The organism is Pantoea alfalfae (assembly GCF_019880205.1).
Classification (GTDB): Bacteria; Pseudomonadota; Gammaproteobacteria; order Enterobacterales; family Enterobacteriaceae; genus Pantoea; species Pantoea alfalfae.
Map to the genome: position 1 here is coordinate 1,608,968 of NZ_CP082292.1, position 54,162 is coordinate 1,663,129.

Consider the following 54,162-nt stretch of genomic DNA (forward strand, 5'->3'; position numbering starts at 1 on the left):
AGCGCAGGGCCGACGCGGAGTAACGCAACTCCCAGTTGCGATCGTCGGTAGTCACCACGGTGCCGGTACGCAGGCGCTGTTTCACCTCTTCGCCTGGCATGCCGCTCACCGACTTGGTGGCGTCATACAGTGCGCGCTGCACTTCGGCAATGCTTGGCACCGGGATGTCTGGCGGCAGCACGCTGTCGAGTACGTGATCGTCACGCAGATAGGCGTGGGCCAGCACATAGTCGCCGATCCGCTGGCTCTCGCGCAGACCGCCGCAGTGACCAATCATCAGCCAGGCGTGCGGGCGCATCACCGCCAGATGATCGCAGATGGTTTTGGCATTCGACGGGCCGACACCGATATTAATCAGCGTAATGCCACGGCGATTGGGTGAGGTGAGATGCCAGGCAGGCATCTGATGCTTCTTCCACGCCAGATCCGAGAGCATCGACTCGCTGTCGGCGGTGTCGGCCGTCAGCACGACATCACCCGCACAGGCCAGGCTGTCGTAAGGGGTATTGGGATCGCGCACCTGCTCAATTGCCCAGCGCACAAACTCGTCGACATAACGGGTGTAGTTAGTGAACAGTACAAACGGCTGGAAGTGCTCTACGCTGGTGCCGGTGTAGTGACGCAGACGGGCCAGCGAGAAGTCAGTGCGCAGCGCATCGAAGTGCGACAGCGGGAATTTGGCGTCGACGTGAAACAGACCGTCGGTGGTCTCATCGCCAATCTGTGACAGCTCGGTGGTCGGGAAGTGGCGCGCAATACCGGCGCTCATGGTGCGATCCAGCGACAGATCGGAACCGTCGATCACGTAAGGATAGGGGATCTCCTGGCTGGAGGGCACCACGTCGATCTCCAGCTCATATTCCTTCTCCAGCATCGCCAGCTGTTCTGAAATATAGTGGCGCAGCAGCGCCGGGCGGGTGACCGTGGTGCTGTAACTGCCGGTATGGGTAAAGCGGCCCCAGGCACGCGTGCGGTTCTGCTGTGGACCTTCACCGTGCCAGGTGATGCGCAGCTCCGGGTAAACAAAGAGTCCCTTTTCCCGTTCCGCGGCATCGGGCAGCGTGCCGTTTTCGGTAAACACTTTAATCGCCGCACGGAGCGCATCAACGGCACCGTCGTAAAGGCGTTCGAGTTCATCCAGCGCCTGCTGGCTGGTCAGGTTTTTCCGTAGTGTCGGCATGGTTTCTCCTTCCATTTTTTCCGCAATTTGCCCCAAGCTTAGCGGGTTTGTTGCAGAGATTGGTGAAGAATCTGTGATCGCCTTTTTTTTGCGCTAACGACGCGCGTAATCTGACCAGTGCTGCACTGAGCCGGAACGCATGCCACGAGAATCCGTTAAGAAAATCTTTATTATCGCAACAGGCGATGCCGCCGTGTCTGTTGCGCTGCATATGACAAGAGAGCGGCAGCGCAGCCAGCAGTAACGTGCTGACAGGCGATCGTAACGTCCCGGAAATAATCAGGTTTGCTACAGGGGACGACCCGGCGAGGCAGAATCTGCCGAATCTGAACTAAAAAGTTTGTAACCATGATTAATTTGTCCCGGAAAGACTTTGCATATTTCTCTGCCCACTATCATCATTAGATCTCGTCAGTCTCTTCTGATTTGGTAATCCTTTGCAAAATCCCGGCGTAGCAGTGATGCAGGCGATTAAGCGCACGGCGTGGTACCCGAAACGCCGCTCTTATCGCACGCTCTACTGGCGTGAAATATCGCCATTAGCAGTGCCTATCTTCTTCGAGAACGCCTGTGTGCTGTTGATGGGCGTACTGAGCACCTTCCTGGTCAGCTGGCTGGGCAAAGAGGCAATGGCGGGCGTTGGCCTGGCCGACAGCTTCAATATGGTGATCATCTCGTTCTTTGCGGCTATCGATCTCGGTACCACGGTGGTGGTGGCGTTCAGCCTGGCAAAACGCAACGGCAAGCGCGCCCGTGCCGCCACGCGTCAGTCGCTGGCTATGATGACGATACTCGCCTTTGTGCTGGTGATCGCCATTGAGTTCTGGGGCCATCTCATCGTTGATGCGATAGCCGGTGCCGCCGACCCTAAAGTTAAAGCGCTGGCGCTGAGCTATCTGCAGACCTCCGCCTGGAGCTACCCGGCAGCGGCCATCACGCTGATCGGCAGCGGTGCGCTGCGTGGCGCGGGTAACACCAAAATTCCGATGCTGATTAACGGCGGCATGAACATCCTTAACATCATTATCAGTAGCGTGCTGATCTATGGCTGCTTCTCATGGGACGGTTTGGGATTTGTCGGCGCCGGACTCGGTCTGACCATCACCCGTTATATCGGGGCGATCGCGGTGATTTACGTGCTGATGATTGGCTTTAATGCCTCGCTGAAAATCACGCTGTCGAGCTATTTCCGACGCTGGAACAGCAGCATTCTGATGGAAGTATTAGGTATAGGTGTGCCTGCCAGTATCGAGTCGGTGCTGTTCAACGGCGGTAAATTGCTGACGCAGGTGTTTGTGGCAGGCATGGGCACCAGTGAGATTGCGGGTAACTTTATCGCGTTCTCGGTTGCGTCGCTGATCAACCTGCCGGGCAATGCGCTGGGTTCAGCATCGACCATCATTACCGGTACCCGTCTGGGCAAAAATCAGGTCTTCCAGGCGGAACGACAGGTGCGGCATGTTTTCTGGCTGGCAACGGCGTGCCTGAGCGCGATAGCGCTGCTGACGGTGCCGCTGGCCGGGTTGCTGGCGCGGTTCTATACCAGCGACCCGGAAGTGATCAACGTAACGAAACATCTGCTCTGGCTGAATGCGCTGTTTATGCCGCTATGGGCTGCGTCATGGGTGCTACCTGCCGGACTTAAGGGCGCACGTGATGCGCGCTACACTATGTATGTGTCGATGTTCAGCATGTGGTGTGCGCGCGTGGTGGTCGGTTATCTGCTGGGTATTCAGCTGGGGATGGGCGTCACCGGCGTCTGGCTGGGGATGTTCCTCGACTGGACGGTGCGTGGCATCTTCTTCTGGTGGCGACTTAACAGCGGCAAGTGGCTTAACCGCTACTATAAAATGATCGCGAAAACCGGGTAGCAACAAGCATATGCCTTCTCCTGGCACCGGGGGAAGGCATCACCTCTCAGGCCCCCGCTTTTAAAAATAACATCTTCGTCACATCTCCAGACTTTCAGATATAATTTCAGTCAGTTGCACAAAGCCAGTCTCATCAGACAGGGTTAGCGTAATTCCTGCTGCGCATTGACGCAGACATTTCTTATCAAGGTGACCCTATGATCCGTCTGAAAACGGCGCTGGCACTTCTGCCGCTGCTGTGTAGCCCCCCGCTGTGGGCGACAACCTTTGTTTATGTGTCGAATGCCGAATCCGGCACGGTTTCCCGCTATCAGCTCAGCGAGGCGAATGGCAGCCTGCAATGGCGGGGCGATACGCCCGCCGGGAAAAAGATTATGCCGCTGGCGGTCAGCCCGGATGGTAAACATCTCTATGGCGCGCTGCGCTCGTCACCTTACGCAATCATCAGCTGGCGCGTCACCCGTCCACACGGTGATCTGCAGAAACTGGCGTTGACGCCGGTTAAAGCCAGCTTTCCCTGGATCACTACCGATAAGCGCGGGCGCTACCTGCTGGCCGCCTCCTATGACAGCGATATCGTCACCAGCAACCGGATTGATGATAAAGGCATTGTGACGACCCAGGTTACGGGCGAAGTGAAAACCGGGCCGCATGCCCATTCGGTGATCAGCGACGTCAGCAATCATTCGCTTTACGTTGGCAACCTTGGCACGGATCGGGTGCTGCAATATGCTTTTGCCAGTGACGGGGCGATCACGCCGCTGGGCACCGGTTTTGTTCAGGGCGAGAAGAACAGCGGTGCGCGGCATTCGGTGATATCGCCGGATAATCGCTTCCTCTACAACCTCGCGGAGATGAGCGGCACCATTACGCAGTTCCGGCGTGCAGCCGATGGCACGCTGACGCCATTAAAAACCTGGCCCAATGCAGTGGCGAAGAAATATAACCTGCAGCATGGCGAGCAGCGCCCGGCGGGTTACAGCGATCCGACGCCGCGCATCTGGGCGGCGGACATCAGAATCACGCCGGATGGACAATTTATCTATGTGACCGAGCGCACCTCCAGTACCGTCAGCGGCTATCGGGTAGATAAATCGTCGGGGGAGTTAACACTCATCGGCAGCTGGCCGGTGGAAAAACAGCCGCGCAGTATCGCGATTGATGCCCAGGGCAAATGGCTGATCGTCAGCGGAGAGAAGAGCGCCGTGATTGGCAGCTACGCCATCGCTCCGGCCAGCGGCGAACTTAAACGGGTGGCGGAAGCACCAGCTGGCAAAGGGGCAAACTGGGTGACGCTGATAACGCAGTAACCGGCCGGTGTCTCGCGGCAGCTGATGATGGGCCAGGCAAGGCGCGTTATGCCATTTTCGGCATAAGCAGCGCAGAAATTTTTGGTTCTGATCGGGCGCGTAAGCGGGTTTACTCAGGGCATAAACTGATGCGGAGAACCCGAGATGAAACAGAAACTGATAGCCTGGTTTGAACAGCTGCTGAGCGGCCCTGCGGCGGATGCCCATAGCCACGACATTAACGTTGAACTGCTACTGCCGCTAAGCCAGCTCTATGGACTGGAATATTATCCGGCAGTGCATCGTTATCATGAAAAATAACGGTTGTTGTGCTTTGTCTGGTTAAAGGCCCGCTACTTTGCGGGCCTTTTTGCGTTTAGGGGGAAGTGAACGGTCATTTCGTTGCTCAGAAAGCGCAGGGATAAAGAGATGAGCTGGTTTCTCTGGCAGATAACTTCGTTTAATATCTGCGAGTTGTGTTCCAGCACTGCTTCTTGTCGTCCCGCATTAATCGCCGTATTCTTTTTCTGCGCCTGCCAAATCAGGCGACGGAATTGGAACTCCGGTTAATGCACACTCGCGGCAACATTTTATTGTCGTGCGTCTGGCTACACCTCAATGGTGGGCTGGGCGAGGGCACCTTAGGGTGCGCCGGTTCAGTGTGCCCGGTAGTTCCAACCTCGTTCAGTCTGCCACCCATGAGATTGGAACCTCAGGTGGCGGTTTAAAATGCATACTGGAGGCTTCCCCATGAGCACGAACCTCGAACAACACCATTTGCCATCTGAAAGCGCGCCAACTAAAACACAACGTCGGTATACCATCGGCTATCAGCCCAAACGCGGCGATTGCACCACACCTGCAATACATCTGAGCGGGAAATGGCTTCGTGAAGCTGGATTTGAAACCGGAGCCCTTATTACGGTGAAAATTGAGCAGGGCTGTCTTGTGCTGGTTCCGGAAAATACTCAGCAATAGGATATTGCGGCCTCTTCTGGCTTATGAGTTATCTTCATCATTAAGCAGTCTGAAACGCCCGCATAAGAAAAAGATGTGGGCGTCATTTCAGCCATCAACCCTAACCTCGAAAACCAGCAACCTCATCGCCTTTATCAATGGCCTGGGATCCGATCTTGCCCAGATGCGTTATCTGATGGACAACGCTGCGGCGGCGCAACAGTCGCTGGGACTGGAGTTTGGTGTCTCACTCTCTGCCGGGCAACTCGCCTCTTTAGACAAGAGTATGGTCTGGTGGGAAGCCACCACGATCAACGGTGAAACGGTGATGGTGCCGAAGCTCTATCTGTCGACTAAAGATGTGGAAATACGTGATGGCAGCGTCATTGCCGGGAACAACGTGACGCTGAACGGCGGGAACGTTACCAACACCGGCAGTAGCGTGATGGCCAAAAACGATCTGACCATCGACAGCCAGAATACGCTCAGTAACCTCAACGCCGGTCTGCTCCATGCGGGTGGTGACCTGCAACTTAGCGCACTGAACGATATTAACAACGTTAGCGCGACCATCAGCGGTAAAAAAGTTGAGCTTGAGAGTCTTAATGGTGATATCAACAACCTGACCACGTCACAGCTCTGGCATCTGGATGAAGGCAACGGCAAAGGCGTACAAAAATCCTTTACCGAAACCCTGCTCGGACCAACGGCGAGCATCACTTCACTGGATTCGCTGAGCCTCAAGGCGGGCAATGATATTGCTGTCACCGGCGCGAACCTCAAAGCAGGTAGCGATCTGCTGCTGAACGCCTGGAATGATATTGCCATTACCGGCAATCAGAACGTCACTGGCAGCGCACAATCAGGTTCCGGAAATCGCTGGCAAAAAGTTGATGCAACCAGCACTAAGACCGTTAATACGGTCGGCAGCCAGATCGCCGCAGGCGGCAATATGACGATGCAGGCGGGCCACGATCTGACGGTTACCGCCAGCAGCATCAATGCCGGTAAAAACGCGGCGCTGGCAGCCGGTAACGATCTTAATCTCAACAGCGCGACGACCAGCCAGAATGATGTGAAGGGTAAACGTGAAACCCATTCAACCGGGCTGGATCGCACGACGCTGACCAGTGGCGGCGACTTAGCCCTTCAGGCCGGACGCGACCTCAATAGCCAGGCGGCAGGCCTTGCCACAGACAAAAACGTCACTTTACAGGCAGGGCGTGACGTCAATCTGCTGGCAGCTGAAACGGGTTCTGGTAATAGCTACAAATCCGGCAAAAAGGTTGAGATTAATGAGTCAGTACGCCAGCAGGGTACTGAAATTGCCAGCGGTGGGAGTACGACGGTTAAAGCGGGCCGGGATGTTAACAGTGAAGCGGCTCAGGTTACGGCCAGCGGTGATATCGCAGTGGGTGCCGGACGTGACATCAACCTGACCACCGCCACTGAAAGCGATTATGCCTACAAAGAAGAGACCAAAACCAAAAAAGGATTTTTGAGTAAAAAGACCACGCATACCATCAGCGAAGACAGTGACACCCGTGAAAATGGCACCCTGCTGAGCGGCGACAATGTCACGCTTAATGCGGGCAACAATTTACTTGTCCAGGGTTCTCAGGTCGCAGGTGATGGCACGGTAGCGCTCAGGGCCGGTAACAACGTGGATATCGTTGCTGCGACCAATACAGACTCAACCTGGCGCTTTTCGGAAACGAAGAAAAGCGGCCTGATGGGAACCGGCGGCATCGGCATCACGGTGGGCAGCAGTAAATCGGTCCATGACTTACGTGACAAGGGCACCACCCAGAGTCAGAGTGCCAGCACGGTGGGCAGCACGGGCGGTAACGTCAGCATTGTTGCGGGTGGACAGGCTCATGTCAGCGGCTCAGATCTGGTGGCGGGGCGTGATCTCGCCATTACCGGCGACAGCGTAATCATCGATCCGGGCCATGATAAACGGACTCACGATGAACTGTTTGAGCAGAAGAAGAGCGGGCTGACACTGGCGTTATCCGGTGCCGTCGGTGATGCCATCAATAATGCCGTTGCCGCCGCACAATCCTCGAAAAAAGAGAGTGATGGTCGTCTGGCTGCTCTGCAGGCAACAAAGGCTGCGCTCTCTGGCGTTCAGGCGGCCCAGGCCAGCCAGATGGCGGAAGTGAGTGCCGATCCCAGCAATGGAATGGGCGTCAGTCTTTCACTGAATACGCAGAAATCCAAATCGCAGCAGCATCAGAGCACGGACAGCGTTTCGGGATCTACGATCAATGCTGGCAATAATCTCGCGATCACTGCCACAGGAAAAAATAACAGTGCGCACAGTGGTGATATTCAGATTGCCGGAAGTCAGCTGAAAGCAGCAGGCGACAGCAGTCTGAATGCGGCTAATGATATTTTACTGACCGGCGCAGCAAATACTCAGGAGAGCAGCGGTAAGAACAGCAGCAGCGGCGGCGGGGTGGGCGTCAGTATGGGTGCCGGCCAGGGCAGTGCAGGCATCAGTATTTTTGCCAGCATCAATGGCGCCAAAGGCAAAGAGAGCGGCAACGGTACGCGGTGGACCGAGACCACACTGGACAGTGGCGGCAAACTTAACCTCACCAGCGGGCGCGACACCACACTGGAGGGTGCACAGGTCAGCGCTGACCAGGTCATCGCAAACGCAGGGCGCGATTTAACCCTGACCAGCCAGCAGGACAGCGATCGTTACGATTCAAAACAGACCAGCTACGGCGCGGGCGGCAGCTTTACCTTTGGTTCGATGACGGCTTCCGGATATGCCAGCATCAATCAGGACAAAATGCACAGCAACTACGACAGTGTGCAGGAGCAAAGCGGTATCTATGCCGGTAAAGGCGGCTTCGATATCACCGTCGGCAATCACACGCAGCTTAACGGTGCAGTGATTGCCAGCCAGGGTGATGCCGCAGATAACCGTCTGGATACCGGCACGCTGGGCTTCAGCGACATCGGTAACGCTGCTGACTATAAAGTCAGTCACAGCGGCGGCAGCATTGCGCTGTCGAATGGCGCTGGCATGGGTAAACAGATGCTTGCAAACGCCGCCTCCAACAGTGCCAGCACGCTGTTATCGGGTCTGAATAATAAAGGGCACGCTGAAGGCACCACCCAGGCTGCCGTGGCAAATGGCACTCTCATTGTCCGCGATCAGAGCAGGCAGACCCGGGACGTATCGGCGCTCAGCCGTGATACTGAACATGCCAACGGCAGCATCAGCGCGATCTTTGACAAAGAGAAAGAGCAGAAGCGGCTTCAGACCGCTCAGTTAGCCGGTGAAATCAGTGGCCAGATGACAAATATCGTCACGACCATGGGCGATATCAAAGGCCTTGAGGAGGCGAAGAAAAGCGCCGCACCGCTGAAGGAAAATGCCAGTGAGAAAGACCGGACGAAATGGCTGGACGATCTGAGACAAAGTGACGCTTACCAGCAGGAGATAAAGCAGTGGGGTATCGGCAGCACGTCGCAGAAGGTCGCACAGACGGTCGGCAGCATCCTGACGGGGCTGGTAACCGGTAATGCAGGTCAGGCGGTCGCAGGCGGCCTTAATCCGTGGGCAGCGCAGCTGATTAAGAAGGAAACGACCGACGCTTCCGGCAACGTTGACGTGGCAACCAATGCCATGGCACATGCGGTATGGGGTGCGGTATCATCGCAGATGTCCGGGGGAAGTGCGGCAGCGGGTGCGGCGGGCGCGTTCAGCGGCGAGCTTGCCACACGCTATATTGCAGAGAAGTACTGGGGCGCGGACACGCCAGAGAAGATAGCGGCGCTGGGGCAGGAAGACCGCGAGCAACTGAGCCTGCTCGGCACGCTGGCAGCAGGACTGGCGGGCGGCATGGCTGGCCACAGCAGTGCTGCAGCGACGAGCGGCGCGGTTGCAGGAAAGAATGCGGTTGAGAATAACTATCTGAGCAGCACGGAGAAGAACCGCCAGACATATCTCAACAACAAACAGAACCTGACGCCAGAAGAGCAGAAAGATAAAGAGGCGTTAAATCGCAAGGATCTGGAAAGTGATCTGGCTGCTTACGCGGCCTGCAGTGGCAAAGGTGGTGACTGTGAGGCAGAAAGAGCGAAAGCGAAGGCCGCGCAAGATACCTACTTCAATCAGACCTACCAGAATCCGAAAGAGGCTCAGGCGGGGTATCAGCAGATACAGAATCTGTTGAACTCAACAGACCCGAATGCGAAGGAAGTATTTAACATTCTGGAAGGGTATACGCAGGCGTTCATGTCGTTTGGGTACACAGAGGAAGAAGCCAGAGCGAGAGCAGGATCCTACGTTGGTTCAATGTACATCGCGGGTGGTCTGAGTGCTGTAGTCGCATCTGGAGCACTGACGAAACAGTTTGGGAAGGATGTTGCACCGGGTGCGAAACCTGGAAACTCGACGGCAAAACCTATAGAAAATGCACCAAACTCATCTGAAACTTATTTTCGGGTTGAAGGTGGCGGAAATGGCACACAAACAAGCCAGAATAGAATTAATGTGAACTCTGACGGAAGTGTAACAATTAACTCGGGTTGTAGTGGGCAATTGTGTGTTAGCACTAATGGACCAAATCATGCTGCTTATTATCTGACCAATAGAAGGCAAGATGGTAGCGTAGTCGTATTTGAAGTCGATGCGGCTCTCCATAAACAAATAATGGATGCAGCAGTACCTCAAAGGCCAATTCCTGGGGTACCGAAAGATCCGAATGCTCCTAAGATTGTTGATCCTACAAAAGGTCAACCTAGCGTTTCGCTTGAACTACCTAAGGTGTGGGATAGGCTGATAGAGCAAAACTCATCAAAAGCTCGCGTATTAACAAAAGAGGAATTTCTGAATGAATTTAACAAGTGATTATCAGAATTTACTCGATGCTATTTTTAATGGTAATAAAGATATAGCTATCTTTGTTGTGGATGGCATTCATTATTATGTTGTTGATAATAAGGATAATTACTGCATCGATGTTAGGCCGGAATATAAGGCGTATATAGCTAAAGGATGGATGAAAGAGTCTCTGTATGATGAGGCAGTAAGTTCATTCAGAAATGGAGTTCCTGTATTATCTAAGGATAGCTTTAAAGATTATATAACCAAAAATGATGTTACTATTTATACAGTTGACTGGATGAGATCATTCTTCACATTGGGCAGATCTGACGAGCAGCTTGTCAGTTTTTATGATTATGTTGAGCGATTTTTATCTACCTTAACAGACCCAGTATCAGTTGAGTGGGATAGCTGGAGAATGCGGCTACCTAAGTTTTATATCAATTTTGACAAAAAAATATATCGCCATACTGATTGGGATAGAAGTCACGAAGCGTCTGTACCTTCTGATTGGAACGCTCAAGCAAATAGTGATTTTGGCTTGTTAGTACCAGACAAAGAGCAATACTGGCTTATTAATGGCATGAATTTTTGGAAATTACAGATGTAAATGGTGAAATCCCGGCCTCAGTGCCGGGATTTTACTTTATAGACTAGATAATTACCCTTCTGCCGCCAACCGGATAATCAACTGCCCCGGCTCGGTGATCACCTCGATCCGCTGGCCGGTGGTGAATCCCAGCGATGCCAGCCAACGGCCCTTGAGGGTGAGCTGAGGCAACGGGTTCGGCTGGCCTTTGTTAGGCCGGTATCCTACTTTGTAATAATGCGCCTGCGATTCACTGGCGGCGGTTGTGGCCGTGCGGGTCTCTGGCTTATGATGCGTGTCAGCCATAATCAACTCCTCGATAGTTGCTTGTGGTCAGCGGCTGCTTTGGGTTGCACCCCGCTTCAGCCGCGCTAAAAATCTCTTCTTGGGCTCTTCCTGTTCCGTTTTCACCTGTTTAAAGATACACCTTATGTCGGGAAAACTCGCTGAAAGCTAAGACATAAAATGCGAGTCGCCTCTGAAAAATGGATTCTTTTTCCCGGTCTGCAATTCGCTTATTACTTCGTCCTGTAGCCTTCTGGAGTATCAGCTGCGGGCGGGCTTTCATGCTATAAATCCGCGTTAACCTGTCTTCAGTCTGTCTTCTTGATTACCTACGTATCGCCGCCGAAAATCATAACGAAAAGATTTCCCTGCTGGTGAAGATAGCGGTAGCAATGAGCGCCTCCGTCAGCGGTAGCCCGGAAGTGACAGCTACTATCTGAGCGGAATCATCAGCGATTTGTTAATCAGACCGTCACGCCGCCAGATGGTACACAGAAGACTGATGCCGGAACATGCATCACCGCCAGCGGTGGCTTCAGCTTTACGTTCGGCAGCATGACCGGCTAATTGATCGTAATGGAGCGGCACAGCGGCGGCGGGAATCTCTAAAAGATACTCCACCTGTAAAAGGCATGGATCGCGATGAGTATCCACCAGCTATGTTTAAATAGGGGGGAACGGGGGCCTCGGTTAGACCAATTACACCTTCGGATAACAGAGGGGCTTGTATTGGAGCACAATGTCGAAGTTTGCCAGATGGTACATCTATAATCATCAAAACGGATGGAGGAAATAAAAATGAATGATTCCTTAGAAAAACTATTATCAATTTGTAGCAATGCTCTTTCACCTAAAGAAGAGTTTAAATATTACTCGGAGTTTTTCAACTCTCCATTATCCTGTGAACTAAATACTCTGCTAGATAGAAAAAACGGGTTCTATGGTTTTGAGTCTGCATTACACGTTTTCCCTTTTAAAACAACTAACAACGAAATCGGTTTAGTAGATTGGAACAAAAAAAACCTTTGGATATCTGCTTATGAAGGTATGGCGATTGGTGCATTATATTTTGCTGAGGATGTTTTTGGCGGGCAATTTTGTTTAAAGGATGATGGTGTTTATTTTTTCGAACCTGAAACTGCTGACTTCACAAAATTGGCTAATAGTATAAATGAATGGTGTGAGTTGATATTGTCCGATTATAAAGTAATTACTGGATATACACTGGCTCATTTATGGCAAGAAATGAATGGCCCCATACCTTCAGGATATCGTTTGGCTCCAAAAATTCCTTTTGTCGCTGGAGGTTTATACGATCTTGATAATCTCTATATTTGCAGTTCACATGAATTGATGAAGGCTGGGGCTAATATTGCATTGCAAATAAGAGATGCTCCTGATGGTAGTAGTGTAAGCCTGATTATAAATGATTAAAGATTTTGTGTGCTAATTAAAAAAGATTTGAAAATAATTTCAGTCACCGAACTGCCCCCCAATTTGGAAAGCCGATTTTGGAGTGCAGTTTAGTTGGTCAACCTTTAATATTTTATTTTTAACATTTTCAGTTTGCCGCTATTTTAGCATGTATAACTGTGGTGCAGCGGCAATCTTAAGCTTCGTGTGAACTGAAGAGTTCCTGATTGAAATTTATATTCATACATTAACCTCCTCAATGTACATGATGCGAATGAGCAGCTTGGCGTGTCAGGTGTTCAATAAATCCTTATTATGCCAGTCTTAGTACCTTGATGGTGAGTTGGGTACAAAGGTTCAGTGTAAAATGCTGACAGGGCTGGTGACCGGTATTACAGCTTACATTCCAACTGCTTTTACCCACTCATATTTCCAAACCCAAAAGATAAAAGCCTCATACTTTCGCAGCAGGCTTTTATCTTTCAATGGCATCAAGCTTAGTGCATTAACTGACTCACCAGACCGGTAAGATCGGCTTTTTTATCAATCACACCTGCAGATGACGCTTTATCCACCAGCTGTGGCAGATATTTGACCAGCAGATTCAGTGCATCGCTGGTGTTGATACCCATCCGCGCAGCCAGTTGCTCAATCGCTTCGGAGTTAATCATCTTCTTCACCAGATCGCTGCTCAGGGCAACGTTCTGCTGATCGCCCAGCCAGGAGTTAACCACCTCACTGTACTCACCGCTCTGAAGATGGCTTACGATGGTGTGTAAACCGCCTTGCTGTTCCACCCACTCCAGTACACCTTTCACTTCCTGACTGGTCTGAGTATTCAGGCCGCACATCGCCAGCACCGTTTCCAGTAAACTCATTTTATTTCCCCTGAATAGTGATCGCTTAAGACTGTTTACATGCTCTGATTTTATGAATGACAAACAGCACAATAATTGAACCCAGGGTTGCAATCGCAATGCTGTAAATATTGAAACCACTGACCTTGCCAAAGCCCAGAGCCGTACTGGCGACACCACCAATCAGCGCGCCGATAATACCCAGAATCATGGTCATGAAAATGCCCATATGTTCTTTACCTGGCATAATACATCTGGCGATAATACCGGCGAGCAGACCAAATACAACCCATGACAATATACCCATCATTACCATCCTTCTTTTTATATAAATTACTGCACGTTTAGCAGTGGTTTAATCCGAAAAATAAAAGCAGGTGTATCGTACGCCGCGTAGTATTTGTCTGGCAATCCTGTTTTTTTAATTAAACTAAACGTATCGGAAACGATAGGGGAGTAATTATGAGCATTCTGGATAATATTAAAAATATTGGCGATGAGTTGTTACATAGCGTTGATAAAAATGTTGAGAATAAGACTGATGCCTCAATATCAGGTGTTCGCACATATACGGTGAAATCCGGGGACACGCTCAGCGCAATCGCTAAGCAATTTTATAATGATGCATCAAAATATATGAAAATCTTTGAGGCGAATAAAAATATCCTCAGCAACCCGGATAAAATTGCGCCGGGTCAGGTATTGACTATTCCTGAGTAATAATTCGCCGGGAGTACGAGCCAGCCAGAGCAGGGATTGCCCGGCTGGTTTCTTGCATTTATAACCGCCGGATTCACCAGGAATATGCAGGTAACAGCAGGCGGATCCGGATGCTAATCAGAAAGAACGAGAAAATCGGGAGTACTGAAAAGCAAAAAGCCCGCTCAGGTTTCCCTGAGCGGGCTTTTCTAATTCTGGCTCCTCTGACTGGACTCGAACCAGTGACATACGGATTAACAGTCCGCCGTTCTACCGACTGAACTACAGAGGAATCGTTTGAACGAGGCGAATATTAGCGGCGTCGCACTGAGGTGTCAACAGCAAAAAAGACATTATCATTCAACTGGCTAGCTTTAACGCAATGCGATCGGGATTTAAGCAGTTTGAGCCGTTTCAGATGTCATCCGGCTCAGGGGATCCTGCTGGTAAAACTGGCGCAGATGCTGATACATGGCGGGAAAACGTTCTGCCAGCAGAAGCGGAGCCGTAAAGAAATATTCAGAGAGTACAGCGAAACACTCTGCCGGATCGCTGGCGGCGTAGGGATCAATGGTCGCAGCCTGTTCGCCTGCCAGTTCCACTTCACTCTCAATCTCTGCCATCGCGGCTCGCAAATCCTTTTCCCACTGGGCTACGTCACGCAGTGGCATGACCGGAACACCGCTGGTATAACCGCTGCCGCGCGCATCCAGTTTGTGTGCCACCTCATGAATCACCAGATTAAAGCCGGAGAGATCGAATGAATCCTGAATATCGAGCCAGTTGAGGACGACCGGTCCCTGGGTCCAGCTCTGTCCGGCATGAACGGCAGGTGCGCTGTGAACCAGCCCATCTTCATCCTGCCACTGATCGTCAACCTCAAACGGCTCGGGATAGATCAGCACCTCATGAAAACCGTCCAGCCACTCCAGACCCAGCTTCAGCACTGGCAGAGAGAAGAGCAGGGCGATCCGCACGCTGCGCAGTTCATCCAGTTGAGCACCCCCGAGAGGCACCAGTTTTTTCTGTTGCAGAAAGCGCCTTGCCAGCTCCACCAGCGCCTGCTGTTCAGCCTCATCCAGCGGGCTGAAGACAGGCTGTGACAGCCCCTGTTGCCACGGCAGGGCCGCCAGCATGGTGTCGTTATGCGTTTTCCAGGGCCATTTAAACATCGCAACTCCTGCACAGAACCGGGCTATGTCGTTATCCTGACGCGGCAGACATAAAAATGCCAGCATCGAATGCTGGCATCTTCTGTCGCACTTCAGGACTGAAGGCTGTCTATTCAACCCGTTAGCGCAGCCGTTGTCTGTGATTCAACCCGCAAAGTGCAGGGTTGAGGGATTACCTGCGTTCAACGCGCTGAAATTCAATGACCCAGACCCAGGGATTCACTTCCCAGCTGGTTGCGCCATACTGCTTTTCCCAGGCTTTACGATACGCCTCTTTAGGCGACTCAGAATTAACGTTCATGGTGAAGAAGTTATTAAGGAAATGCGAGTCGGTCTGTACGCCCTCCGCCATAATGTCATCTTCACTGATATCCTGAATCTTCTCCGCGCGCACGCCGGTGATTTCGAGGTTGATACGACTGGCCCAGCGCGGCATGTGGATGGCGGTCTGCCAGCCAAACTCTTCGGCTTCCGGGGTGCTCATCGCATGCTGACCCAGCTCATTGCTGTCGGCACGATACTGGCAATATTCCGGCAGGCGAAACGGCGTCGGATCACGTTCATATTCGGCCAGATCGCTTTCTGGCACCATCGGGCCACGCCAGGTTTCACGCACCCAGAGGATGTCACCCGGCTTGCCGTAGGGGCACTGATAGCTGATGTCCGCCATCGACATCATCTTGTAGCCATGCAGATGGTTAGCACTCACATCAAAAGCATGTACGCCCTCGTGATGATCCTGCCCCGGCCCGAAAGCCTGAGTTTTCATAATGCGCCGGGTTTGTGTTTGCTGGCCAACCAACAGGGCACGAACACGCTGTTCGGAAAAAAGAATCGGCCGTTCTTTCATGGATTACCTCTTTTTATTAGTAGAACCCGGTTACTGCTGTAAACGTCCATTTGCTTCACATCTGAGAATTATCATAAAAGCTTTAAATCATTTTGCTTAATAATTTGTCGCCTGACAGTCACTTCAAAATTGTCACGTTGGGTGTTAAAAACCAGCAAAATGCAAAAAGCGCACCAAAGCTTATCACGCAATCGGCAGAACGCGACGAACAGCCCGGATACAGTACGTTATAACGGTAAAAATAGGAACCTTTTCAGATTTTTTCACCTGCTATTGCCCACACTTTTACAATTAAATGCGTGACAAAAAAAGGTTAAGCCCGACAGGTTTAGCTGGTTGAGAATGAATCAAACATTACTGCTGTTAAACTAATTTTCTTAGCAGCAATTCACTGAGGAAAGGCTTAAAACCGCCGAAATTGCGGTATTTATGTAACAGAGATGCTATACAGATGATCCAGATCTCATTTTTCTGCCCGAAATAGCTGGCAGCACTGCTCTTTTCAACAGCACTGTAAAAAAGGTGTCATTAGCCAGTCGCTATGATGGCTTGCCGTTTGCGCACTGATCACGACAGAGAATCCGCTGTCGATCACTACAGGGAGATAGATTATGTCACTCACACTCTGGCAATCCCGCTATGAAAGCTGGTTTCAGGCGAACTGGATCCACGACGACGGCGCGCACGATATCGCCCATCTGCGACGCGTTTGGATGAGCGCGCAGCGAATCATGACAGGCACGAAGGCGGACCCGCTGGTGGTGCTCACCGCCTGCTATTTTCATGATGTAGTGAATCTTCCAAAGAATCATCCGGAACGGCATCTCGCCTCAACGTATGCAGCCGCGGAAACGCAGCGCATTCTGCAGCAGGATTTTCTCGATTTCCCGGCAGAAAAGATTGATGCCGTGATGCATGCAGTTAAAACCCACAGTTTCAGCGCCGGTATCCCGCCAGAGACGCTCGAAGCCAGAATCGTTCAGGATGCAGACAGGCTCGAATCGCTGGGCGCAATCGGGCTGGCGCGGGTCTTTTACACGGCCGGTGCACTGAATCGTCCATTATTCGACAGTCAGGATCCGCTGGGTAAAGATCGCGAGCTGAATGATGTTAAGTGGACGCTGGACCATTTCCAGAAGAAGCTGCTGCGCCTGCCGGAAACCATGCATACCGAAACCGGCCGCATGCTGGCTGAGCATAACGCCGATTTTCTGGTACGATATATGGCGAAGCTGTATGCCGAGCTTCAGGGCAATCTGGTGGGGATGGATGAGGGCGTGCTGCGGGATTTTACTCCATTGAAAACTGAATATTAAATTTTTATGACAGTATGTTAATCGATACGGTCATCCGGTAGCGTGTGAGCAATAACAAAAAGGAGCTGCCCGATGACCGAAACTGTTAATTTAACGATTAAAATTGATCCCGAGCTGAAAGAAACGATTAAACAGCTGGCGCTGGAAAACCAGGTTTCAATGAGCCAGGAAATTGTGCAGCGTTTGCAGGCCAGTCTGGAAACGCATCCGCATCCCGCCATTGATAATCAGGACATCACTGAAGAGGGGACTGAGGGATCCAGTGCCGCTGACGTGAAGACCGATGCATTAAGTGCAACAGAGCTGAAGCAGATTCGGCTGCTGCTGAAGAAGCAGAGCAAGAAGAAAAAATAAAACAGAAACCCGTCGCCAGACGGGTTTTTACTTTGGAGAAAGGCTGGACCGTTTCGCTATGAGACTGTGCCTGCTCAGGGAACACGGTCAGATCGGAAAGACGCAAAAGCCGCCATCCATGGCATGCTCGGCCCGCACCGTCCTGGCGCGGGACGCTTTCCTCTTCTGACCGTGTTCCCTGCGAGTTGAGCTTATTTGTTGCTGTGAGTATCGTCAGATGTAAGTTCTTCATCAGCCTGAAACCCGTCGCAAGACGGGTTTTTTTATTTCAGTTCGATGACGACTTCAACTGACGAATATGCGGCAGCAACAGCTGAGCCACCGCTGCAAACACCGGCACCACCACCGAGTTACCAAACTGCTTATAGGCCTGGGTATCTGAAACCGGAATGCGGAACGGCTCGCGACCCGGCACATCAAAGCCCATCAGGCGCGCGCATTCGCGCGGGGAAAGGCGGCGTGGTCGACGCGCCATATTATCCGCATCCTGAAACTCCGCTTCGCCCAGCGCACTGTCCCAGCCGCGATCAATCAGAATCTCTGAGCCATCTTTGTAGTAACGCGCTGACAGCGTCCGCACGCAGCAGTCAGGATTGCGCGGATCGTTGAGGCCAAAGCCAAAGCCATTACCTTTGGCTTTATGTTTTTTCGCATACTGGTAGAGGTAGCGCCACAGCACCGGTGACAGGATATATTTATCGTCCGGCGCACTCTCCAGCAGGCTCTGCAGGCTGGGGACCTGCGCCGGGTAGAAACGGCGGATATCGCGCAGCGTAAAGTCCTGCTTTTTCAGGTCACGGCGAATCCCCACCAGCACAATGCGTTCGCGATGCTGCGGCAGGAAGTGGCGCGCATCGATCACTTTGGCATCGGGGCTGCTGGCTCCGGCATCGGCCACGTCATAGCCCAGCTCATCCAGCGTCTCCATGATAATGGCGAAGGTGCGGCCCTTATCGTGGCTTTTGAGGTTTTTCACATTCTCCAGCACAAAAAATGGCGGCTTCTTGGCAGCCAGAATGCGCGCAACATCGAAAAACAGCGTGCCCTGTACCTGACACTCAAACCCGTGGGCGCGGCCCAGCGCATTTTTCTTGCTGACCCCCGCCAGCGAAAAAGGCTGGCAGGGAAAACCGGCCAGCAGCACCTGATGGTCGGGGATTGCCGCATCAATCGCGCGGTATATCGCTTCATCGTCAGTCAGACCTTCAGGCTGGGTCACCTGACGAATATCGGTATTGAAGTGATGCTCCAGCGGATCGCTGTAGTGATTGGCTTTGTAAGTGCGAACCGCCTCTTTATTCCATTCACTGGTGAACACACACTTACCGCCGATCGCCTCGAATCCTTTACGGATGCCGCCAATCCCGGCAAAGAGATCGATAAAACGAAACTCAGGGTTATCATAGTGGGCGGGCCGGGTCGGCAGCAGACTCTGCAACAGCGACAGCTCCGCCTCACACAGCGGTGGCAGGACGCTTTTACCCTGACGAATCCGGTTCAGCAGGGCCGGCGTCCAGCAGGAAAATCCCGCCTGCTGCAGTCGGGCCGTGAGATCACGAACCGAATAGATGTCCAGCACCTGTCTAAAGAGTTCAGACGCATCAGCAGATGAAAGTGCAGCAGAGAGTGGTTCAGCGAGGGCGGCGGGATGCATGCGTTTTTCCTTAACAGTAAGGAGCCTATGCTAACACTCCAGAGGCTGCGAGGAAATTGCCGGGATGTGCCCTGTGTCAGACCGCCGGAAAGTTCTGTTTTTGCGGCGTAATCTCCGAAGTCGTCCGGCGACAACTTTCGCTTTTCGCGGCGCAGGCTAAAGTTACAGAACCAGCAAAAAAGGAGACGTTATGGCTGATGTTCACTCCAGCGAAACACGCAGCAAAAATATGCGTGCCATTCGCGCTCAGGATACGGCCATTGAGCAACGTATTGCGCTGCTGCTGAAAGATCGGGGATTCAGTTTTCGCGTGCAGGATAAAAATCTGCCGGGACGGCCTGATTTTGTTCTGACCGAACAGCAGGCGATTATTTTTGTTCATGGCTGCTTCTGGCATCGTCATCACTGCTATCTGTTTAAGCTGCCGGCGACGCGCACAGAATTCTGGACCGGAAAAATTAACAGCAATGTTGAACGTGACCGGCGTTATGTGCGCCAGCTGCAGGAAAGCGGCTGGAAAGTGCTGATCATCTGGGAGTGTGCGCTACGTGGCAAACTGCGCCTGGCGGATCAGGATCTGCTGGAGCGGCTGGAGGAGTGGCTGCTGGCGATGCCGGAGAGTGCGGAGATCGACCATCAGGGCATTCATCATTACAACGCCGATTGCTAATCAGAGACATAATTGGTTAGATCGGCGCTTTCTCCGTGGCAAGGATCCTGAAATGAGCAGCATAAAACTGACGGTAAAACGCCTTTACCAGATTCGTGACGAGCGGATGGTGAATACCAAAGCGACCGCGCGGGTTTACTGTGGTGACAGGCTTATCGCCACGGAGGAGATCACCGGTATGACTGAAAGCCCGGTCAGCAAATATCTGCATGCTGAAGGAGCAGCAGGCGAGACGGTGCGGGTAGAGTGGGATTGTGAGGGCATCGCGGAGATGACTGTTACGGAAATTGAGCGCTGCCCATGTTGTCAACATAACGAACCAGACTAAGGATAAGATTTTGGCGGGAACCAGTTTACTGACTTTACTTGATGATATTGCAACACTTCTGGACGATATTTCCGTCATGGGGAAAGTGGCGGCGAAAAAGACTGCTGGCGTACTGGGCGACGATCTGTCGCTGAATGCTCAGCAGGTCAGCGGCGTCAAAGCCAACCGTGAGCTGCCGGTAGTATGGGGCGTTGCCAAAGGATCGTTTCTTAACAAACTGATCCTGGTGCCACTGGCGCTGATTATCTCCGCGTTTGCGCCCTGGCTGATTACGCCGCTGCTGATGATTGGCGGTGCCTATCTCTGCTACGAAGGCGTGGAGAAGGTAATGCACAGTCTGCAGCATGACAAGCAGAGCAAATCACCGGAAGCGCGTCAGCAGCGACTCGAGTCGCTGGCGAATCAGAATGCGGCCGAGTTTGAGAAGAAGAAGATCAAGGGCGCAGTGCGCACCGATTTCATTCTGTCAGCCGAAATTGTTGCGATTACCTTAGGCATCGTATCGGAATCGCCGCTGCTCAACCAGGTGATTATCCTGGCGGGCATCGCAATTCTGGTTACGGTAGGCGTTTACGGCATCGTGGCGGCCATCGTGAAAATTGATGACCTCGGTTTCTGGCTGCGTGAAAAGCCGTCGCGCGTTGCGCAGGGTATCGGCAGTGTGCTGCTGGCCGCCGCGCCCTGGCTGATGAAGATCCTCTCGGTAGTCGGCACCATCGCCATGTTCCTGGTCGGCGGCGGCATTGTGGTGCATGGCATCACGCCGCTGCATCATCTGATAGAGGAAGTCAGCAGTGGCTTCAGCAGCTGGATCGCGATGCTGCTCAGCAACGGCGCTAACCTGGTGCTCGGCTTTATCATTGGGTCGATCGTGCTGTTAGTGGTCAACCTTATTGCCAGAGTGCGCGGAAAATCGGTATAAAGCGCACTGTGATTAAAGGTCAGGAGAATGACGATGAACGACGACATGTTTGAATTTGATATCGACGCACAACTTGAGCAGGCTGAAGCGAAAGCAGAGAAAAAAGCCAGCGAAGTGCCGGATGATCTCGGTGACGAAGCCGATTGTGAAGGCTGTAAAATCTGACGTCAGCGTCAACACTTCATAAAAGCGGATAAGTTTTATCCGCTTTTTTTATATTCCGCATATCCAGCTGCTTAATTCTGAATTCGCCCTTTTTTTGCGTGCCTTAACAGGCAAGGGTCGGCTTTGCCTGCTATAAAGAAAATAATCACTCAGGTTAATAACACGCATGAAAGGAGCGCATTATGGTTTTCGCAATCAGTGAAGAAGTGCAGCATAAGGAAGAGGGGCAGACGATGGTGGTGACCGGCTACGCGAGTGGCATGGTGGAGTGCCGCTGGTATGACGGCTTTGCCGTGCGCAGCGAGGCTTTTCGCAGCGATGAACTCTGCGCCCTGAATCCGGCACAACAACTGGCGGGCTGACAGCATCAGGCCTGTGGGTTCTGCGACCCGCCAGGCCCGGTTTCTGACTGCCTATGGCCCGGCACACTCCCTGTGCCGCCCTGTTTTCAGACGTTACCGTCGTTATCCTCTTCAACCGCCTGATAGATTCGCTGCAGCACATCCGGGAAGGCTGACTGGACACGACTCCAGCTCGGTATAAACGGCTTATCGTTAGGACGCTCAATAAACGCCTGACCTGCTTCCAGAATCGACTGGGTAAACATCTCTACCGCAGCCTCTTCCACATGCTGATCAAACTTCAGCCCGTTCATTGCCGCTTCGTGATTGTAGGTCTCCATCATATCCAGCGCATTACGATAATAGGTTGCTTTCAGCACCCGGAACGAGTCGCTGGTCAGCGGCACACCCATGGTGGCGAGCTTGCGCAGCAGTGACTGGACAATATCACTGCTCATGCGCTTCAGGCCGCCGGTGCCATCATCTTCTGCCAGCGGCTGATGCTTGTGATCGTAGTTATCGGCGATCTCAACCTGGCACGACTGGCGGGTGGTGTAGTTACGATAAATCTCTGACAGCACGCCAATCTCCAGTCCCCAGTCGCCGGGGATCTTGATGCCGTTCAGCACATGCGTTCGCATGGCGAACTCGCCCGAGAGCGGATAGCGGAAGCTTGTCAGGTAATCCAGGTATTCCGAATGGCCATAGACTTTCTGTAGTGAGCGCAGCAGCGGCCCGACCAGCAGACGGCCGACGCGGCCATTCAGCTTGCCATCCGCGACGCGCGCGTAGAAGCCCTTACAGAACTCATACTGAAACGCCGGGTTGGCCAGTGGGTAGAGCAGGCGGGCCAGCATGCCACGCTCATACGTGACGATATCGCAGTCATGCAGCGCCACACAGCTGGTGCGATCTGACGCCAGCGTATAACCGGTGCAGAACCAGACGTTACGGCCTTTGCCGGGGTTGGTGGGCGACAGACCCTCTTTATCCAGTTCCGCATCAATGGCTTTCAGACGCGGGCCGTCGTTCCACAGGATGCGATGCCGTTGCGGCAGGCGGGAGAAGAACTCGCGGGCAAACAGGAACTGATCGCGGTCAGCACGATCCAGACCAATGACAATTTCGTCCAGATAAGGCACTTTGGCCAGCTCATCAACGATTTTCGTCAGCGCCGGACCTTCAAGTTCGGAAAACAGCGATGGCAGGATCAGCCCCATTTTGCGTTTGCGGGCAAAGCGAACCATCTCTTTTTCCAGCGACTCCACGCTGCGGTGGGTAAGGTTGTGGAAGTTGGTGATTACGCCATTCTGATAAAAGTCACTCATCGCATCATCCTTTTAATGCCCGTGGGCAGCTTATTGAGATTGAGTCAAAAAATAGTCCAGCCCTTCACGCCAGCCTTCGGGGCCATGGTGAGCGGTGTGATAGACCTGCTGCTGATCGGTCCGGCTGAGTGTTACCGGTGTTTTACTGTAGCCCTTAATCACGACGGCATAATCAACTGCATCCAGCATCGGCGCATCATTCGGCCCGTCACCGAGACCAATTGTGATGGGCGCTTCACCGGGGGCATGATCCAGCAGCCAGCGCAGCGCTTCACCTTTGCCGCAGCCTGCTGGCATGACATGCCAGAAACGTCCGCCCTGCGTCAGCGCCAGCCCTTCAGCACGCAGTGCCTCCTGAAAGCTATCGAAAGCTTCATCGCTGTCGCGCCAGACAATCACTTCAGAGGCGTCGCGCTGGCGTGCCAGCGCGGCATCTCCCTCACTCAGTCCGGTCATTGAGGCCACTTCCGGATCGGAGAAATCATGAAAGCCGGTAAAGCGGTAGGCTGTTTTCAATGCAGCCAGCCGCTGGCAGAGGGCGTCATAAGTCAGCGTGTTATCAGGCAGACGGATACGCTGCTGATCCTGCAGCTGAAGCACGGCACCGTTCTCGGCAATAAAGGGTGAACCACTGATCCCAAGTTTTTTTTGCAGCGGAATGATTTCGGCTGCCGTCTTACTGGAACAGATCACCAGCGGAATAGCGGACTGTTTTAGTGTGGTGAGCCACTCCGTGGCCGCATCCCAGCGATAGGTATGGTGGTCCAGTAGCGAACCATCGAGATCGGTAATAATCATTAACGGCTGTTGAAGATCGGGCATTAACAGGCTCCTTTCATCACGTTCGCGGCTAAAGCAGCGATTTTTCAATATTATAGTTGAATATGGCTCACACTTTTTTTCCTGCCACGTCGGCTGAAAATCCAGGATAAATCTTAAAAGAGAAGAGGGGAAAACGGGGGATACAAGAAATGTGCAGGCGCTAAGTCACTGGCTGGCCCGGTGTTTTCGGTAACTATAGCCTTACAACGACCCGGTTCGTTGCAAAAACGTGCATATCTGATACTTGTTTCGGTGACGCGATCGCGTAATCTGCATAGGTGTTAAGAATTCCCTGGTGTAACGAATTGAATTTTTACCCGGCCTTCCCGCCGGGTATTTTTTTGAAATCGATTTCAGCGGTTAGCTTCATAGGCGCGATAGTCACAGATGTCGATTTCAAACGCTTCTGCCAGTTCGGTATAGGAGTGGAAAATCTGGCCTTCAACTTCGAGCCGTGGCATCTGGCCCTGCTCCATATATTCCCTTATCTCTCCTGACGTTTTCGCCTGAATCGCCGCCAGTAAACCCTCAACATCCACCTTCAAATCGGACGCCGGCATATCGGTGTGCTGCTTTTCGTCTGTCATTTTCTGACTCCTGAGAGCAAACAGAATAATCAGTATAGAACGCGGGGCAGAAAGAGGGGACCGGGCAGATCGCAGGCAAAAAAAAGCCCGCGCTGCGCGGGCAAAATCCTTGTTACTTCAGGTTGTGGCTGCACCTATGGGGGTGGTGCAGTGGAGGAAGTGTAAAGGCCAGGCGCGTAAGAAGTCTTGCGGTGAAATGTTAAGAAATTGCAAAAATGGTCCTTACTCAGATTTACCTGACTTTGCCCCTGAACAGAGCAGATTCGGCTATAGTTGATGATAAAGCTGATTTTTTTCAATACCTAAAGGAATGGTTATGGACATCTTAAGAATTATTATCGCAATTCTGCTGCCACCGCTGGGTGTGTTTATGCAGGTCGGTTTTGGTGGTGCTTTCTGGCTGAATATTCTGCTGACGATCTGTGGTTACATCCCTGGTATCGTTCATGCCGTCTGGGTCATTGCCCGCCGCTAACGCGCTGCATCGCGCCGGTTCTTCGTTTAGACTGTACGCAGTAAATAATCAGGAGAACCGAAATGAAGGTAAATGACCGCGTCAGCGTCAAAACCGATGGCGGCCCGCGTCGCGTTGGCACCATTCTGGCTATGGAGCCATTTAATGAAGGCACCATGTTTCTGGTCGCGCTGGAAGATTATCCATTAGGCATCTGGTTTTTTAATGAAACGCAGCAGCCGGATGGTATTTTCGTCGAGCCTTACCACGACGCCTGAGCCTGACGTGCATAAAAAAGCCCCGTTACGTTAAACGTAACGGGGCTTTTTTGCATTCAGCGCCGCTGCCGTCGACAACAGCCGCTGCCAGTTACCTGCCTGGCGTCAGAAGGTTTCCCAGTTATCACTACCGGTGGTCAGCGCCGGGCGCGGTGGCAGAGCGGATGTTTTGGCTGGTGATGTGACGCGGGTGGCCACACTTTTCGTGGCAGGCGAATCCTGCAGACGGAATGCCGCTACCGCCTGTGTCAGTTTGCCCGCCTGATCTTCCAGCGAGGCTGCTGCTGCTGAGGCTTCTTCCACCAGCGAGGCGTTCTGCTGTGTGACGTTGTCCATCTCAGTGACCGCCTGGCTCACCTGCTGAATACCCCTGCTCTGTTCGTCCGATGCCGCGGCGATTTCCGACATAATATCGGTGACGCGACGTACCGCCTCGACAATCTCACCCATGGTACTGCCCGCTGCGCCAACCTGATGCGAACCGTCATTAATCAGCGTGACCGACTCAGCAATCAGGGATTCAATCTCTTTGGCCGCCTGCGCACTACGCTGGGCCAGATTGCGCACTTCGCTTGCCACCACCGCAAAGCCGCGACCCTGTTCTCCGGCGCGCGCTGCTTCAACCGCTGCGTTCAGCGCCAGGATGTTGGTCTGGAACGCGATGCTGTTAATGACGTTAGTGATCTCAGCGATTTTCTTTGAGCTGCCGGAAATGTTGGTCATGGTTTTCACCACGCTATCGACCAGATCACCCCCGCTGCGCGCCTTGCCAGAGGCATCCGCGGCCAGCTGGCTGGCGTGATGGGCATTCTCGGCGTTCTGTTTTACCGTGGCGGTGAGCTGTTCCATGCTGGCAGCGGTCTGCTCCAGTGCTGCCGCCTGCTGCTCGGTGCGTGAAGAGAGATCGGTGTTACCAGCTGAAATTTCGCTGGAGCCCTGATAAATCGCCACAGCACCTTCACGCACCGTTCCGACGGTGGTGACCAGCGCCTGCTGCATCAGCTGCAGGTTGTGGATCAGCGTACCAATCTCACTGCGGCCATAGGGCAGGGGAACAGAGGTCAGATCGCCCTGCGCAATGCGTTCGATACGCATCACCGACTGACGCAGCGGGTTAATCACCACGCGTCGCAGGAAGACAAAGGTCAGCAGCACCAGCACCAGTGCGGCACTAAACGCCACGGCCATCGAGATAAAGCCAATGCGTGACAGATGATCGGCTTCGGCAGTAATAGCATTCGCGCGGTCAGTACGAATTTTGATCGCCTTCAGTAACACTGCGTTATAGTCATCATCCAGCCTGCGGGTAACGTCCGTCTCCTGGGCGATAATGCCCTCAAAGCTGCCCTGTTTACCGGCATTAATCATGGGTATCAGGCCTTTATTGATGTAATCGTTGAAGCGTGCCTGCAGCGTGGCATCCAGTTCAACGTCAGCGGGGGTCTTCACTTCACGTGCCTGATAGACCGCAAACCCCTCTTTAGCCTGCTGAATCCGTTTTTCAGCAGCCGCCACGTTGGCGCGAAACGCGTCCATTTCACCAATACGCGCGGCGGCACCGGCCTGAATAATGGTCAGGCGTGCCGTACGCAGGTGGTTGGAACTGTTAGCGAGGCCCATGCGAACCTGGATTTCGTCCGTAGCATCATTGAGAGAGTGGTTGCTTGAGATAAGAAAGTAACTGGCGATACCAATACAGAGTGCGAACAGCAGCAATATGCCGCCGAAGATCAGGCTAAACAGCGGCATCAGGCGGAGATTCTGCCAGATGCCAGCGCTTTTATGTCCATTATTATCTAATGCAGTGTTCATATCCTTGCTCTCTTGAGGCTGTTGTTATAAGGCTTAACATCGGCAAAAGAGTGTAAAGGCTTAGGAGCAAGAGTGAGACCTGGATCCCAATTCAGCGCAAAAAAAACCGGCCATTAAGGCCGGTTCTTCAGGTCTGACGATCAGCGAATATTAACGTAAATACCCGAGGTCACATTATCGGTTAAACGCACCACATGATAAATAACCTGTTTATTATGGGTTTTGATTTTGCGTTTAATATTACCTTTGTGTGACGATACCGTTTTGGCCTTAATTTGCATTTTATCTGAGATCTGAATGGTGTCATGACCTGACATCCACATCTTCAGCATGTTTGACTCAGTCTGGCTCAGCGTCAGCGGGTGAACATCCATGCCCGAAGAGATGCGCGCAGACTGGTTAAGCTTCTTCTGCAAATAGGTGCTGAGTAAGGAATCCAGGGTCGATGTCTTCAGCGATTTTGATGTAATAATCAGGTTCTTACGAACGTAGAGATATTCCTCAAAATGGATATTGCTAATCGCCATGAATATAAAGAACAGCGTATCAGGATGCTGCGTAATAATACTGCGGATACGTTCACTGGAATCTGACTCATGAATGAAACAATCTTCATTAATAAAGACGACACCAGGATTTAATTGCTCACATTTTTGCTGTAGTTGCTCAATATCGGAGACAGAAGAGATATTTTTCTTCTTAACTCCCTTTAAAGACATGTAGTCTGATAATCCCAGGCGTGTGTAGTTGCAGGAATCCATAATAATAGTTGGCATAATAGCGACCCTCACCAATTTGTTATCCGTTTAAATCAACGATGAATACGCGTTGCGGTACGAGAGAGATTTCTTAGGTACTTTTTTATTCTGCTCGTGCAGTGTGGCAACAGGCAAACGCCCGTAAAAGTCTTCATCCCTGACCCGTTCTGCAAAAAATTTGTGCTGCCATGACGTCACACATTCTCCGGCAATGGCGGGGAATGCCAGTGAAGTGCCGGAGATTCAGTAAAGCTCATTTTTTGAGAGCTGTGTCACTATCCCTGAAAACAGGAAGTTTTCTGATAGGACAATTCTCAAAAACATTTGTTTTACGAAAGTGTGAAGTCTCAGCGTGCGATGACAATGCCGGAAAAAACATTTTTTAACAAGAAAAATCACTTAAAGTTTTTTTCCCTGTGAATTCAGTGTATTGCCAGTTTTGCATGCACATTCACAGTCTGACCGCTTCTGTGAACCACCCAACTAAAATACGCGAAGCCCGGTTTAATAAGAATTATTTTCAGACTCTCAGCACATTTATCAGAATTTCCTTAGTTGCATTCTGGAAAACATGGTTCGGAAAATGCAGGGATGGTTTTGCGATACTTAAGTGTTGCTGAGCAAAGGTAGTTAGAAACTTAATGTTCAGGGACGGGATAGTTCTGTCAGGAACAGGGCCAGTAAATCAAATATTTCACTGAACAAATGCTCACAGAACGGGGCCAGCAGGGGCATCAGCAGGCTGATGGTTAAAATTCCGACTGATAAGGTAATCGGGAAGCCAATTGCGAAGATTGATAACTGTGGTGAAACACGGTTTAACAAACCCAGTACCAGATTTACCATGAGTAACAAAACGATTAAGGGCAGCGCTAACATCATGCCATTAAGGAAAATTAATCCGCCGGATTTCACCAGCGCCATAAATGCGTTGGCATTTAGCGGGTGGCCACCAATCGGCAGCGTGTGAAAACTGTCCGCCAGCAGTGAGATCAGCCACAGATGTCCGTTAAAGGTCAGAAACAGCAGCATGGCCAGCATGTCGAGAAAACGGGCCAGCACCGGCATGTTCAGACGGCTGCCAGGATCAAAAAAGGTGGCGAACGAAATGCCCATCTGCAATCCAATCACTTCCCCGGCAAGGCGCACCGCCGCAAACGCAAACTGCATGGTAAAGCCCAGCGCGATACCAATCAGCATCTGCTGGATCAGCAGCCAGAAACCGGCAGGGGAAAACAGGGTGACATTGACAGCAGGTAACAGCGGCATCAGCAGCCAGGTGATCATCACCGCCAGTCCGATTTTGACACGTTTGCTGACGGATCGTTCACTGAGGATCGGCGCAGTAGCGAACAACGCCATGATGCGCACCAGTGGCCAGAAAAACTGGCTGACCCACTGAACCAGCTGGCTGCTGTCGAGAGTAATCATCAGCCGATGATATAAGGCAGGTTGGTAAAGACGGTCCGGATATAGTCCAGCAGCAGATTCAGCATCCACGGGCCGGCAATGATACCGGTGGTGGCAACCGCCAGGATCTTAGGAATAAAGGATAAGGTCTGTTCGTTGACCTGGGTCGCCGCCTGGATCAGGCTGATCAGCAGACCGCTGACCAGGGCTGCCAGCAGCAGCGGGGCGGCCAGCATCAGGGCGACGCGCATCGCTTCCTGTCCCATTACCATTACTGATTCGGGTGTCATGTCGTGCTCCGGTAAGAAAAGGGGATCAGGAGTAGAAGCTTTGCGCCAGTGAACCGACCAGCAGTTGCCAGCCATCGACCAGAACAAACAGCATCAGTTTAAACGGCAGCGCGATGGACGCTGGCGGTACCATCATCATCCCCAGCGCCATCAGCACGCTGGCAACCACCAGGTCGATGATCAGGAACGGGATAAATACGGTAAAGCCAATCTGGAACGCGGTCTTCAGCTCGCTGGTCACATAGGCGGGCAGCAGAATACGCATTGGCACCGCTTCAGGACCGGCAATCGGGGCGGTATTCGCCAGACGGGCAAACAGGGCTAAATCCGCTTCACGGGTCTGACGCAGCATAAACTCGCGCAGCGGCTGGGCACCTTTATCAATCGCCACGTCCATGCTGATCTTGTCCTGGCTGAACGGCAGGTAAGCATCCTGATAAATCTTGTCGAAGGTCGGTGCCATAATAAAGAAAGTCAGAAACAGCGACAGTCCGAGCAACACCTGGTTAGGCGGCGCAGAGGGCGTGCCCAGCGCGTTACGCAGTAAACCAAACACAATGATGATACGGGTGAAGCTGGTCATCATCAGCAGCACGGCCGGAATAAAGGTCAGCGCAGTGATAAAGACCAGCGTCTGTACCGGCAGTGACCAGCTCTGACCGCCATTCGGCAGTGAGTGACTCACCAGGCCCGGCAACTGGGCATGGGCAACCGGTGCCAGTAACAGCAGTGGCAATAAAGGAAGCAGTCGACGCATCATTGTGGTTTTCCGGGACGTTTAACCAGATTCTGTAACAGCTGACGAAAATCCTGTGGCGCACTGTTTACTGGCGTCACAGAGACCGGTTCACCCGGCGGCAGCGTATGCAGATGAGTAATCTGCTGGGCAGTGACGCCCAGCACCAGACGCGCATCGGCAGTATCGACAATCACCACCCGCTCACGCTGGCCCACTGAGACGCTGGCCGTGAGTTTCAGCTCCTGACCACTGACCTTTTTCGGCGCAAAGCCGGCACGGCGTGCCAGCCAGGCGCAGGCCAGAATCAATAAAATAATCACTGCTAACACGCTGCTGACCTGTGCCAGCATAGAACCGGTCGAAATCGCCTGTGCGTGCGGTGCGGCCGGTTGCAGCGTTTGATTCTGGCTATTCATAATGTGACTCTTAGCGACTCAGACGACGCATACGTTCAGACGGGGTGATGATGTCAGTGATACGAACGCCATATTTGTCGTTCACCACCACCACTTCACCCTGTGCAATCAGGTAACCGTTGATCAGAATATCCAGCGGCTCACCTGCCAGTCCGTCCAGTGCTACCACCGAACCCTGCGCCAGGCGCAGCAGCTCTTTGATGGTCATCTTGGTGCGGCCCAGTTCGACGGTGAGTTTCACCGGGATATCCATAATCAGATCGATATCCTGCAACGAGCCCGCGACATTGCCGCTGTCGAATGACTTAAAGACGTCATCGGTCTGCGGCGCACTGCTGCTGCCGACCTGCTCGTTCATTGCTTCAGCCCACAGATCGTCCGCAGAGATATCGTCAGACGGTTTATTACTGTCAGTCATGGGGCTGTTCCTCGTTAAGCGAATTCAAAATCGGGTTAATCAGGTGTTCGACACGGAGCGCATATTGCCCATTCATCGTGCCATATTGGCTGGTTAAGACCGGTACGCTATCGACATGGGCGATAATGCGTTCCGGCTTCTCAATCGGCAGCACATCACCGGGTTTCAGCTGCAGAATCCGTGAGAGACGCAGTGACGTTTCGGCAAAGTGAGCAATCAGTTCCAGCTCAGAGTGCTGCACCTGTTTGACCAGGTTATCGCGCCAGTGGTTATCTTCCTGACGTGAGTTTTCGAGCGGTGGATTCACCAGCAGCTCGCGCAGCGGTTCAATCATTGAAAACGGGATGCAGATATTAAACTCACCCACCAGGTTACCAATCTCCACCTGGAACGGCGTGTTAACCACGATGTCGTTCGGTGAAGTGGTGATGTTGGTGAACTTTACCTGCATCTCTGAACGTACATACTCGACGTCCAGGGGATAAATAGCCTTCCATGCGTCGCTGTAACCATCCAGCGCCAGCTTCAGCATGCGGCGGATAACGCGCTGCTCGGTATGGGTAAACTCACGGCCTTCGACTTTCGTCGGAAAACGTCCGTCACCACCAAACAGGTTGTCGACGGCGATAAACACCAGGCTGGGTGAGAACACCACCAGCGCCGTGCCGCGCAGCGGTTTCAGGTGGATCAGATTCAGGTTGGTTGGCACCGGCAGATTGCGGGCAAACTCGTGATACGGCTGAATCTTAATCGCCCCGACGCTGATGTCCGGGCTACGGCGCAACAGGTTAAACAGCGTCATACGGAAACTACGGGCAAAACGCTCGTTAATAATTTCCAGCGCCTGCAAACGCTCGCGCACCACGCGGCGCTGGGTATTCGGGTCGTAAGGACGAATATCGCCTTCCGGCCCGTTTTGTTTCTTTTCTTCTTCCGCGCTGCCACTGTCGCCGTTTAAAAGGGCGTCAATTTCAGCCTGGGAGAGAATGCTATCGCCCATTGATTCACCTCAAAATGAAGGCAGTAAACAGCACGTCGTTTACGGCCTGCGGAGGTTGACCTTTTACCAGCGGAGGTGTCAGCGCCTGTTTGATTTGTTCAACAAGCGCCTGTTTTCCTTGCTCCGTCGCCAGCGCCGCAGCACTCTGACGCGAGAGCAGCAGCAGCAGACGGCTGCGCACCTCAGGCAGATAGTCATTCATCCGACTCCGGGACTCTTCATCGGCCAGACGCAGGGTAAAGCCTACGTAAAGCACGCGGTCAGGATCGTTGTCGGGATTGACCAGGTTAACCGTAAATGTATCAAGTGCAAAAAAGACCGGAGCGGGAGGCGGTTCAACTTTCGCCACCTCAGGCTTATCGCCCTCGTGTTTATTCATCATTCGCCAGACTGCATAGCCTGCCACGCTGCAAGCGGCCAGCGTCAGAATGATCAACACTGGTATTAAGATTTTACGTTTGCTGCCTTTTGCTTTCGCGTTATCAGACATGGTGCAGTTACTTCCTGTGAATTATGGGCAAGCCTCTCGGCTCACGGGACAGATTATCCGCGTCTTAAGTCAAACCAATGGGTAGAAAAGACGCGGGTTTTACGCTTACCTTCAGCGTTTGCCGCTGTCAGGCGAAAGTGTCGACGGCGCTGTTGCCGTTAACGCGAGCCTGAAGGGCGGCGGGAACGGCGATCGGCGTAATGTCGGTGTCACTGTCTTGGGTGAGAGAGAAGCGGCCATGCTGTCCATCGCGGCGCGCCTCCTGTTGTTGCTGGAATTGCTGGCCCTGCGCGGAACTGTCACTGCTCACCTGACTCTCGCCCAGGTTGATACCGCTCTCTGCCAGCGCGCTGCGCAGCTGCGGTATCGCGGCTTCCAGTGCCGATCTGACGTGGCTATGGCTGGAAACCAGACTAATTTGTGCCTGGTCGTTGTCCAGTTTCAGGCTGATCTGGATAGCGCCAAGGTCTTCCGGATGTAAACGCAACTCCGCGTTCTGCTGGCCGTTGCGGCTGAACATCACGATCTGCTGACTCAGCGCCTGCTGCCACTCGTCGCTGCCCAGCTGTGAATTCAGCATCGGGGTGGACGGGGTGCTGCTGGTCGCAGAGGCGGTCACTGGCGCGGGCAGGCTGCTGGCACTGGCGAACGGCGTGGCGCTGATCGCGTTGTCGCTGGTGCTGGCTTTGATCGCACTCTGATCATCCTGCTTCACCATATTGCTTAGCGCCTGCTGGAAGCTGCTGTCGAGCGTCAGGCCGCTGCTGGTCGCACTTTGCGCGGCGGGCTGACTCTGACTGGCGGAGCTGTTCACCGCAGGTGAATTCAGTGCGGCACCTTTAGCATCCTGCTTCTCATCTTTACCCGGCGCAGGGCTATCCGGTGCGTGGCCCTGCTGCGCGCTGTTCAGCAGTTGCGTCAGCGCGGTCTGACTTTTCCGGCCGGTGTCGGTCTGGGCAATCAGCTCACCGGCTTCACTGCTGACCGGCGTCGAAGGCGTCGCTGTCGGCGTTACCGCACCCGGTAACATGGCAAACAGTGCCTGCACATTTTGCATGTCACTGGCGCTTAAAGGTGCGGCCTCCGGCTTGTCTTTATCATCGGCTGATTTTGACCCACCTTTAATATTTTCCGGCTTAAACAGAGCGGTCAGTTCAGCAGGATTATCCAGCGCCGCCATCAGCGCATTCAGCGGCGCCTTCGGGCGGGCGTCATCGGCAGTTTCTGCTTTGACGTCAGCGGATTGCGCCGCTTTTCCCGGTTGTTTCGCCAGGCCTGCCAGCTGGTTTCCCAGCGTGGTCAGAAAGTCCTGTGGCAGGGCATCAGCCCCTGCTACCAGGTCCGTCGCGCCGGATGGTTCCGCGTCGGTTTTAGCCGCCGCTTTTATGCCAATGTGTGGCAGCGTAATCATTCGCCTCTCCTCGATGCGGCCCGTTGGGCAAATTCATCCATCCGTTTCTGATCGAGACGGTTTTCCTGTCGTAATGCATTTTCCGCTGCCCGCGTTATCAGGGTTTGATAGGCGTTCAGCCGCTGCTGTTTGTCGCGCCAGTTAATCAGCGCCTGCTCCAGCCGCTGATTCCAGTTATTAAGCTGGTTGCGATGCTGCTCAATCGCTTTTTCCAGCGTCTGAATAAACTGGTGATAGTTCGTCCAGCGGGTGCTGGCGATGCCGGATGACATGTCATCGTTGAGCTTGTTGCGATACTCGTCCTGATAATCGAGCAGCATCGTCAGCTGCTCGTTAGCGGCGTGCTGGCCGCGGCGCATATCGCCTAAATAGATGGCGGCACGTTCGAGATCCTGCTCCGCTAAGTCGCGCAGCGTATCAATGGCATTTGCAGTTTTCATTGCCGTTACCTCGCGTTAATTATTGTGACGAGCCAAACAGCGCATGCAGATGCAGGCTGGCGTCGTCATAATCGCTGCGCTCAAAGATGCCCTGTTGCAGGAAGGCTTCCATCTGCGGATAGAGCCTGATGGCTTTATCGAGCATCGGATCGCTGCCGGCGGCATAGGCCCCGACGCTGACCAGATCGCGGTTACGCTGGAAGCTGGAGAGCAACTGCTTGAACTGGCGCACCTGCGCATAGTGGTTCTCATCGATCAGTGAGGTCATCGCACGGCTGATTGAGGCTTCGATATCAATCGCCGGATAGTGACCCGCTTCGCCAAGCCGGCGCGACAGCACGATATGGCCGTCAAGGATGGCGCGCGCGGAGTCCGCGATCGGATCCTGCTGATCGTCGCCTTCGGTCAGGACGGTATAGAAGGCGGTGATCGAACCGCCGCCGTCGATGCCGTTACCGGCGCGTTCAACCAGCGCAGGCAGTTTGGCGAATACAGAAGGCGGGTAGCCTTTGGTTGCCGGTGGCTCACCAATCGCCAGGGCGATTTCACGCTGCGCCATGGCGTAGCGGGTCAGGGAATCCATAATCAGCAGCACATGCTTGCCGCGATCGCGAAAATCTTCAGCGATACGGGTGGCGTAAGCGGCACCCTGCATACGCAGCAGTGGCGAAACATCCGCCGGGGCAGCAATTACCACCGAACGGGCGCGGCCTTCAGCACCCAGAATGTTTTCGATAAAATCTTTAACTTCGCGGCCACGTTCGCCAATCAGACCGACTACGATAACGTCCGCTTTGGTGTAGCGCGCCATCATGCCGAGCAGCACGCTTTTCCCCACGCCTGAACCGGCAAACAGTCCCATACGCTGCCCGCGACCGACCGTCAGAAGGGCATTAATGGCACGTACGCCGGTATCCAGCACATCAGTAATCGGCGTACGCTGCAGCGGGTTAAACGGCGGGGTGATCAGCGGTGCGCGATAGCCGGTATCCGGCGACGGCAGACCGTCCAGCGGTCGGCCGCTACCGTCGAGCACGCGGCCCAGCAGTTCCGGCCCCAGCATCAGCTGTTTGCCCGCCTGCGGGTTATCGCCATTCTGACGCGCATAGACCCGCGCACCCGGTAAAATACCGTCCACTTCTTCCAGTGGCATCATCAGCAGTTTCTGACCGTTGAATCCCACCACTTCACTTTCGATTTCGCTGATGGTTTTGCCATCGTTGCGTTCGATGATGCAGGTCGCACCCAGCGGCAGCTGTAAACCCGTCGCTTCCAGCACCAGGCCGGTCGCGCGGGTCAGGCGGCCATAACGGCGCACCGGCTGCACCTGGGCGATGCGTTTTTCAAAGGCGTCGAGTGAGCCCAGCCAGCGGTTCAGACGGGTAGTCATCAGATTTCTCCTGGCGCAGCGAGACGGCAGAGTTCCTGCCAGCGCGTTGCGACGCTGGCATCCAGATCGCCATCTTCAGCGCTGAGTTTGCAGCCGCCAGGGTGCAGGGTGCTGTCTGCGATCAGCCGCCAGCCATGCAGATCCAGCGTCGGACCTAAAGTCTGCTCAATACGCTGTAAGTCGTCCGGGTGAACACGCAGCTGTGGTTTGCCGCTGAACATCGGTTCCTGCTGCAGCAGACCCTGAATCTGGCGCAGCAGGGCGGTACCATCTACCGTGGTGGCCTGGCCAATAACCGAGCGAGCCGCTTCCAGCGCCAGCTGCATCAGACGGGCAGCAATCACGCTGTCCAGTGACTCCAGCGTGTTCTGGAACTCCGTCACCAGTTGCTGCATCCGCGCCTGAAGCGGTGCCTGCTGCTGCCGGGCATCGGCCAGTCCCTGCTGAAAACCGGCGTCGTAGCCTGCTTTCTGACCTTCAGTCATACCCTGCTGATAGCCTTCGTTGTAGCCCTGGCCCTGCGCCTCTTTGCGCATCTGCTGCTGCAGACGTTCGAGCTGCTGTTGCTGCTCATCCACGCCGTCTTCAGCTTCGTAAATTTCTGGCTGCAGCTCCGGTTCAGGCTCGTCAAAACGACCTAAATCGGTGGGCTGCCACAGCTGCCAGGGGCGGGCAGAAAATGCATCAGACATAAGTTTCCTCGCCACCACCAATCACCATCTCGCCCGATTCGGCCAGGCGACGGACCACCAGCAGGATCGCTTTCTGTTCGTTCTCCACAGCGGACATACGCACCGGACCCCGGTTGGCCAGGTCGTCGCGCAGGATATCGGCCGCACGGGCTGACATGTTTTTGAGGAACTTCTCGCGCAGTGGCTGCTCGGAACCTTTCAGTGCAACCAGCAGCTGTTCGGACTCCACTTCCTGCAACAGACGCTGGATGCTGCGGTCGTCCACTTCCACCAGGTTTTCGAACAGGAACATCTCGTCGATAATTTTCTGCGCCAGTTCGCCATCGAAGTCGCGTACCGCTTCGATAACGGCCTCTTCCTGCTGCGTTTTCATCAGGTTGATGATCTCGGCTGCGGTTCTCACGCCGCCCATCTTCGCGCGCTTGAGGTTGGTGCCATCCAGCAGGCCATTCAGCACTTCGGTCAGTTCGGCCAGCGCAGCTGGCTGTACACCACCAAAGGTGGCGATACGCAGCATGACATCGTGACGCAGACGTTCGTCGAACAGCGCCACAATATCGGCGGCCTGACCACGCTTGAGGTGGACCAGGATGGTGGCGATGATCTGTGGATGCTCGTCGCGGATAAGGTCGGCGGCAGCCTGCGGCTCCATAAAGTTGAGCGTTTCCATCCCGCTGGTGGTTTCGCGCGTTTCGAGAATGTCCTCCAGCAGGCTGGAGGCGCGCTCTTCGCCCAGCGCACGGGTGAGCACTGAACGCAGGTATTCGTTGGAGTTCAGGCTCAATGCAGCAAACTGCTCAGCATCGGTTTCGAACTCACGCAGTATTTCAGTCAGCTGCTTGTGTGACACCTGACGCATATTGGCCATCGCCGCGCTCAGGTGTTGTACTTCGCGCTGGTTCAGGTGTTTGAAAACTTCCGCAGCGCGCTCTTCGCCGATGGTCATCATCAGGATGGCGCTTTTTTCGGTTCCGGTCAGACTCATAGCTCTTTACTCATCCATTCGCGAATCACCAGCGCAACAACGCGCGGATCGTTTTCTGACATGTCGCGGATGCGTTGACTCATCACTTCTGCGCTCATGCGGTTGTTAGACTTACGTTCCTGATCAAGCTCATCTTTGCTGAGCTGCACATTAAAGGCTTCTTCTTCTGGCTGTTGTGCAGCGGCGCGGGCAGCAACGGCTTCGGCAGCGGCTTTCTCGGCGGCCTGCTTACGAACCAGGTGCGGACGAACCAGTTTGCGGTAGAGGATAAAGGCGACCAGGGCAATCAACAGCCACTTACCGGCGTTCATCAGCTGATCAAAGAAGGACTGCTGTTGCCAGAAGGGCAGATCGGCGGTCACTGCTTCAGTGGTGTTGAACTGCGAGTTCACCACGTTGACGCTGTCGCCACGCGTCTGGGAGTAACCCATCGCTTCGCGGGTCAGGTCTTCAATCTGCTTCAACTGCTGCTCGTTCAGCGCAACCGCTTTGCCTTTATCATCTGCACGGAAGTTCACGACGACCGCAACCGACAGACGCTGTACGTCGCCGACGTTAACTTTGGTATGACGAATGGAGCGATCCAGTTCGTAGTTCACCGTGTCATCACGACGTGAATTAGTCGGTCCTGAGCTGGCCGGTGCGGTGCTGGTGGTCTGGTTAGCGTTATTCGCTGCGTTGTTCTGACCATTCGCGGCCTGATCGTTGGCTGCATTGTTAGTCGTGACCGGCGCGGTGTTGGCTGGCGCAGGCTGGTTAGAGAGCGCGCCTGGCACGCCACCCGGATAAGGGCTGCCCGACTGGTCACTGGTGCTGGTCTGACGCGAACGGATCGCCGTGTTCGACGGGTTAGCGTTAGGCTGATATTTCTCGTCGGTTTGCTCGCTGGTGTCGAAGTTAATCTGTGCGGTAACCTGCGCATGCACATTGCCCTGGCCAAGAATCGGATTCAGGATCGCTTCGATACGTTGCTGGTAGCGTGCTTCAACTTCAGAAGAGTACTTCAGCTGCGCGTCATTCAGATCGCGACCGGCGTTATCAGAACGGGTCAGCAGGCGACCGGTCTGATCGACCACGGTGACGTTGCCCGGCGGTAAACCGGCGACGCTGCTTGAAACCATGTGGGCGATGGCCTGAATCTGGCCTTCATCCAGCGCACGGCCAGGCTGCAGGGTTAAGGTGACAGAGGCGGATGGCGCTTTCTGCTCACGCACAAATAAGGTGGGTTTTGGCATCGCCAGATGAACGCGGGCGCTTTTGACCGGACCCAGTGATTCGATGGTGCGGGCCAGTTCGCCTTCCAGCGCGCGCTGGTAGTTAACCTGCTCGCTGAACTGGCTGATACCGAACTTCTCTTTATCCAGCAGCTCAAAGCCCACCGATCCGCCTTTTGGCAGACCCTGCTGAGCCAGACGCAGACGCAGCTCATGCACGTTCGCTTCCGGCACCATCAGTGCGCCACCGTTTTCGGCGAAGCGATAGGGGATGTTCATCTGCGTCAGCTGGGTGACGATGGCACCGCCATCTTCATCAGTGAGGTTGTTATAAAGGACGCTATAGCTGGGCTGCTTGGCCCACAGCACCATCGCGATCACGATCGCCACCACGGCAGCCGCCGCGACGATTAAAGGAATACGCGGATTTGCGCGCAGGCGAGCGAGCAGGTCACCGAAGCCTTTCTTTTCTTGTTCTGTTGTGGCGGCTGTGCTCGCATTCATGACCGATTCCTGCCTGACGTAATTGACCGGGTAAGTTGAGATGGCAAAACAGACTCCCTGACCTGCGTAGATAAAATTTCCACTTCAATGCCAGGCATTATTAGGTGATAAGCAAAATTCGATGGCTGGATAAGGTAGGTTTTTTGCTGTCATTTAGCGGCTTTGTCTCATTGACAACGTGCTAACTTTTCCTCACATCAAAAATGTCATCCTCTTTAATAAGGTATCGTTCATGTCCATTCAGGCAATTGACGGCGTACTGCAGCAGCTTCAGGCGACCTCGCTGCAGGCCAGTAACCGCAGCAGTGAAGCCACTAATCAGATCGATTTCGGCGCGACCATGAAAGCGGCGCTGGATAAGATTAGCGAAACGCAGACCACCGCCCGCACCCAGGCGCAGGATTTCGAGATGGGTAAACCTGGCATCGCACTGAATGATGTGATGGTCGATCTGCAGAAATCATCCATCTCCATGCAGATGGGGATTCAGGTCAGGAACAAGCTGGTGTCGGCGTACAGTGAAATTATGAATATGCAGGTTTAGGCGAGTAACTGTCTAAATCTGTTAAGGTTTATCATACTGCCACTTTGGTGGAGCACGTATGTAGCACAAGATCGCTCATTTTCGTGTTGATGAGTGATAGCTGGTCGGTATTGTTCTCTGACATCCAGGCGCCATAAACCCGGTACACCATCTGCGCATCGGAGTGACCCATTTGCGATGCAACGTAGTTCGGGTTTGCGCCTGCTGAAAGAGCCCAGCATGCGAAAGTATGACGTGACTGATATGCTTTCCGGTGACGGAGGCCTGCACGCCTCAATGCGCCGGTCCATATCTGCCCGAGAGACTCTGTTGAGTAGTAGGCTCCTGACCGCCCGTTGACTGCGTTCACGCCGGGATTAAACACGAATGTCTTCTGTTCCTCAATTCGCTCGCCATACTCCCTGGTATGAAAAGAGAAAGAGGTCTGAGGGTACATTCGGGTAAGCTCCCTTTGATCACGCAGAATATTAACGGCTGCATCTATCAGGCATATGACACGGTTGCCGGCTTCTGTCTTCGGCGGCGTGAATAATCCCTGCGGCGTAAGGTTTCGGCTGACTGTCAGCGTCTTCGTCTCAAGGTCAACATCCTCCCAGGCGAGAGCACATATCTCTCCATGGCGTAACCCCGTCAGGATGGCAAGGGACCACATATTTGCTGTCTGTCGTGTAGAGCATGCTGCGATGAGGCGGGGATACTCCTCACGCGTTATCGGGTCCGGCCGCTTATTCGACTTCTTCAGAGGCCTGATGCCGGTCATCGGGTTAGCTTCTATATACCCATTACCATGAGCAAAGGCGAAGATCGCTTTCAGGTCAGCCATGCTGGAGTTAACCGTAGCCGCCGTCCTGCCTTTCTTTTCTATATTCATCTTCCTGCCGGTAAAGTAGCTGCCATTCAGAAGCTCGATGCGCAGATTGAGAATATCCTTCTGCATGACTGACCGGATGTCCTTTCCATTACCGATAATATCCAGCGTTACCCTGACGCGACGTTCTGTCGTCACATAAGAGCTGTTTGCCCAGTCAGGTTTTTTGAGCTTCAGCCACAAATCCGCAACTTCTCTGACAGCGATCGACTTGGACGAGCTAACTTCGTTCTTAAAAAGTGGTGAATCCGGAAACTCACTCCGGTAATCAAACGTCCCTGTCTTAATGCGATAGACTATGTTGCTACGCAACTCGCCAGCCATCTTCCTGTTTTTGGGTGTGTCGAGAACTCCGATCGCCTCCCATCGTCTTTGCCCCTCATACATGAACCAGATTCGAAGGTGGTTCTTGTTGGGAGCCACTCCTGTCGGATATCCAGACATATGCCTTCTCCTGTTGAAATGGATCTGCATTTAAGCAGATTTCTTCCTGGCAATCGCTGCCGGCTGGTTATCAATCCACTTCTCGATCGCCTTCCAGTCATAAAAGCACATGCTGTTATCACGCGGCGCGCCATCGGGAGAAACGTGCTTGTATTCGCGACCCTCCATCCATGACACTTCGCGAGCCGTTTTGATGGTATTTTTCTTCATGCCAGTGATCGTCATCAGAACCGATTCAGATACCCACTTGCTCGGCATCAGCTGAACAACGTTTTCCATATCTACTCCTTATACGGCCAGTTCCAGACCAGCACGATGCAAATAAAAACGACGAGCCACAGAGTGAACTCGCCGGGGGTGATGTCGCGGATGATGTTCATGATGCTGGCTTCAGGAAGAGAACCCAGTGCGTCTTATCGCCTTTGCCAGTACGCTGCCAGATTGTTGGCTTATGTTCGGTGAGGACGATAACCTTCCCTACGGGAATCTGCGTTTCGTTCCATTTGAAGACAAGAGTGCCGTGTGGCCGCAATACCCTGAATGCCTCAGCGAACCCAGCGCGGATATCGTCTGGCCACGTCTTTCTATCCAAAGCGCCATACTTCTTTTTCATCCATGCATTGTCGCCTACGCGCTCCAGATGAGGCGGATCAAACACTACCTGGGCAAAGGTGTTATTCGCGAAAGGAAGAGCACGAAAGTCGGCAATGATGTCGGGACTTATTTGCAGCATGCGTCCATCGCATAAAACATGTTGTTCTTCCCGGCGGTCGGTGAACAACGCCCGGTCATCCTGCTTATCCATCCAGAACATGCGCGAACCGCAGCACATATCCAATATGCTTACTTCAGACATAACAACTCCTAACGCAGAGCGCGATAGTGAATAGGGGGGTTAGGTGTAATACATTGAATTGGCAGCGAGCAGAGTGATTGACCGGCGCAATCTCGTCATTAGTGATGAGATGTGGTTTTCGTCGTAAGGATTGCTACTCGACTGCGCACCGACTGGCTCACTGGCCAATACCACTTTGTCGTTAAATATGATGCTCATATTTAGGGCGGCGACGGCTAACTTGAAATCTATAGGCAGCCTCAACAACGCTTATGATGCAACATGTCGCACAACCCGCAAATGAGCGGGCGTTTTTGACTTAACTGCCGCAACTAAGACTATTCCTAATCGTTTTTTATAGGTATGATTCATCAAAATCAGTTACCTATCTGGTCACTACAATGAGCGACGCGATCAAAGAAATTGCTGGCATTTTAAAGGAGTCACTTGTCACTCCAGTTCAGGAAGCATTTGTCTATCGTGCTAAGAATCCTTTTTTTGGGACATTGATTATTAGCTGGATGTTTTATAACTGGGATAAGGTGGCTTATTTCTGCCTGTCAAAAAGGGATGTGTTAGAAAGAATCAATTTTATAAGAACTAAGATACCCGATAACTCAATAATATTCGGGCATAGTATTAGCCATACGCATTCATTTTGGTTTCCGATTGTCTGGTCAGTATTGTTAACTGTTACATACCCTTTCTTTACTTACTGTGGGATGTACATTCATAGAAGAATAACATCTAAAATAGAATCAATTAACTCACACAAAGAAAGAACACGTTTGATCCTGCAGAGAGAGTTAATGATTCAGATTGCAAAAAACGAATCGGCTAGAGCGAAACAGTTAGCGACTGACGAAGCTGAGCTTGAAGAAACAAAAGAAAGGACAATTACGGCTAAATTCAATATTGAATCTTTAAAAGAGCAAAGAAACACTCTTAATTCACAGGTTGATACTCTTCAGGAACAAAAAAGGACCCTTGAGATTCTACTGGTTGAGACTAATGACTCTGTAAAAAGAGCTAATAACAACTTAGGCCTTCTTACAGAGAGATATGTTTCTTTCGGCGATTTAGAAGAAAAATATCTGCTTATGGAGACTGAACTAAACAATTTAAAAGATTCTATAAATACCAGACAAAACCCTGCTTTTGCTAAAACAGTTGACCGGGGACAGTTAGAAGGTCTCCCCGCATCCGCTGAAATAGCCGCGAAAATAATGAGTTCGTTCACCGGTTAGGCATACGGGTCGTAATCAATTTCGCTGCGACCCTGCTCATTACTGCCAATATGCCGAAATAATTCATTTTCCTCTCTACCGGGAAGGTGTATCTAAGCTTGTCACAATTTGTTTCAATGACGGCGATTTGGATATCAAGCCAACTCAATGCCGCGGCAAAAATAGCCATATAACAGGCAACAAAAAACCGCCCGTAGGCGGCTGTTTATAAGAAGTTAAAAGGGATTAAATTCCCATGCGGTACTCTTCGTACGTACGAGGTTCCGAGTCGCCTTTTTTGCGGAAAACAAGCATCTCTTCCTTCCGATTCGTAACATACCCCAGTGTTTCAGTAAGCTGGCGTCGCAGGTTAGTAGGCATTTGAGGAATGGTTTTATCGGTGAGACCATTCTCAATTTTATTCATGATTTCGAGAGCCAGGGCAATCTGCTCCTCATCAATCAGAATATTGACGCGATAACCCTCACGGGTCTCTTGCTCACTGCCTAACTGCCTGGTCAGTTTATCAACCTGATCGGCATAAGCGTCCAACTGGGCCTGCACATCGGCGGGGATTTCACCTGTTTTTTCAGCCAACGTTTTAAGGGCATTGATGTTATCGATCGCCTGTTGCGCCAGATCTGTAGCAGTAGTCATTTTGGTATCCTTTAAGAAGGGTAAATCAGAAGTTCAGTGAGGTTAAAAGGCCGACTTTCATCGGCCTGAAAAAGTCAGTTATTGACTAGCTGTTACGGGTGTTCGTACTGCTGGAAAGTACGCGGTACCGGGTCGCCAGGCTTACGGAACATGGCGTTGTCGTCTTTGCGGCCTTTCAGATACATCAGGGTCTGCTTAGCCTGATACTGAGCGTCTGGAGACAGAGAGCCAGCCGTACCTGCGTTAATCGCCGCTACAACTTTGGTCAGAATTTCGATACCCCAGCCCACAGCTTCAGTGGTGTCCAGAATCGCAGAGCGATACAGGATATTGAGGTCTTGCAGGTCTTCAAATTCCTGGTCGGTATGAGACATAATAAATCCTCTTTCAGTTGAGTGGGTTAGGCCGTGAATTCACTCAGCCACCTTACTCGCACAGCCTGATAAAGAACAGCGAAATACTGTTTATATGTACAGTATGTTTGTGTCATAAATTTGGCTTAGTACCATCGTTAGTTTTGCTGCGCTCTTCCAGAAAACGTATCCGGCTACGGCTGGCCCGTTGTCGAACAGATTCATATGAGCGGTTGAGTTGTCTGGCTATAAGTTTGGGTGGGATGGTTGCTGCGAGTTCTTTCAGAAGGCCTATCTCATCGGGTGACCAGCGGCGGCCAAGAGTTAACTGATTGCCGCGACGCCGGTATTCTGGTGATTCCATGTTGTCTCCTGTTATTTGCTGAGTGCCTCTTCGATTTCTGCCTTACGGAGAAGGTAAACGTCAGTGGCTTTTTCCAGCGTTTCAGCTTCACTTGCCAGCATGCGCGCCGCGTATTTATAGCAACGGTCAAGCCCTGCAACGTTCTCAGCCTCAGCAGCTGCTGTGGTGAAATCGACAAGCAGCTCATCCGGCGTGCGCGCTGATGCACTGGTATTCGTCGCCGGGTTAATTTCGCGCTCAGGCTGCTGCGTTTCAGGTTTGCTGTTAATCAGGTTGTTCAGGTCAGCGCGGCTGCGTGCCGGGGTGACATCGCGTTCTGCTCGCTGCGCCGGTTCAAACTCATCCGGGGTATAAACACCGAGAATCACGTCCGGGCAAAAGAGGCGCGCCCAGTATTTAACAGCCAGATATGCCAGCTGCTGTTTTGGTGCTGTCTTCCAGAGAGGGGAGTTGCGCGTGGTGACATACTCCATGTAAAGCGGCTCGCCCCACGTAATCTCTGTTTCACCGCGCAGCACTGCGCCGACGCGTACAGACAGGCCGCGCTCATTTGAGGCATTTGCTGCGCCCGGCTTAAACTTCTCCCAGTCGCCGCCGTACTCGTATTTAAAGCGGCCCTGCACGGCAGTTGAGCTGGTGATTACCGCATTGACCAGCTGAGCCTCATAACCCAGCGTGCCGTTAACCAGGTGCGTTTTCTGCGCCACCGCGTACCGCATACACAATACTGTGAAGTGCTGGTGCCAGCCGGTAACTTTCTACTCAGCTCACTGATTGACGTGGGCGGACGCACGGTGACGTGGGTGGCAGATGCTGGAGCTACATTCACCAACTCTGCAAATCTGAATGGACGTATTTTCAGAAAGGGGATCCGCAATAACAATGTTATGCAGCATGGCACGCTCGATGGAGCATGCTCATTCAGCGTCAGTGCTAACCGTGGTGCCGAGGCTCCCGCACAGGTTCTGGGTGTCATATCTCCTGACCAGATCGCCACTTACATGGACCGTGATTCAGTTGGCTTGCACGCGGAGAACTATGCTCCTCAGATTCTGGCAACCACCTCGACCGGAACATATACCGCCAACTCAGTAACTTTCGGTACCGCGCTTACAGCTGACCAGGTTAAAAAGCTGCGTGTTGGCATGATCATCGATACAAAACACACGCCGACAAAATACTCTGGTATCGTGACGGGCTGGGCCGCAAACGGCACGTCGATCACTGTGGAAGGCTGGTATCTCGTTGACGGAAGTTCTGCCAGCCATTCTAAAGTGACACCGGTAAACGGTACCGGGGTCAATATCAATCCCTTTACCAAAGCCTGGGCGATGAACGCTAACGTGTTTATTGATACCAACTCCCATGCGGTGGCGGCAGTTGGGCTGGAGCTTGGCGTAAGTAACGAGAAATTTGACTACGACCCTGTGACGGACACATGGCACACCTGGTGTTATGACGCAATTACGCTGGGTTCTAAGCGCTGTGAAACAGCCTATATGCAGCGTGGCTATTACTACAAAGGCTATGAGAGTCGTGGTGCTACCGGCTACGGTTTTACCGGTAAGAACGCCAATGGTATCTGGCCTTCTGTGGCCATGTTCCATAGCCAGGCCAACTCAGACTATCAGATCCTTTTCCAGCCGGATGTTTACGGGAATAAAACATCGTTCGCAGTCAAAAAAGATGGTTCGGTTGAGATGGGTCGCATCGACGCGGCCGCTACGGTCACACTCGATCTGCATTCATCAGGCAACGACATAGACTACGATGCGCGAATTTCTGCCACGGGAGGCACCACAACCAACGGCGGCGGGACGATGACGCTTGCCGCTACCAGCATCAACTTATCGCCTGGCTACATCGTTGAATTCAACAGCTTTCGGCCATCAGTTGACGCGACTAAAAGCCTTGGCCTTCCACAGTATCGCTACAGTATCGTGTATGCGAGCACAGGTACGATCAACACCTCCGATGTTACTACCAAGACATTCCTCAATATTGAGCAGGCAGAGAAAGATGCTGCAGTCGAGATCAGGGGAATGATGAGGAAGTTCCAGTTTAACGATGCTATTTCCGAGAAGGGTGCGGACAAAGCCCGCTATCACTTTGGCGTCGGTGCCCAGTACGTTCGTGATGTGCTGACTAAACATGGACTAGATCCTGATATGTACGCATTCCTGTGTTACGACAAATGGGAAGACGAGTATGAGGATATTTATGAAGATGTTGAGGTTGAACGGGAAGTAGCAGGTAAGGCTGATGAACCGGTGATCATCAATGGTGAGCAGGTTGGCACGCGCCGTGTTGATATTACCTATATGGCAAAGGTTACGGAGCAGCGTGCAACGGGCGAGAAAAGGCTGGTGCGTAAAGCAGGTGAGCTTTATGGAATCAGGTATGAAGAATTAATCTGTTTCATAATCAGCAGATTATAAAAGCAGCCCCTGAAGGGGCTGCTTTCATTCATTTCATTATTAAATATGCAGCCATTGCAGATAAAATAAGGTGATTACTTAAAGGCTTTTGCTCATGATGTATTGAGTAAATCCATAGACAAATTGAAGCTATTATTACATTCCATAGAAAAAGAACTCGCATTCCTGAAGCATAAACCGTCGGTGAGAAACCAATCATAACTATAGTTGAGAATGAAATAACAAATATAAGCGCAGGGAAAGCAAAGTTACTTTTCTTACCAGCTGCTACTGCCATGGCATAGGTTACAGAAAGTATAACCATCATTGTAAATAAATAAGATACATACCGACTGTAAGAAATCCACTTTTGAGGATTTAGAAAATCCTCGTTATAAAATGAGCCATTGAAATGAATGACACCTAATTTTGAGAAAGCAATCAGAATAAGGTGAGCAGACAAAAAGAATATAGCAAGATACTTTGATTTGCTTTTTTCTGCATGTTTCGCAACGAGACTTAAAGATAGGATACATAAGATGGCGAAAGGCAATCCATCATGCATAACGATAGCTTGGTGAATTCGGTCATAACCTAAAGTTAATTTTGTAACTAGAGATTCATTTTCAAAACCAGGCATCCACCTCCATGTCTCTTTATTGAACCGCAGGTAATTGCCTGGTGCAAAAAACAGTAAAGATGAAAAGGCCGCTGCAAAAGCAAGATACAGATAGCTAAACCACCTTCTTGTGTGTCCTGCGAACGCTAAGAGAGTAACAGCCACTACCATTGTAAATATTGAAGTTTGCTCATTAAAGCAAGAAATTGACAGGCATAATATAGCAGCGAACCCCTCAATCATGCCTACCTTTTCTTGTTTTGCTAAAACAGAGAAAGAGCAAGCCATGGCAGTAACTGGCAGTAAGTAATTATAAAATCCCGTAACCCACCAGGCTCCATTATCCAGAACTGAGGCAGGGATAAGCAGGAAAATAATCATTGCTAACGTAGCTGTTTTTAAATCAAAACTCCCTTTTATTATTCTGGTTATGCTTAAGCATAGCACTGCAACACAAACCGGAATGCCTATTTTCCATGCGTTGTGGTGGTTAATAGTTCCAACCATAAGGGCATCAAGAGTAAGTCTACCACTCCACTCAACATATCTTTGAGACATGTAGTCATGAAGTGACATGTAATCAAGTGCATGAGAAAATATCAGGTCGTCTGCGAAATCCTGCAGCTTTATATTTACGCCAATTGAATAAAGAACCATAAGGCAGAAAAAAGCACAAATGGCGTTCATGTTTTTATTTGCAAGCATAATCGCCTCTTATCCATTTACCATCGCGGTCTTGAGAAAGAATTAATATGTTTTTAAATGAATCAAGGCTCGACGTTGGTAGTCTTATTGCGGATACGAAGCCAGAATTATCAAAAAATCCGTTAGCCTTCATTTCAGCCGTGCCCTGTGATCTCGGATAAACCAAGGTCTTTAATTGATAGTATTCTCCACTCTGGTTGTCCTGTGCAAAAACAATCGTTTTCAATTTTATTGATGACTGAGGCGCAGACCATCCAGAAACGTAAATGTAATCCTTTTCTATATCGCAGGAGTTCACACCCCACTCTGAGAAGACCCCCTTTACATCCGGCAGATTTACAGGGTGCTGATTGTTGAATGAATGAAAAGCTAAAATAAAAAACAGCGATGCAATCCCTGCAAATATTAGGTAGCCAATATCACATTTTTTCTGATTCACTTTTCTGTCCTTTTTATGTAACGAGGCCTCTGCTTAACTTCCGTATAAATACGACCAATATATTCACCTAGCACACCAATACCAATCAGTTGAACGCCGCCAAGAAAGAGTATTGAAACCAGAATGGAAGGGTATCCTGCCACGGGGTTTCCCCAAACCAACTTATCAATAATCATCCATACACCGTACAGGAATGACATGGCAGCAACGAAGAAGCCTATATAAGTCCACATGCGGAGAGGGAATGTTGAGAATGAAGTGATGCCCTCTAATGCCAGATTCCATAGCTTCCAGCCATTGAATTTTGTTGTACCTGCTACGCGACAGGCTCGCGTGTATTCAACGATATCGGTTCGGCCGCCGACCCATGAAAGAATGCCTTTCATGAACAGGTTTCGTTCAGGGAGAAGTTTTATATTCTCAACCACGCCGCGGGACATCAGTCTGAAGTCACCAACGTTTTCCTCAATTTTAGGCGAGCTGATTTTGTTGTGCAGACGATAGAACCACTCTGCGGTCTTACGCTTCATGTGGCCATCAGTGCTTCTGTCAGTGCGTTTAGCCAGCACCGTATCTGCACCTGCCTGCCAGCGCTCGATCATCTGTGGTATCACTTCAAGCGGGTCCTGCAAATCCACGTCAATAGGGATAATGGCATCACCAGTGGCACATTCGATTCCAGCAAAGAGAGCGGCCTCTTTGCCAAAATTCCGGGTAAAGAATACATTCCGAATTAATGGATCGCCTTCCTGCATATCTTTCATCAGCTGCGCCGTGAAATCTGTGCTTCCATCATCTACGAAAACAATTTCAATTTCATACGGCTTCAAAAACGCTTTATTTCTTACCGCGCTGTAGAAATACCTTATCGCATCTTCTTCATTAAAAACGGGAACAACGAGCGATATCTTCATTTTCTCTCTCTAAAAATAATATATTTAGAATATAGGAATCCGCATACAAGACTTACTGCAGAGAATACGACAAGAGTAGCCACAGGGTTAACATGCAGCCGGTCTGCAGATGCACCGATGAGAGTCGCCACGGCACCCATGAAGAACACATACATCATGTATCTGAACGTGGTTGCCTCAGCGTTAAAAGTCCACCGGGCGTTTGCGAAGAATGAAAAAGTAACGGCAACACAGAAGGCTATGAAGTTGGAGACAGACTGGCTCTGGTCGTTCTTGATGCAGATGGCAAACACGACCCAGTGAATAAGCGTGTTCAAGACTCCAATCGTCATGTATCGGGCAAATAATTTAGCCATGGGGACACCTGGAAAAAAAGATACGGGATTTTGTCATCGTGCCAGGTAATGATCAAGGAATCGATCTGTTGAATTAAGCGCATAAAAAAGCCCGGCGACCGGGCAATGACACAGCCGCTCCTGTCTTAGCAGGCTACGGGGTGGGTAATTTGAGCTTAGATAAACGATATCTGAAGCGCCAACCAAAAAAACCTTTTCCATCAATCCCTTTACAAATCTGTGTGACGCATCTCCTTGATCAAATCCACCGATCGATATTACTGTTTATATATACAGTATTTATCGGAGGGGGATTTATCATGGCGAGAGAGAGTGACATACACGCGGCGTTCACTGGAGCGATAACGAAGGACGGCAGGGGGCGGCAGATTGTCACCACTGCGGCGTTCCAGAAGCGGCTGGATGACCTGAATCACGTATGGACGCTGGCAGAGTGCAACCGGTGGATACGTCGATACCAGAACTTCTTCTTCGAGCTCGTTACCGAGGAAAGCGAGAATAAGACCTGGTCGTTACGCAACATGGGATACGTGAGGTAACTATGGGATTTCCATCACCAGCTTCAGATTACGTAGAGCGGCGCATCGACCTGAACGACATCCTGATGCCGCACCGTAACAACATGATCCTGATTGAGACGCCTGACGGTTTCGTGCTGGCCGACAAATCACAGAAGGCTGTGCCGGGCGATAAGGTGGCATTCCAGATAGGCGAGTTCCCGCAACTGGGTCGATTGTTCAGTTCAGGGATTATCACTTCAGACGGTGAAACGATCGACTGAGAGGTCATGGATGGGATTATCGTGCTGGGGAAAATTACGGCGGAGGTTGTGTCTGTGTACGAGCCTCTCCGGCCGACAATTTAGCCGTAGCACACATGTAGCACAAAAAAATACCGCAAATCACCTCAAAACCACCACCACGGCAGTTTGTGACTTGCGGTATGTCTCTGTAAAACCACGCCTCAACGCACAGCAACCTGATATGCTAAATATTCAAAGTGAAATTATGAATATGCAGGTTTAGTTGAACTGATTTCGCTGCTCAATGAGCACCTGCCTGGTGGCGGATGAGGGATGCCAGCAACATCCCCAGTTTCTTTGCTGAGTCTATGGGCCTGCACTGGCAATCATGCAGGCGTCATTGGCTATACTGCCTTTTATTATGAGCCGTGCAGCAGTGAACTCACTTTTTGGCACCGGCGATATTTCATCACCCATCAACAGGACGCCAGCCCGATGCTAAAAAAACTTATTCTGATAACGTCATTAATCGCCTTATCAGCCCCAGCTTTTGCCGCCACACAGTGCGGGCCGTTTTACCTTAAAGCCGATAAGAGTGGCTGGTTCTCTGTAAACGAAGAACGTGCGAAGACCCAGAAAGTCACGTTTTCAAAAGAGAAGGGTGATTACGACAACGCCACGATAAAGTTGCTGGTTAAAAACAGCAAAGCGCCGGGCATGGTAGATATGGAGCAGACGACGCGCGAGGGCAAAGGAATGTTAAGGGCGCAAATCGTCCGCACCAGCCAGAGTCAGATCCGCATACGGGGACTCTATGATTGCGAACCCGCTAAATAGCCTGATCTGCGACCAGCCCGGCGATGCCGCTAACGCGTTGTTTTGCACGCTGCAATCATCGCTGAAACCAGTGCGCTGATATCCGGCGCTTTTGGATCGTAGTAAAACGTCGCGCTGGTCTGATGATGACTGAACTTTGCAATTTCAATCCAGGCTACGGTTTCATTATCCTTTTCGAGGTTATATCGCTTCGTGCCATCTGGCAGCGGATCATCCTGCTCCAGGTAGGACTGCTTATTCTGTGCCACTTCGGTAAGGCAGGACGCAACCTGATAAGGATGACCGTCGAACCAGGCGGTCTTCGTTTCCGGGTGCAATCCAACTCGTCCCGTATCTACACATCCGCTCAGCAAACTTACGCTCAGAGCGATTATTAATCTATTCATGGCATCCACTCTCGTTATCATTTTTCCGGCTAATCTGCGCCCTTTAAGGCTCTGTCACGAACCTGTGATTAAGTCAGCGAGAGCAGAGGGTACAACACTCAGCGTCACCGATTCATGAACACAATACATACCTGCCTCACTTTGAGTTAACGGAGGACGAATGGAAGGTTCAATTTACGGGTTACGGGAAATGAACGAAAAATTTGCGAAGCGCTACTTCAAATTGAACCTTCGGGGTTTAATGAACAGTCTGTCAGGCGGTTTTTGCCGTAGTAAAAGCAGGAACATAACGAAACGGTGAGAAATGCTATTACGCAAAAACTTTTCTGCCCTGAAGGTGTGGCGTACTCTTTACCTGAAGCTTCCCTGAGCAACAGGAAACAGCGCGCCCGTCGGGCGCGCCATCTGCACATCAACTCGCTTTATAGGGATCTTTTTTATCATCCTGGCTGTCATCATTTTTGCGCGGCACTTCACCATGATCTTTCGGTGCGTCAGTGGCAGGGTGATCATCTTCTTCATAAGCATTGCCCGCATTTGGCGCAGCTTCGGGCAGGCTCTTGCTGACATCACCTTCTTTCTTACGTTCTTCATTTGTATTGTGCTTAAACATAACTCACTCCTTTTTTTCCAGTGCCTTAAGTCTAGACCAGCCCTGACATCCCGCCTTTACATCGGATTACAGAGCGAAAAAAAGCCCGCCAGAGGCGGGCTAATCGGAGTTTCTCTCATACTGAACACGTCATTTTTCGATGTTTGGGTGTGTGCAGCACAATCATGCTAACGGGAAAGGTCTGATGCAGAAATGGACAAACCTGTCATATCGACTGCGGCAGGTCACATTCCCGACGATAAAATATTCGATTAATAAATTCGATTGAACTGATTAATAAAAAGCATATAGTGACCTGCGTTACCAGGAGATAGAAATTATGTTACGAGACTATTTAAAGATTGAAGCTGAAGACCAGCTAATTGAACAACGCACACTGAGTCTGAGAAATCGTGGTCAGGAAGAGGTGACAGAATGGATTATTGTCAGCCGTCAGGGTGTCAAAAAAGGCGGCGTGACCCTGTTCGATAAACTCAGCACCCGCCGCTCATGGCCAGTCAACTATCGCATTATGCAGACCGACCTGCAGGGTAAGGTCGTAGTGGATCAACTGGTCGACGCCCTGTAGTTGCATGGCTATTACTCTAACTACAGTTTTTCGCTGAAAAGCTAACCCGCACCCGGCGGGTTTTTTTATGGCTGCCGATAGCGGCGCAATTCCACCAGCGTGCCTATCAGCTTCAGGCTGTCACGGCCTGAATGCAGCTCGGGAAAGTTGATATTGACCGGTGCCAGTTCAAACTGCGTAACACCATCCTCACTGCCGCGCTGGCGCCAGGTGCGCAGCAGGACATTCTGTTGCTGTAATGCCAGTACGTGGTCACCAGGCTGAGGTGACAGGCAGGGATCGATAATCACCACATCCTCCCGCAGAATAGCGGGTGACATGGCCTGTTCTTCCACCCGGAAGGCAAAACTCTGTTTCGACAGCGCCATATCGTTGTGCATCAGCAGCTGATGCCGGACAGCACCGGCATCGTTCAGCCATTGTGCGACGTTACGCTGAGCAAGCAGCGGGATCTGGTGCAGTCCTGCCCAGCTATTTTCGCTGAAAACAGGACCATCCCCATCTATCAGATAAGCCGGTGCACAGCCCAGCGCTTCGGCAAGCCGAAGCAGGTTCTCACCGCGCGGCAGCGTCTCCTCTTTTTCCCATTGCGAAATAGCCACATGGGAGACTTTTACCTGTTGTGCCAATTGCTTCTGCGTTAATTGCAGTGATTTACGTCGGAGTCGGATGCGGTCACCCAGCGTTTCATTTTTCATCAGCTTGACTTTTTGATTGAGAGTGACTTAAGTATACTTAACCCTGGTATTTAAGCAATCTTAAATTCAGGGTTAAGGACGTGGCTGTTCTGCACGCAGTGTGTTCCAGAGACCTTACCGGACAAAGGGGTGTGGCATGGAAAGTAGTTTGATTACCAGTATGGGTGCGTTGGTTCTGGGTGGGGGGGCAGCAGCACTGTTCTGGAAACCGTTATTGGCGGGTATTGCGTCAATCGTAACCAGTAATCGAGCCGGCGGCGAAATTATTACCAGCTACAAAGAGCAGGTGGTGTTGCTGAAAGAGAGCAACCTGATGATACGGGAGGAGAACGATGAGTTACGTGAACGTCATGACAGAAATTTGCGACGTATTGCGAC

The 54,162-nt window shown here is 51.9% G+C and carries 61 protein-coding genes, 1 tRNA gene and 3 pseudogenes (2 of these 65 only partly in view); 25 read left to right on the plus strand and 40 right to left on the minus strand.

The annotated features are described in order from the left end of the window. Window positions 1-1,180, minus strand: the 5' portion of a protein-coding gene (locus K6R05_RS07425) for an AMP nucleosidase (RefSeq protein WP_222925324.1). 275 nt of this gene lie to the left of the window's left edge; the window shows 1,180 of its 1,455 coding nt (coding positions 1-1,180); it begins with the start codon at window positions 1,178-1,180; the stop codon falls past the left edge of the window. 461 nt (window positions 1,181-1,641) lie between these two features. Here K6R05_RS07425 and K6R05_RS07430 point away from each other — a divergent pair, with 461 nt between their 5' ends. The 6 genes and pseudogenes from K6R05_RS07430 to K6R05_RS07455 all read left to right on the plus strand — a co-directional run bounded on the left by K6R05_RS07430 (window position 1,642) and on the right by K6R05_RS07455 (window position 10,756). Continuing rightward, a complete protein-coding gene (locus K6R05_RS07430) occupies window positions 1,642-3,051 on the plus strand; it encodes an EmmdR/YeeO family multidrug/toxin efflux MATE transporter (protein ID WP_161736528.1) in 1,410 nt (469 codons plus the stop codon). A gap of 197 nt (window positions 3,052-3,248) precedes the next feature. Next, window positions 3,249-4,361 carry a lactonase family protein gene (locus K6R05_RS07435; RefSeq protein WP_222925325.1) on the plus strand — a complete coding sequence of 371 codons (1,113 nt, stop codon included), beginning with the start codon at window positions 3,249-3,251 and terminating at the stop codon, window positions 4,359-4,361. A 144-nt stretch (window positions 4,362-4,505) separates the two neighbouring features. Continuing rightward, window positions 4,506-4,661 (plus strand): hypothetical protein, encoded by a 156-nt coding sequence (locus K6R05_RS07440; protein WP_202605085.1) that lies wholly within the window; start codon window positions 4,506-4,508, stop codon window positions 4,659-4,661. A gap of 429 nt (window positions 4,662-5,090) precedes the next feature. Continuing rightward, window positions 5,091-5,318, plus strand: a complete 228-nt coding sequence (locus tag K6R05_RS07445) for a SymE family type I addiction module toxin (protein ID WP_150014816.1) — start codon at window positions 5,091-5,093, stop codon at window positions 5,316-5,318. Between the two features lie 130 nt (window positions 5,319-5,448). Further along, window positions 5,449-9,228, plus strand: a pseudogene (locus tag K6R05_RS07450) (hemagglutinin repeat-containing protein); the annotation flags it as partial. Between the two features lie 925 nt (window positions 9,229-10,153). Then, window positions 10,154-10,756, plus strand: coding sequence for a hypothetical protein (locus K6R05_RS07455; protein WP_222925327.1), 603 nt, complete (start codon window positions 10,154-10,156; stop codon window positions 10,754-10,756). Between the two features lie 51 nt (window positions 10,757-10,807). Here K6R05_RS07455 and K6R05_RS07460 read toward each other — a convergent pair whose 3' ends face one another. After that, window positions 10,808-11,041: a SymE family type I addiction module toxin gene (locus K6R05_RS07460; RefSeq protein WP_222925328.1), complete on the minus strand. Its 234-nt coding sequence runs from the start codon at window positions 11,039-11,041 to the stop codon at window positions 10,808-10,810. A 777-nt stretch (window positions 11,042-11,818) separates the two neighbouring features. Here K6R05_RS07460 and K6R05_RS07465 point away from each other — a divergent pair. After that, the gene (locus tag K6R05_RS07465) at window positions 11,819-12,454 is read left to right on the plus strand and encodes an SMI1/KNR4 family protein (protein WP_222925329.1); all 636 of its coding nucleotides are present in this window, start codon (window positions 11,819-11,821) and stop codon (window positions 12,452-12,454) included. 476 nt (window positions 12,455-12,930) lie between these two features. Here K6R05_RS07465 and K6R05_RS07470 read toward each other — a convergent pair whose 3' ends face one another. Then, window positions 12,931-13,311 (minus strand): YidB family protein, encoded by a 381-nt coding sequence (locus K6R05_RS07470; RefSeq protein ID WP_222925330.1) that lies wholly within the window; start codon window positions 13,309-13,311, stop codon window positions 12,931-12,933. 25 nt (window positions 13,312-13,336) lie between these two features. Further along, a complete protein-coding gene (locus K6R05_RS07475) occupies window positions 13,337-13,597 on the minus strand; it encodes a GlsB/YeaQ/YmgE family stress response membrane protein (protein ID WP_041456944.1) in 261 nt (86 codons plus the stop codon). 152 nt (window positions 13,598-13,749) lie between these two features. Between K6R05_RS07475 and K6R05_RS22390 the strand changes: the two are divergent. Further along, a pseudogene (locus K6R05_RS22390) lies at window positions 13,750-14,010 on the plus strand (LysM peptidoglycan-binding domain-containing protein); the annotation flags it as partial. Window positions 14,011-14,205: 195 nt separating this feature from the next. Here K6R05_RS22390 and K6R05_RS07485 read toward each other — a convergent pair. From K6R05_RS07485 to K6R05_RS07495, 3 genes are all read right to left on the minus strand, one after another. Beyond that, window positions 14,206-14,281, minus strand: a tRNA-Asn gene (locus tag K6R05_RS07485). A 103-nt stretch (window positions 14,282-14,384) separates the two neighbouring features. Continuing rightward, the gene (gene mtfA, locus K6R05_RS07490; protein ID WP_202605051.1) at window positions 14,385-15,161 is read right to left on the minus strand and encodes a DgsA anti-repressor MtfA; all 777 of its coding nucleotides are present in this window, start codon (window positions 15,159-15,161) and stop codon (window positions 14,385-14,387) included. A 172-nt stretch (window positions 15,162-15,333) separates the two neighbouring features. Then, on the minus strand, window positions 15,334-16,011 hold the full coding sequence (locus tag K6R05_RS07495; protein ID WP_161736198.1) for an ASCH domain-containing protein: 678 nt from the start codon (window positions 16,009-16,011) through the stop codon (window positions 15,334-15,336). A gap of 611 nt (window positions 16,012-16,622) precedes the next feature. On the opposite strand from K6R05_RS07495, the gene K6R05_RS07500 reads away from it, so the two are divergent. Together K6R05_RS07500 and K6R05_RS07505 are read left to right on the plus strand one after the other, a co-directional pair. Then, window positions 16,623-17,327, plus strand: coding sequence for a phosphohydrolase (locus K6R05_RS07500; protein ID WP_161736199.1), 705 nt, complete (start codon window positions 16,623-16,625; stop codon window positions 17,325-17,327). A gap of 72 nt (window positions 17,328-17,399) precedes the next feature. Then, on the plus strand, window positions 17,400-17,681 hold the full coding sequence (locus K6R05_RS07505; protein ID WP_161736200.1) for an Arc family DNA-binding protein: 282 nt from the start codon (window positions 17,400-17,402) through the stop codon (window positions 17,679-17,681). 268 nt (window positions 17,682-17,949) lie between these two features. Here K6R05_RS07505 and dcm read toward each other — a convergent pair whose 3' ends face one another. Next, window positions 17,950-19,335: a DNA (cytosine-5-)-methyltransferase gene (dcm, locus tag K6R05_RS07510; protein ID WP_161736201.1), complete on the minus strand. Its 1,386-nt coding sequence runs from the start codon at window positions 19,333-19,335 to the stop codon at window positions 17,950-17,952. Window positions 19,336-19,525: 190 nt separating this feature from the next. On the opposite strand from dcm, the gene K6R05_RS07515 reads away from it, so the two are divergent. The 5 genes from K6R05_RS07515 (at window position 19,526) to K6R05_RS07530 (ending at window position 21,782) form a co-directional block, all read left to right on the plus strand. Beyond that, on the plus strand, window positions 19,526-20,005 hold the full coding sequence (locus K6R05_RS07515) for a very short patch repair endonuclease (RefSeq protein ID WP_161736202.1): 480 nt from the start codon (window positions 19,526-19,528) through the stop codon (window positions 20,003-20,005). A 52-nt stretch (window positions 20,006-20,057) separates the two neighbouring features. Beyond that, window positions 20,058-20,333, plus strand: coding sequence for a hypothetical protein (locus K6R05_RS07520; protein WP_090959971.1), 276 nt, complete (start codon window positions 20,058-20,060; stop codon window positions 20,331-20,333). Between the two features lie 10 nt (window positions 20,334-20,343). Continuing rightward, a complete protein-coding gene (locus K6R05_RS07525; RefSeq protein WP_161736203.1) occupies window positions 20,344-21,255 on the plus strand; it encodes a DUF808 domain-containing protein in 912 nt (303 codons plus the stop codon). Between the two features lie 33 nt (window positions 21,256-21,288). Next, window positions 21,289-21,420: a hypothetical protein gene (locus K6R05_RS22100; RefSeq protein ID WP_003854444.1), complete on the plus strand. Its 132-nt coding sequence runs from the start codon at window positions 21,289-21,291 to the stop codon at window positions 21,418-21,420. A 182-nt stretch (window positions 21,421-21,602) separates the two neighbouring features. Next, entirely contained in the window at window positions 21,603-21,782 is a 180-nt protein-coding gene (locus tag K6R05_RS07530; protein ID WP_161736204.1) for a YodC family protein, read from the plus strand. Between the two features lie 86 nt (window positions 21,783-21,868). Here the strand turns inward: K6R05_RS07530 and K6R05_RS07535 are convergent, their stop codons facing one another. The 3 genes from K6R05_RS07535 to K6R05_RS07545 form a co-directional block, all read right to left on the minus strand. Then, window positions 21,869-23,089, minus strand: a complete 1,221-nt coding sequence (locus tag K6R05_RS07535; RefSeq protein ID WP_013358297.1) for a glycosyltransferase family protein — start codon at window positions 23,087-23,089, stop codon at window positions 21,869-21,871. 30 nt (window positions 23,090-23,119) lie between these two features. After that, window positions 23,120-23,911, minus strand: coding sequence for a mannosyl-3-phosphoglycerate phosphatase-related protein (locus tag K6R05_RS07540; protein ID WP_222925332.1), 792 nt, complete (start codon window positions 23,909-23,911; stop codon window positions 23,120-23,122). 353 nt (window positions 23,912-24,264) lie between these two features. Next, window positions 24,265-24,498: a DUF2525 domain-containing protein gene (locus K6R05_RS07545; protein ID WP_013358295.1), complete on the minus strand. Its 234-nt coding sequence runs from the start codon at window positions 24,496-24,498 to the stop codon at window positions 24,265-24,267. A gap of 316 nt (window positions 24,499-24,814) precedes the next feature. On the opposite strand from K6R05_RS07545, the gene K6R05_RS07550 reads away from it, so the two are divergent. Continuing rightward, the gene (locus tag K6R05_RS07550; protein ID WP_013358294.1) at window positions 24,815-24,973 is read left to right on the plus strand and encodes a YqaE/Pmp3 family membrane protein; all 159 of its coding nucleotides are present in this window, start codon (window positions 24,815-24,817) and stop codon (window positions 24,971-24,973) included. A gap of 62 nt (window positions 24,974-25,035) precedes the next feature. Next, complete coding sequence (gene dsrB / locus K6R05_RS07555) at window positions 25,036-25,230, plus strand: protein DsrB (RefSeq protein WP_013358293.1); 195 nt, start codon at window positions 25,036-25,038, stop codon at window positions 25,228-25,230. A gap of 105 nt (window positions 25,231-25,335) precedes the next feature. On the opposite strand, the gene K6R05_RS07560 is transcribed toward dsrB, so the two are convergent. From K6R05_RS07560 to fliF, 15 genes are all read right to left on the minus strand, one after another. Further along, on the minus strand, window positions 25,336-27,042 hold the full coding sequence (locus tag K6R05_RS07560) for a methyl-accepting chemotaxis protein (RefSeq protein WP_222925333.1): 1,707 nt from the start codon (window positions 27,040-27,042) through the stop codon (window positions 25,336-25,338). Window positions 27,043-27,182: 140 nt separating this feature from the next. Then, window positions 27,183-27,818, minus strand: coding sequence for a transcriptional regulator RcsA (gene rcsA, locus K6R05_RS07565; protein ID WP_222925334.1), 636 nt, complete (start codon window positions 27,816-27,818; stop codon window positions 27,183-27,185). A 627-nt stretch (window positions 27,819-28,445) separates the two neighbouring features. Next, window positions 28,446-29,231 carry a flagellar biosynthetic protein FliR gene (fliR, locus tag K6R05_RS07570; RefSeq protein WP_061062740.1) on the minus strand — a complete coding sequence of 262 codons (786 nt, stop codon included), beginning with the start codon at window positions 29,229-29,231 and terminating at the stop codon, window positions 28,446-28,448. Continuing rightward, window positions 29,231-29,500, minus strand: a complete 270-nt coding sequence (gene fliQ / locus K6R05_RS07575) for a flagellar biosynthesis protein FliQ (protein ID WP_003854466.1) — start codon at window positions 29,498-29,500, stop codon at window positions 29,231-29,233. The genes fliR and fliQ overlap by 1 nt, the downstream gene beginning before the upstream one ends. Before the next feature lie 25 nt (window positions 29,501-29,525). Then, window positions 29,526-30,257, minus strand: coding sequence for a flagellar type III secretion system pore protein FliP (fliP, locus tag K6R05_RS07580; RefSeq protein WP_031593200.1), 732 nt, complete (start codon window positions 30,255-30,257; stop codon window positions 29,526-29,528). Further along, a complete protein-coding gene (gene fliO, locus K6R05_RS07585; RefSeq protein WP_161736208.1) occupies window positions 30,257-30,655 on the minus strand; it encodes a flagellar biosynthetic protein FliO in 399 nt (132 codons plus the stop codon). Before fliO ends, fliP begins: the two co-directional genes overlap by 1 nt. 10 nt (window positions 30,656-30,665) lie before the next feature. Beyond that, window positions 30,666-31,073 (minus strand): flagellar motor switch protein FliN, encoded by a 408-nt coding sequence (gene fliN / locus K6R05_RS07590; RefSeq protein ID WP_033733054.1) that lies wholly within the window; start codon window positions 31,071-31,073, stop codon window positions 30,666-30,668. Then, the gene (gene fliM / locus K6R05_RS07595) at window positions 31,066-32,073 is read right to left on the minus strand and encodes a flagellar motor switch protein FliM (RefSeq protein ID WP_013358287.1); all 1,008 of its coding nucleotides are present in this window, start codon (window positions 32,071-32,073) and stop codon (window positions 31,066-31,068) included. The genes fliN and fliM overlap by 8 nt, the downstream gene beginning before the upstream one ends. 4 nt (window positions 32,074-32,077) lie before the next feature. After that, window positions 32,078-32,563 (minus strand): flagellar basal body-associated protein FliL, encoded by a 486-nt coding sequence (gene fliL / locus K6R05_RS07600; protein WP_013358286.1) that lies wholly within the window; start codon window positions 32,561-32,563, stop codon window positions 32,078-32,080. A 127-nt stretch (window positions 32,564-32,690) separates the two neighbouring features. Then, window positions 32,691-33,974, minus strand: coding sequence for a flagellar hook-length control protein FliK (locus K6R05_RS07605; protein WP_222925335.1), 1,284 nt, complete (start codon window positions 33,972-33,974; stop codon window positions 32,691-32,693). Then, on the minus strand, window positions 33,971-34,414 hold the full coding sequence (gene fliJ / locus K6R05_RS07610) for a flagellar export protein FliJ (protein WP_003854478.1): 444 nt from the start codon (window positions 34,412-34,414) through the stop codon (window positions 33,971-33,973). Before fliJ ends, K6R05_RS07605 begins: the two co-directional genes overlap by 4 nt. A 19-nt stretch (window positions 34,415-34,433) precedes the next feature. Next, window positions 34,434-35,804 carry a flagellar protein export ATPase FliI gene (fliI, locus tag K6R05_RS07615; RefSeq protein ID WP_161736210.1) on the minus strand — a complete coding sequence of 457 codons (1,371 nt, stop codon included), beginning with the start codon at window positions 35,802-35,804 and terminating at the stop codon, window positions 34,434-34,436. Continuing rightward, on the minus strand, window positions 35,804-36,496 hold the full coding sequence (fliH, locus tag K6R05_RS07620; protein WP_161736211.1) for a flagellar assembly protein FliH: 693 nt from the start codon (window positions 36,494-36,496) through the stop codon (window positions 35,804-35,806). The genes fliI and fliH overlap by 1 nt, the downstream gene beginning before the upstream one ends. Further along, a complete protein-coding gene (fliG, locus tag K6R05_RS07625; RefSeq protein WP_013358282.1) occupies window positions 36,489-37,481 on the minus strand; it encodes a flagellar motor switch protein FliG in 993 nt (330 codons plus the stop codon). The genes fliH and fliG overlap by 8 nt, the downstream gene beginning before the upstream one ends. Continuing rightward, window positions 37,478-39,199 carry a flagellar basal-body MS-ring/collar protein FliF gene (gene fliF / locus K6R05_RS07630; protein WP_222925336.1) on the minus strand — a complete coding sequence of 574 codons (1,722 nt, stop codon included), beginning with the start codon at window positions 39,197-39,199 and terminating at the stop codon, window positions 37,478-37,480. The genes fliG and fliF overlap by 4 nt, the downstream gene beginning before the upstream one ends. 232 nt (window positions 39,200-39,431) lie before the next feature. Here fliF and fliE point away from each other — a divergent pair, with 232 nt between their 5' ends. Next, complete coding sequence (fliE, locus tag K6R05_RS07635) at window positions 39,432-39,743, plus strand: flagellar hook-basal body complex protein FliE (RefSeq protein ID WP_013358280.1); 312 nt, start codon at window positions 39,432-39,434, stop codon at window positions 39,741-39,743. A gap of 31 nt (window positions 39,744-39,774) precedes the next feature. On the opposite strand, the gene K6R05_RS07640 is transcribed toward fliE, so the two are convergent. The 3 genes from K6R05_RS07640 to K6R05_RS07650 form a co-directional block, all read right to left on the minus strand. After that, window positions 39,775-41,055: an Arm DNA-binding domain-containing protein gene (locus K6R05_RS07640; protein ID WP_222925337.1), complete on the minus strand. Its 1,281-nt coding sequence runs from the start codon at window positions 41,053-41,055 to the stop codon at window positions 39,775-39,777. 30 nt (window positions 41,056-41,085) lie between these two features. Then, the gene (xisR, locus tag K6R05_RS07645; RefSeq protein WP_033758164.1) at window positions 41,086-41,334 is read right to left on the minus strand and encodes an excisionase family protein; all 249 of its coding nucleotides are present in this window, start codon (window positions 41,332-41,334) and stop codon (window positions 41,086-41,088) included. Between the two features lie 97 nt (window positions 41,335-41,431). Continuing rightward, window positions 41,432-41,911 (minus strand): class I SAM-dependent methyltransferase, encoded by a 480-nt coding sequence (locus K6R05_RS07650; protein ID WP_222925338.1) that lies wholly within the window; start codon window positions 41,909-41,911, stop codon window positions 41,432-41,434. A gap of 380 nt (window positions 41,912-42,291) precedes the next feature. Between K6R05_RS07650 and K6R05_RS07655 the strand changes: the two genes are divergently transcribed. Continuing rightward, window positions 42,292-43,137: a coiled-coil domain-containing protein gene (locus K6R05_RS07655; protein ID WP_222925339.1), complete on the plus strand. Its 846-nt coding sequence runs from the start codon at window positions 42,292-42,294 to the stop codon at window positions 43,135-43,137. A 225-nt stretch (window positions 43,138-43,362) separates the two neighbouring features. On the opposite strand, the gene K6R05_RS07660 is transcribed toward K6R05_RS07655, so the two are convergent. The 4 genes and pseudogenes from K6R05_RS07660 to K6R05_RS07675 form a co-directional block, all read right to left on the minus strand. Next, the gene (locus tag K6R05_RS07660; protein WP_222925340.1) at window positions 43,363-43,773 is read right to left on the minus strand and encodes a hypothetical protein; all 411 of its coding nucleotides are present in this window, start codon (window positions 43,771-43,773) and stop codon (window positions 43,363-43,365) included. 92 nt (window positions 43,774-43,865) lie between these two features. Next, window positions 43,866-44,147, minus strand: coding sequence for a hypothetical protein (locus tag K6R05_RS07665; protein WP_222925341.1), 282 nt, complete (start codon window positions 44,145-44,147; stop codon window positions 43,866-43,868). A gap of 112 nt (window positions 44,148-44,259) precedes the next feature. Beyond that, window positions 44,260-44,490 (minus strand): hypothetical protein, encoded by a 231-nt coding sequence (locus K6R05_RS07670; protein ID WP_222925510.1) that lies wholly within the window; start codon window positions 44,488-44,490, stop codon window positions 44,260-44,262. 11 nt (window positions 44,491-44,501) lie between these two features. Continuing rightward, a pseudogene (locus tag K6R05_RS07675) lies at window positions 44,502-45,203 on the minus strand (recombinase RecT); the annotation flags it as partial. Between the two features lie 90 nt (window positions 45,204-45,293). On the opposite strand from K6R05_RS07675, the gene K6R05_RS07680 reads away from it, so the two are divergent. Continuing rightward, on the plus strand, window positions 45,294-46,928 hold the full coding sequence (locus tag K6R05_RS07680; protein WP_222925343.1) for a tail fiber domain-containing protein: 1,635 nt from the start codon (window positions 45,294-45,296) through the stop codon (window positions 46,926-46,928). 28 nt (window positions 46,929-46,956) lie between these two features. On the opposite strand, the gene K6R05_RS07685 is transcribed toward K6R05_RS07680, so the two are convergent. Genes K6R05_RS07685 through K6R05_RS07700 form a run of 4 tightly spaced genes read right to left on the minus strand, consistent with a single transcriptional unit; the run spans window position 46,957 to window position 49,940 of the window. After that, window positions 46,957-48,231 (minus strand): hypothetical protein, encoded by a 1,275-nt coding sequence (locus tag K6R05_RS07685; protein ID WP_222925344.1) that lies wholly within the window; start codon window positions 48,229-48,231, stop codon window positions 46,957-46,959. Beyond that, window positions 48,218-48,670, minus strand: coding sequence for a hypothetical protein (locus K6R05_RS07690; protein WP_222925345.1), 453 nt, complete (start codon window positions 48,668-48,670; stop codon window positions 48,218-48,220). The genes K6R05_RS07685 and K6R05_RS07690 overlap by 14 nt, the downstream gene beginning before the upstream one ends. Beyond that, on the minus strand, window positions 48,667-49,584 hold the full coding sequence (locus tag K6R05_RS07695; RefSeq protein ID WP_222925346.1) for a glycosyltransferase family 2 protein: 918 nt from the start codon (window positions 49,582-49,584) through the stop codon (window positions 48,667-48,669). The genes K6R05_RS07690 and K6R05_RS07695 overlap by 4 nt, the downstream gene beginning before the upstream one ends. Further along, window positions 49,581-49,940 (minus strand): GtrA family protein, encoded by a 360-nt coding sequence (locus K6R05_RS07700; protein ID WP_222925347.1) that lies wholly within the window; start codon window positions 49,938-49,940, stop codon window positions 49,581-49,583. Before K6R05_RS07700 ends, K6R05_RS07695 begins: the two co-directional genes overlap by 4 nt. A 299-nt stretch (window positions 49,941-50,239) precedes the next feature. Between K6R05_RS07700 and K6R05_RS07705 the strand changes: the two genes are divergently transcribed. The 3 genes from K6R05_RS07705 to K6R05_RS07715 all read left to right on the plus strand — a co-directional run bounded on the left by K6R05_RS07705 (window position 50,240) and on the right by K6R05_RS07715 (window position 51,519). Beyond that, a complete protein-coding gene (locus K6R05_RS07705; RefSeq protein ID WP_201499567.1) occupies window positions 50,240-50,479 on the plus strand; it encodes a hypothetical protein in 240 nt (79 codons plus the stop codon). A 2-nt stretch (window positions 50,480-50,481) separates the two neighbouring features. Then, complete coding sequence (locus K6R05_RS07710) at window positions 50,482-50,721, plus strand: S24/S26 family peptidase (protein ID WP_262390908.1); 240 nt, start codon at window positions 50,482-50,484, stop codon at window positions 50,719-50,721. 294 nt (window positions 50,722-51,015) lie between these two features. After that, window positions 51,016-51,519 (plus strand): STY1065/STY2022 family phage-derived protein, encoded by a 504-nt coding sequence (locus K6R05_RS07715; RefSeq protein WP_262390909.1) that lies wholly within the window; start codon window positions 51,016-51,018, stop codon window positions 51,517-51,519. Window positions 51,520-51,548: 29 nt separating this feature from the next. On the opposite strand, the gene K6R05_RS07720 is transcribed toward K6R05_RS07715, so the two are convergent. Together K6R05_RS07720 and K6R05_RS07725 are read right to left on the minus strand one after the other, a co-directional pair. Then, on the minus strand, window positions 51,549-51,905 hold the full coding sequence (locus tag K6R05_RS07720) for a hypothetical protein (RefSeq protein ID WP_222925348.1): 357 nt from the start codon (window positions 51,903-51,905) through the stop codon (window positions 51,549-51,551). A gap of 412 nt (window positions 51,906-52,317) precedes the next feature. Then, window positions 52,318-52,518 carry a hypothetical protein gene (locus K6R05_RS07725; RefSeq protein ID WP_010247636.1) on the minus strand — a complete coding sequence of 67 codons (201 nt, stop codon included), beginning with the start codon at window positions 52,516-52,518 and terminating at the stop codon, window positions 52,318-52,320. Window positions 52,519-52,837: 319 nt separating this feature from the next. On the opposite strand from K6R05_RS07725, the gene K6R05_RS07730 reads away from it, so the two are divergent. Further along, on the plus strand, window positions 52,838-53,086 hold the full coding sequence (locus K6R05_RS07730) for a hypothetical protein (RefSeq protein WP_013358269.1): 249 nt from the start codon (window positions 52,838-52,840) through the stop codon (window positions 53,084-53,086). Between the two features lie 65 nt (window positions 53,087-53,151). Here K6R05_RS07730 and K6R05_RS07735 read toward each other — a convergent pair whose 3' ends face one another. Then, window positions 53,152-53,784, minus strand: coding sequence for a helix-turn-helix domain-containing protein (locus tag K6R05_RS07735; protein ID WP_222925349.1), 633 nt, complete (start codon window positions 53,782-53,784; stop codon window positions 53,152-53,154). A gap of 136 nt (window positions 53,785-53,920) precedes the next feature. On the opposite strand from K6R05_RS07735, the gene K6R05_RS07740 reads away from it, so the two are divergent. Next, window positions 53,921-54,162 carry the 5' portion of a hypothetical protein gene (locus K6R05_RS07740; protein ID WP_161736521.1) on the plus strand. The gene runs 142 nt beyond the window's last position, so 242 of the gene's 384 nt are visible here — the first part of the coding sequence; the start codon lies at window positions 53,921-53,923; its stop codon lies off the right edge, out of view.

Excerpts from the sequence above, each read along its gene's own strand:
- K6R05_RS07430 (WP_161736528.1), top strand. The coding sequence starts at position 1,642 with ATGCAGGCGATTAAGCGCACGGCGTGGTACCCGAAACGCCGCTCTTAT.
- K6R05_RS07435 (WP_222925325.1), top strand. The coding sequence starts at position 3,249 with ATGATCCGTCTGAAAACGGCGCTGGCACTTCTGCCGCTGCTGTGTAGC.
- K6R05_RS07440 (WP_202605085.1), top strand. The coding sequence starts at position 4,506 with ATGAAACAGAAACTGATAGCCTGGTTTGAACAGCTGCTGAGCGGCCCT.
- K6R05_RS07445 (WP_150014816.1), top strand. The coding sequence starts at position 5,091 with ATGAGCACGAACCTCGAACAACACCATTTGCCATCTGAAAGCGCGCCA.
- K6R05_RS07455 (WP_222925327.1), top strand. The coding sequence starts at position 10,154 with ATGAATTTAACAAGTGATTATCAGAATTTACTCGATGCTATTTTTAAT.
- K6R05_RS07460 (WP_222925328.1), bottom strand. The coding sequence starts at position 11,041 with ATGGCTGACACGCATCATAAGCCAGAGACCCGCACGGCCACAACCGCC.
- K6R05_RS07465 (WP_222925329.1), top strand. The coding sequence starts at position 11,819 with ATGAATGATTCCTTAGAAAAACTATTATCAATTTGTAGCAATGCTCTT.
- K6R05_RS07470 (WP_222925330.1), bottom strand. The coding sequence starts at position 13,311 with ATGAGTTTACTGGAAACGGTGCTGGCGATGTGCGGCCTGAATACTCAG.
- K6R05_RS07475 (WP_041456944.1), bottom strand. The coding sequence starts at position 13,597 with ATGGGTATATTGTCATGGGTTGTATTTGGTCTGCTCGCCGGTATTATC.
- mtfA (WP_202605051.1), bottom strand. The coding sequence starts at position 15,161 with ATGTTTAAATGGCCCTGGAAAACGCATAACGACACCATGCTGGCGGCC.
- K6R05_RS07495 (WP_161736198.1), bottom strand. The coding sequence starts at position 16,011 with ATGAAAGAACGGCCGATTCTTTTTTCCGAACAGCGTGTTCGTGCCCTG.
- K6R05_RS07500 (WP_161736199.1), top strand. The coding sequence starts at position 16,623 with ATGTCACTCACACTCTGGCAATCCCGCTATGAAAGCTGGTTTCAGGCG.
- K6R05_RS07505 (WP_161736200.1), top strand. The coding sequence starts at position 17,400 with ATGACCGAAACTGTTAATTTAACGATTAAAATTGATCCCGAGCTGAAA.
- dcm (WP_161736201.1), bottom strand. The coding sequence starts at position 19,335 with ATGCATCCCGCCGCCCTCGCTGAACCACTCTCTGCTGCACTTTCATCT.
- K6R05_RS07515 (WP_161736202.1), top strand. The coding sequence starts at position 19,526 with ATGGCTGATGTTCACTCCAGCGAAACACGCAGCAAAAATATGCGTGCC.
- K6R05_RS07520 (WP_090959971.1), top strand. The coding sequence starts at position 20,058 with ATGAGCAGCATAAAACTGACGGTAAAACGCCTTTACCAGATTCGTGAC.
- K6R05_RS22100 (WP_003854444.1), top strand. The coding sequence starts at position 21,289 with ATGAACGACGACATGTTTGAATTTGATATCGACGCACAACTTGAGCAG.
- K6R05_RS07530 (WP_161736204.1), top strand. The coding sequence starts at position 21,603 with ATGGTTTTCGCAATCAGTGAAGAAGTGCAGCATAAGGAAGAGGGGCAG.
- K6R05_RS07535 (WP_013358297.1), bottom strand. The coding sequence starts at position 23,089 with ATGAGTGACTTTTATCAGAATGGCGTAATCACCAACTTCCACAACCTT.
- K6R05_RS07540 (WP_222925332.1), bottom strand. The coding sequence starts at position 23,911 with ATGCCCGATCTTCAACAGCCGTTAATGATTATTACCGATCTCGATGGT.
- K6R05_RS07545 (WP_013358295.1), bottom strand. The coding sequence starts at position 24,498 with ATGACAGACGAAAAGCAGCACACCGATATGCCGGCGTCCGATTTGAAG.
- K6R05_RS07550 (WP_013358294.1), top strand. The coding sequence starts at position 24,815 with ATGGACATCTTAAGAATTATTATCGCAATTCTGCTGCCACCGCTGGGT.
- dsrB (WP_013358293.1), top strand. The coding sequence starts at position 25,036 with ATGAAGGTAAATGACCGCGTCAGCGTCAAAACCGATGGCGGCCCGCGT.
- K6R05_RS07560 (WP_222925333.1), bottom strand. The coding sequence starts at position 27,042 with ATGAACACTGCATTAGATAATAATGGACATAAAAGCGCTGGCATCTGG.
- rcsA (WP_222925334.1), bottom strand. The coding sequence starts at position 27,818 with ATGCCAACTATTATTATGGATTCCTGCAACTACACACGCCTGGGATTA.
- fliR (WP_061062740.1), bottom strand. The coding sequence starts at position 29,231 with ATGATTACTCTCGACAGCAGCCAGCTGGTTCAGTGGGTCAGCCAGTTT.
- fliQ (WP_003854466.1), bottom strand. The coding sequence starts at position 29,500 with ATGACACCCGAATCAGTAATGGTAATGGGACAGGAAGCGATGCGCGTC.
- fliP (WP_031593200.1), bottom strand. The coding sequence starts at position 30,257 with ATGCGTCGACTGCTTCCTTTATTGCCACTGCTGTTACTGGCACCGGTT.
- fliO (WP_161736208.1), bottom strand. The coding sequence starts at position 30,655 with ATGAATAGCCAGAATCAAACGCTGCAACCGGCCGCACCGCACGCACAG.
- fliN (WP_033733054.1), bottom strand. The coding sequence starts at position 31,073 with ATGACTGACAGTAATAAACCGTCTGACGATATCTCTGCGGACGATCTG.
- fliM (WP_013358287.1), bottom strand. The coding sequence starts at position 32,073 with ATGGGCGATAGCATTCTCTCCCAGGCTGAAATTGACGCCCTTTTAAAC.
- fliL (WP_013358286.1), bottom strand. The coding sequence starts at position 32,563 with ATGTCTGATAACGCGAAAGCAAAAGGCAGCAAACGTAAAATCTTAATA.
- K6R05_RS07605 (WP_222925335.1), bottom strand. The coding sequence starts at position 33,974 with ATGATTACGCTGCCACACATTGGCATAAAAGCGGCGGCTAAAACCGAC.
- fliJ (WP_003854478.1), bottom strand. The coding sequence starts at position 34,414 with ATGAAAACTGCAAATGCCATTGATACGCTGCGCGACTTAGCGGAGCAG.
- fliI (WP_161736210.1), bottom strand. The coding sequence starts at position 35,804 with ATGACTACCCGTCTGAACCGCTGGCTGGGCTCACTCGACGCCTTTGAA.
- fliH (WP_161736211.1), bottom strand. The coding sequence starts at position 36,496 with ATGTCTGATGCATTTTCTGCCCGCCCCTGGCAGCTGTGGCAGCCCACC.
- fliG (WP_013358282.1), bottom strand. The coding sequence starts at position 37,481 with ATGAGTCTGACCGGAACCGAAAAAAGCGCCATCCTGATGATGACCATC.
- fliF (WP_222925336.1), bottom strand. The coding sequence starts at position 39,199 with ATGAATGCGAGCACAGCCGCCACAACAGAACAAGAAAAGAAAGGCTTC.
- fliE (WP_013358280.1), top strand. The coding sequence starts at position 39,432 with ATGTCCATTCAGGCAATTGACGGCGTACTGCAGCAGCTTCAGGCGACC.
- K6R05_RS07640 (WP_222925337.1), bottom strand. The coding sequence starts at position 41,055 with ATGTCTGGATATCCGACAGGAGTGGCTCCCAACAAGAACCACCTTCGA.
- xisR (WP_033758164.1), bottom strand. The coding sequence starts at position 41,334 with ATGGAAAACGTTGTTCAGCTGATGCCGAGCAAGTGGGTATCTGAATCG.
- K6R05_RS07650 (WP_222925338.1), bottom strand. The coding sequence starts at position 41,911 with ATGTCTGAAGTAAGCATATTGGATATGTGCTGCGGTTCGCGCATGTTC.
- K6R05_RS07655 (WP_222925339.1), top strand. The coding sequence starts at position 42,292 with ATGAGCGACGCGATCAAAGAAATTGCTGGCATTTTAAAGGAGTCACTT.
- K6R05_RS07660 (WP_222925340.1), bottom strand. The coding sequence starts at position 43,773 with ATGACTACTGCTACAGATCTGGCGCAACAGGCGATCGATAACATCAAT.
- K6R05_RS07665 (WP_222925341.1), bottom strand. The coding sequence starts at position 44,147 with ATGTCTCATACCGACCAGGAATTTGAAGACCTGCAAGACCTCAATATC.
- K6R05_RS07670 (WP_222925510.1), bottom strand. The coding sequence starts at position 44,490 with ATGGAATCACCAGAATACCGGCGTCGCGGCAATCAGTTAACTCTTGGC.
- K6R05_RS07685 (WP_222925344.1), bottom strand. The coding sequence starts at position 48,231 with ATGCTTGCAAATAAAAACATGAACGCCATTTGTGCTTTTTTCTGCCTT.
- K6R05_RS07695 (WP_222925346.1), bottom strand. The coding sequence starts at position 49,584 with ATGAAGATATCGCTCGTTGTTCCCGTTTTTAATGAAGAAGATGCGATA.
- K6R05_RS07700 (WP_222925347.1), bottom strand. The coding sequence starts at position 49,940 with ATGGCTAAATTATTTGCCCGATACATGACGATTGGAGTCTTGAACACG.
- K6R05_RS07705 (WP_201499567.1), top strand. The coding sequence starts at position 50,240 with ATGGCGAGAGAGAGTGACATACACGCGGCGTTCACTGGAGCGATAACG.
- K6R05_RS07710 (WP_262390908.1), top strand. The coding sequence starts at position 50,482 with ATGGGATTTCCATCACCAGCTTCAGATTACGTAGAGCGGCGCATCGAC.
- K6R05_RS07715 (WP_262390909.1), top strand. The coding sequence starts at position 51,016 with ATGCCAGCAACATCCCCAGTTTCTTTGCTGAGTCTATGGGCCTGCACT.
- K6R05_RS07720 (WP_222925348.1), bottom strand. The coding sequence starts at position 51,905 with ATGAATAGATTAATAATCGCTCTGAGCGTAAGTTTGCTGAGCGGATGT.
- K6R05_RS07725 (WP_010247636.1), bottom strand. The coding sequence starts at position 52,518 with ATGTTTAAGCACAATACAAATGAAGAACGTAAGAAAGAAGGTGATGTC.
- K6R05_RS07730 (WP_013358269.1), top strand. The coding sequence starts at position 52,838 with ATGTTACGAGACTATTTAAAGATTGAAGCTGAAGACCAGCTAATTGAA.
- K6R05_RS07735 (WP_222925349.1), bottom strand. The coding sequence starts at position 53,784 with ATGAAAAATGAAACGCTGGGTGACCGCATCCGACTCCGACGTAAATCA.